This window comes from Stenotrophomonas sp. DDT-1 (genome assembly GCF_001580555.1).
Classification (GTDB): Bacteria; Pseudomonadota; Gammaproteobacteria; order Xanthomonadales; family Xanthomonadaceae; genus Stenotrophomonas; species Stenotrophomonas sepilia.
Genome location: NZ_LEKR01000006.1, coordinates 54,823 through 111,280, shown reverse-complemented (window position 1 = coordinate 111,280; position 56,458 = coordinate 54,823). Strand labels below are relative to the sequence as shown.

51 protein-coding genes and 3 tRNA genes (1 of these 54 cut by a window edge) are annotated in these 56,458 nt (G+C 66.2%); 35 read left to right on the top strand and 19 right to left on the bottom strand.

Features of this window, described 5'->3' with window-relative positions:
• Positions 1 to 54: 54 nt before the first annotated feature.
• Positions 55 to 1,398: a diguanylate cyclase gene (locus AB839_RS05010; protein WP_061478522.1), complete on the bottom strand. Its 1,344-nt coding sequence runs from the start codon at positions 1,396 to 1,398 to the stop codon at positions 55 to 57.
• 95 nt (positions 1,399 to 1,493) lie between these two features.
• Entirely contained in the window at positions 1,494 to 3,056 is a 1,563-nt protein-coding gene (locus AB839_RS05005; RefSeq protein ID WP_061478521.1) for an MASE1 domain-containing protein, read from the bottom strand.
• 562 nt (positions 3,057 to 3,618) lie between these two features.
• Between AB839_RS05005 and AB839_RS05000 the strand changes: the two genes are divergently transcribed.
• The gene (locus tag AB839_RS05000; protein ID WP_229298531.1) at positions 3,619 to 4,005 is read left to right on the top strand and encodes a hypothetical protein; all 387 of its coding nucleotides are present in this window, start codon (positions 3,619 to 3,621) and stop codon (positions 4,003 to 4,005) included.
• 159 nt (positions 4,006 to 4,164) lie between these two features.
• Here AB839_RS05000 and AB839_RS04995 read toward each other — a convergent pair whose 3' ends face one another.
• Positions 4,165 to 5,757 (bottom strand): MASE1 domain-containing protein, encoded by a 1,593-nt coding sequence (locus AB839_RS04995; protein WP_061478520.1) that lies wholly within the window; start codon positions 5,755 to 5,757, stop codon positions 4,165 to 4,167.
• Positions 5,758 to 5,982: 225 nt separating this feature from the next.
• Positions 5,983 to 7,221 carry an FAD-binding oxidoreductase gene (locus tag AB839_RS04990; RefSeq protein ID WP_241776746.1) on the bottom strand — a complete coding sequence of 413 codons (1,239 nt, stop codon included), beginning with the start codon at positions 7,219 to 7,221 and terminating at the stop codon, positions 5,983 to 5,985.
• A gap of 200 nt (positions 7,222 to 7,421) precedes the next feature.
• On the opposite strand from AB839_RS04990, the gene AB839_RS04985 reads away from it, so the two are divergent.
• From AB839_RS04985 to AB839_RS04975, 3 genes are all read left to right on the top strand, one after another.
• The gene (locus tag AB839_RS04985; protein WP_061478518.1) at positions 7,422 to 8,183 is read left to right on the top strand and encodes a gamma-glutamyl-gamma-aminobutyrate hydrolase family protein; all 762 of its coding nucleotides are present in this window, start codon (positions 7,422 to 7,424) and stop codon (positions 8,181 to 8,183) included.
• Positions 8,180 to 9,577 carry a glutamine synthetase family protein gene (locus AB839_RS04980; protein WP_049416306.1) on the top strand — a complete coding sequence of 466 codons (1,398 nt, stop codon included), beginning with the start codon at positions 8,180 to 8,182 and terminating at the stop codon, positions 9,575 to 9,577. Before AB839_RS04985 ends, AB839_RS04980 begins: the two co-directional genes overlap by 4 nt.
• A gap of 91 nt (positions 9,578 to 9,668) precedes the next feature.
• On the top strand, positions 9,669 to 10,778 hold the full coding sequence (locus AB839_RS04975; protein ID WP_061478517.1) for a polyamine ABC transporter substrate-binding protein: 1,110 nt from the start codon (positions 9,669 to 9,671) through the stop codon (positions 10,776 to 10,778).
• A 43-nt stretch (positions 10,779 to 10,821) separates the two neighbouring features.
• On the opposite strand, the gene AB839_RS04970 is transcribed toward AB839_RS04975, so the two are convergent.
• Positions 10,822 to 12,210: an NAD(P)-binding domain-containing protein gene (locus tag AB839_RS04970; protein ID WP_241776745.1), complete on the bottom strand. Its 1,389-nt coding sequence runs from the start codon at positions 12,208 to 12,210 to the stop codon at positions 10,822 to 10,824.
• A 291-nt stretch (positions 12,211 to 12,501) separates the two neighbouring features.
• Between AB839_RS04970 and potA the strand changes: the two genes are divergently transcribed.
• From potA to AB839_RS04950, 4 genes are all read left to right on the top strand, one after another.
• Positions 12,502 to 13,638: a polyamine ABC transporter ATP-binding protein gene (gene potA / locus AB839_RS04965; RefSeq protein ID WP_005415926.1), complete on the top strand. Its 1,137-nt coding sequence runs from the start codon at positions 12,502 to 12,504 to the stop codon at positions 13,636 to 13,638.
• Complete coding sequence (locus tag AB839_RS04960; protein ID WP_061478516.1) at positions 13,635 to 14,567, top strand: ABC transporter permease subunit; 933 nt, start codon at positions 13,635 to 13,637, stop codon at positions 14,565 to 14,567. The genes potA and AB839_RS04960 overlap by 4 nt, the downstream gene beginning before the upstream one ends.
• The gene (locus AB839_RS04955; RefSeq protein WP_061478515.1) at positions 14,564 to 15,406 is read left to right on the top strand and encodes an ABC transporter permease subunit; all 843 of its coding nucleotides are present in this window, start codon (positions 14,564 to 14,566) and stop codon (positions 15,404 to 15,406) included. Before AB839_RS04960 ends, AB839_RS04955 begins: the two co-directional genes overlap by 4 nt.
• Positions 15,407 to 15,489: 83 nt before the next feature.
• A complete protein-coding gene (locus AB839_RS04950) occupies positions 15,490 to 16,854 on the top strand; it encodes an NAD-dependent succinate-semialdehyde dehydrogenase (protein WP_061478514.1) in 1,365 nt (454 codons plus the stop codon).
• A 173-nt stretch (positions 16,855 to 17,027) separates the two neighbouring features.
• On the opposite strand, the gene AB839_RS04945 is transcribed toward AB839_RS04950, so the two are convergent.
• The 6 genes from AB839_RS04945 to AB839_RS04920 form a co-directional block, all read right to left on the bottom strand.
• Entirely contained in the window at positions 17,028 to 18,050 is a 1,023-nt protein-coding gene (locus tag AB839_RS04945) for a magnesium and cobalt transport protein CorA (protein WP_061478513.1), read from the bottom strand.
• Between the two features lie 6 nt (positions 18,051 to 18,056).
• On the bottom strand, positions 18,057 to 19,313 hold the full coding sequence (locus tag AB839_RS04940) for a DUF4105 domain-containing protein (protein WP_061478512.1): 1,257 nt from the start codon (positions 19,311 to 19,313) through the stop codon (positions 18,057 to 18,059).
• Positions 19,310 to 20,191, bottom strand: coding sequence for a transporter associated domain-containing protein (locus AB839_RS04935; RefSeq protein ID WP_005408827.1), 882 nt, complete (start codon positions 20,189 to 20,191; stop codon positions 19,310 to 19,312). Before AB839_RS04935 ends, AB839_RS04940 begins: the two co-directional genes overlap by 4 nt.
• 64 nt (positions 20,192 to 20,255) lie before the next feature.
• On the bottom strand, positions 20,256 to 20,804 hold the full coding sequence (locus tag AB839_RS04930) for a hypothetical protein (protein ID WP_061478511.1): 549 nt from the start codon (positions 20,802 to 20,804) through the stop codon (positions 20,256 to 20,258).
• Positions 20,805 to 20,906: 102 nt separating this feature from the next.
• Positions 20,907 to 21,392: an rRNA maturation RNase YbeY gene (gene ybeY, locus AB839_RS04925; protein ID WP_061478510.1), complete on the bottom strand. Its 486-nt coding sequence runs from the start codon at positions 21,390 to 21,392 to the stop codon at positions 20,907 to 20,909.
• Positions 21,389 to 22,375 carry a PhoH family protein gene (locus AB839_RS04920; RefSeq protein WP_005415936.1) on the bottom strand — a complete coding sequence of 329 codons (987 nt, stop codon included), beginning with the start codon at positions 22,373 to 22,375 and terminating at the stop codon, positions 21,389 to 21,391. Before AB839_RS04920 ends, ybeY begins: the two co-directional genes overlap by 4 nt.
• Before the next feature lie 441 nt (positions 22,376 to 22,816).
• Between AB839_RS04920 and AB839_RS04915 the strand changes: the two genes are divergently transcribed.
• From AB839_RS04915 to AB839_RS04905, 3 genes are read left to right on the top strand one after another with little or no spacing between them, the layout of a single operon-like run.
• On the top strand, positions 22,817 to 23,773 hold the full coding sequence (locus tag AB839_RS04915; RefSeq protein ID WP_061478509.1) for an HlyD family efflux transporter periplasmic adaptor subunit: 957 nt from the start codon (positions 22,817 to 22,819) through the stop codon (positions 23,771 to 23,773).
• 20 nt (positions 23,774 to 23,793) lie between these two features.
• Complete coding sequence (locus tag AB839_RS04910) at positions 23,794 to 24,717, top strand: ABC transporter ATP-binding protein (protein ID WP_061478508.1); 924 nt, start codon at positions 23,794 to 23,796, stop codon at positions 24,715 to 24,717.
• Positions 24,714 to 25,826, top strand: a complete 1,113-nt coding sequence (locus AB839_RS04905; protein WP_061478507.1) for an ABC transporter permease — start codon at positions 24,714 to 24,716, stop codon at positions 25,824 to 25,826. Before AB839_RS04910 ends, AB839_RS04905 begins: the two co-directional genes overlap by 4 nt.
• A gap of 136 nt (positions 25,827 to 25,962) precedes the next feature.
• Here the strand turns inward: AB839_RS04905 and miaB are convergent, their stop codons facing one another.
• Both miaB and AB839_RS04895 read right to left on the bottom strand, forming a co-directional pair.
• Positions 25,963 to 27,381 carry a tRNA (N6-isopentenyl adenosine(37)-C2)-methylthiotransferase MiaB gene (gene miaB / locus AB839_RS04900; protein ID WP_061478506.1) on the bottom strand — a complete coding sequence of 473 codons (1,419 nt, stop codon included), beginning with the start codon at positions 27,379 to 27,381 and terminating at the stop codon, positions 25,963 to 25,965.
• Positions 27,382 to 27,587: 206 nt separating this feature from the next.
• Positions 27,588 to 28,208, bottom strand: a complete 621-nt coding sequence (locus tag AB839_RS04895; protein ID WP_061478505.1) for a glutathione S-transferase — start codon at positions 28,206 to 28,208, stop codon at positions 27,588 to 27,590.
• A gap of 80 nt (positions 28,209 to 28,288) precedes the next feature.
• Between AB839_RS04895 and AB839_RS04890 the strand changes: the two genes are divergently transcribed.
• From AB839_RS04890 to AB839_RS04860, 7 genes are all read left to right on the top strand, one after another.
• Positions 28,289 to 29,257 (top strand): WYL domain-containing protein, encoded by a 969-nt coding sequence (locus AB839_RS04890; protein ID WP_061478504.1) that lies wholly within the window; start codon positions 28,289 to 28,291, stop codon positions 29,255 to 29,257.
• Positions 29,258 to 29,302: 45 nt separating this feature from the next.
• The gene (locus AB839_RS04885; protein ID WP_061478503.1) at positions 29,303 to 30,223 is read left to right on the top strand and encodes a lytic transglycosylase domain-containing protein; all 921 of its coding nucleotides are present in this window, start codon (positions 29,303 to 29,305) and stop codon (positions 30,221 to 30,223) included.
• A gap of 184 nt (positions 30,224 to 30,407) precedes the next feature.
• Positions 30,408 to 31,028 (top strand): ubiquinol-cytochrome c reductase iron-sulfur subunit, encoded by a 621-nt coding sequence (petA, locus tag AB839_RS04880; RefSeq protein WP_004151998.1) that lies wholly within the window; start codon positions 30,408 to 30,410, stop codon positions 31,026 to 31,028.
• Positions 31,028 to 32,287, top strand: a complete 1,260-nt coding sequence (locus tag AB839_RS04875) for a cytochrome bc complex cytochrome b subunit (protein WP_005408840.1) — start codon at positions 31,028 to 31,030, stop codon at positions 32,285 to 32,287. The genes petA and AB839_RS04875 overlap by 1 nt, the downstream gene beginning before the upstream one ends.
• On the top strand, positions 32,280 to 33,029 hold the full coding sequence (locus AB839_RS04870; RefSeq protein ID WP_005415947.1) for a cytochrome c1: 750 nt from the start codon (positions 32,280 to 32,282) through the stop codon (positions 33,027 to 33,029). The genes AB839_RS04875 and AB839_RS04870 overlap by 8 nt, the downstream gene beginning before the upstream one ends.
• Positions 33,030 to 33,163: 134 nt before the next feature.
• Complete coding sequence (locus tag AB839_RS04865) at positions 33,164 to 33,799, top strand: glutathione S-transferase N-terminal domain-containing protein (protein WP_061478502.1); 636 nt, start codon at positions 33,164 to 33,166, stop codon at positions 33,797 to 33,799.
• 84 nt (positions 33,800 to 33,883) lie between these two features.
• The gene (locus AB839_RS04860) at positions 33,884 to 34,336 is read left to right on the top strand and encodes a ClpXP protease specificity-enhancing factor (protein WP_019659028.1); all 453 of its coding nucleotides are present in this window, start codon (positions 33,884 to 33,886) and stop codon (positions 34,334 to 34,336) included.
• An 86-nt stretch (positions 34,337 to 34,422) separates the two neighbouring features.
• On the opposite strand, the gene AB839_RS04855 is transcribed toward AB839_RS04860, so the two are convergent.
• The 4 genes from AB839_RS04855 to AB839_RS04840 form a co-directional block, all read right to left on the bottom strand.
• Positions 34,423 to 34,773 (bottom strand): DUF3301 domain-containing protein, encoded by a 351-nt coding sequence (locus AB839_RS04855; RefSeq protein WP_049414899.1) that lies wholly within the window; start codon positions 34,771 to 34,773, stop codon positions 34,423 to 34,425.
• A gap of 67 nt (positions 34,774 to 34,840) precedes the next feature.
• Positions 34,841 to 35,830 (bottom strand): DUF2272 domain-containing protein, encoded by a 990-nt coding sequence (locus tag AB839_RS04850; RefSeq protein WP_061478501.1) that lies wholly within the window; start codon positions 35,828 to 35,830, stop codon positions 34,841 to 34,843.
• A gap of 118 nt (positions 35,831 to 35,948) precedes the next feature.
• Positions 35,949 to 36,800, bottom strand: coding sequence for a carboxylating nicotinate-nucleotide diphosphorylase (nadC, locus tag AB839_RS04845; protein ID WP_061478500.1), 852 nt, complete (start codon positions 36,798 to 36,800; stop codon positions 35,949 to 35,951).
• A complete protein-coding gene (locus tag AB839_RS04840) occupies positions 36,797 to 37,066 on the bottom strand; it encodes a Trm112 family protein (RefSeq protein WP_061478499.1) in 270 nt (89 codons plus the stop codon). The genes nadC and AB839_RS04840 overlap by 4 nt, the downstream gene beginning before the upstream one ends.
• 58 nt (positions 37,067 to 37,124) lie before the next feature.
• On the opposite strand from AB839_RS04840, the gene purE reads away from it, so the two are divergent.
• The 3 genes from purE (at position 37,125) to AB839_RS04825 (ending at position 39,240) form a co-directional block, all read left to right on the top strand.
• Positions 37,125 to 37,628: a 5-(carboxyamino)imidazole ribonucleotide mutase gene (gene purE, locus AB839_RS04835; RefSeq protein WP_005412808.1), complete on the top strand. Its 504-nt coding sequence runs from the start codon at positions 37,125 to 37,127 to the stop codon at positions 37,626 to 37,628.
• Entirely contained in the window at positions 37,625 to 38,773 is a 1,149-nt protein-coding gene (locus AB839_RS04830) for a 5-(carboxyamino)imidazole ribonucleotide synthase (RefSeq protein ID WP_061478498.1), read from the top strand. The genes purE and AB839_RS04830 overlap by 4 nt, the downstream gene beginning before the upstream one ends.
• Positions 38,774 to 38,898: 125 nt before the next feature.
• The gene (locus AB839_RS04825) at positions 38,899 to 39,240 is read left to right on the top strand and encodes a carboxymuconolactone decarboxylase family protein (protein WP_061478497.1); all 342 of its coding nucleotides are present in this window, start codon (positions 38,899 to 38,901) and stop codon (positions 39,238 to 39,240) included.
• Between the two features lie 75 nt (positions 39,241 to 39,315).
• Here the strand turns inward: AB839_RS04825 and AB839_RS04820 are convergent, their stop codons facing one another.
• Positions 39,316 to 39,894: a superoxide dismutase gene (locus tag AB839_RS04820; RefSeq protein ID WP_061478549.1), complete on the bottom strand. Its 579-nt coding sequence runs from the start codon at positions 39,892 to 39,894 to the stop codon at positions 39,316 to 39,318.
• A 121-nt stretch (positions 39,895 to 40,015) separates the two neighbouring features.
• On the opposite strand from AB839_RS04820, the gene grxD reads away from it, so the two are divergent.
• From grxD to AB839_RS04765, 11 genes are all read left to right on the top strand, one after another.
• Positions 40,016 to 40,336 (top strand): Grx4 family monothiol glutaredoxin, encoded by a 321-nt coding sequence (grxD, locus tag AB839_RS04815; protein ID WP_005415957.1) that lies wholly within the window; start codon positions 40,016 to 40,018, stop codon positions 40,334 to 40,336.
• On the top strand, positions 40,333 to 41,109 hold the full coding sequence (locus AB839_RS04810; protein ID WP_061478496.1) for an SDR family NAD(P)-dependent oxidoreductase: 777 nt from the start codon (positions 40,333 to 40,335) through the stop codon (positions 41,107 to 41,109). Before grxD ends, AB839_RS04810 begins: the two co-directional genes overlap by 4 nt.
• Before the next feature lie 232 nt (positions 41,110 to 41,341).
• Entirely contained in the window at positions 41,342 to 44,563 is a 3,222-nt protein-coding gene (locus AB839_RS04805; protein ID WP_082783292.1) for a carboxypeptidase regulatory-like domain-containing protein, read from the top strand.
• A 252-nt stretch (positions 44,564 to 44,815) separates the two neighbouring features.
• Complete coding sequence (gene ppnN / locus AB839_RS04800) at positions 44,816 to 46,204, top strand: nucleotide 5'-monophosphate nucleosidase PpnN (protein ID WP_019659018.1); 1,389 nt, start codon at positions 44,816 to 44,818, stop codon at positions 46,202 to 46,204.
• Positions 46,205 to 46,365: 161 nt separating this feature from the next.
• Entirely contained in the window at positions 46,366 to 46,881 is a 516-nt protein-coding gene (locus AB839_RS04795; RefSeq protein WP_061478494.1) for a GspH/FimT family pseudopilin, read from the top strand.
• The gene (pilV, locus tag AB839_RS04790) at positions 46,878 to 47,351 is read left to right on the top strand and encodes a type IV pilus modification protein PilV (RefSeq protein ID WP_061478493.1); all 474 of its coding nucleotides are present in this window, start codon (positions 46,878 to 46,880) and stop codon (positions 47,349 to 47,351) included. Before AB839_RS04795 ends, pilV begins: the two co-directional genes overlap by 4 nt.
• A gap of 2 nt (positions 47,352 to 47,353) precedes the next feature.
• Positions 47,354 to 48,514: a PilW family protein gene (locus AB839_RS04785; RefSeq protein ID WP_061478492.1), complete on the top strand. Its 1,161-nt coding sequence runs from the start codon at positions 47,354 to 47,356 to the stop codon at positions 48,512 to 48,514.
• Between the two features lie 2 nt (positions 48,515 to 48,516).
• Positions 48,517 to 49,032 (top strand): PilX N-terminal domain-containing pilus assembly protein, encoded by a 516-nt coding sequence (locus AB839_RS04780; protein ID WP_061478491.1) that lies wholly within the window; start codon positions 48,517 to 48,519, stop codon positions 49,030 to 49,032.
• Between the two features lie 11 nt (positions 49,033 to 49,043).
• Positions 49,044 to 52,790: a PilC/PilY family type IV pilus protein gene (locus tag AB839_RS04775; protein WP_061478490.1), complete on the top strand. Its 3,747-nt coding sequence runs from the start codon at positions 49,044 to 49,046 to the stop codon at positions 52,788 to 52,790.
• A gap of 38 nt (positions 52,791 to 52,828) precedes the next feature.
• Positions 52,829 to 53,251: a type IV pilin protein gene (locus AB839_RS04770; protein WP_061478489.1), complete on the top strand. Its 423-nt coding sequence runs from the start codon at positions 52,829 to 52,831 to the stop codon at positions 53,249 to 53,251.
• Between the two features lie 80 nt (positions 53,252 to 53,331).
• Positions 53,332 to 53,408 (top strand) — tRNA-Asn (locus AB839_RS04765).
• A 75-nt stretch (positions 53,409 to 53,483) separates the two neighbouring features.
• On the opposite strand, the gene AB839_RS04760 is transcribed toward AB839_RS04765, so the two are convergent.
• On the bottom strand, positions 53,484 to 54,020 hold the full coding sequence (locus AB839_RS04760) for a GspH/FimT family pseudopilin (RefSeq protein WP_229298534.1): 537 nt from the start codon (positions 54,018 to 54,020) through the stop codon (positions 53,484 to 53,486).
• 128 nt (positions 54,021 to 54,148) lie between these two features.
• On the opposite strand from AB839_RS04760, the gene uvrB reads away from it, so the two are divergent.
• The 3 genes from uvrB to AB839_RS04745 all read left to right on the top strand — a co-directional run.
• Positions 54,149 to 56,173: an excinuclease ABC subunit UvrB gene (uvrB, locus tag AB839_RS04755; protein ID WP_061478487.1), complete on the top strand. Its 2,025-nt coding sequence runs from the start codon at positions 54,149 to 54,151 to the stop codon at positions 56,171 to 56,173.
• Positions 56,174 to 56,279: 106 nt separating this feature from the next.
• Positions 56,280 to 56,354: transfer RNA gene (locus AB839_RS04750), tRNA-Val, on the top strand.
• 98 nt (positions 56,355 to 56,452) lie between these two features.
• Positions 56,453 to 56,458, top strand: a tRNA-Val gene (locus tag AB839_RS04745) (it continues 69 nt past the right edge of the window).

The following is a 56,458-nucleotide window of genomic DNA, read 5'->3' as shown; positions in this document are numbered from 1 at the left end:
CGACTGTAGAGCTGCCGTGCGGGAACGGCGTTGATCTGGATCAAAGCGAGCCGGTCAGGTCAGCGCAGGCTCGCGTGGACGCAGCGGGCTGGCCACCGTGGTGCAGCTGACCCGGTTGCGGCCACCGGCCTTGGCCAGGTACAGCTGGCGGTCGGCCTCGGAGATCAGCCGGTGCAGCGCATCGCGCTGCGGGCGCAGGCAGCACAGGCCGATGCTGACCGTCATGCGCAGGGTAGCGGTGCCGATGTCCACCTCCAGTGCGGCGATGCGCTGGCGCAGCTCCTCGAAGTACAGCAGCGCCTCGTCCTGTTCCATGTCTGGCACCAGCAGGCAGAACTCCTCGCCGCCGAAGCGCGCGATCAGGTCGTGGCTGCGTGCATGCGCGGTCACCGCGCCGGCCACCGCGCGCAGCGCGTCGTCGCCTGCTTCGTGGCCATGGGTGTCGTTGATGTGCTTGAAGTGGTCGATGTCGATCATCGCCACCGCCACGCATTGGCCGTGCAGCTGCAGCTGCGGCAGCTGGCGCTGGCTCTGCTCCAGGAAGAAGCGCCGGTTGGGCAGGCCGGTGAGGAAGTCGCGGGTGGCCAGGTCCTGCAGGGTGCCGATCAGTTCCAGCTGGTCCACGTTCTGCGAGACGCGGCAGAAGAACTCCTCGCGCGAGAACGGCTTGCGCAGGAAATCGTTGGCGCCGTTCTTCAGGAAGCGCGGGATCAATGAGGCGTCGGTATTGCCGGAGATGCCGATCACCGCCACCTTGTCGCGCGAGCGCAGGGTGCGGAGGCGACGGGTGAATTCCACGCCTTGCATGCCGGGCATTTCCTGGTCGACCACCGCCAGGCGGATCGCCGGATGTGCCTCGATAGCAGCCAGGCCCTCGTTGCCGTCGGCGGCTTCGTGCACCTCATGCCCATACATCCGCAGCAGGGCGGCGGCATAGCCACGCGCGGACGGCGAATCGTCCACCACCAGCGCGGCGATGCGCCGGTTGCGTTCCAGCCGCTGCACCAGCCATACCAGGTAGTCGATGCTGCCGGGGGTGTTCTTCAGCACGTAGTCGATGATCTGCTGCTGCAGCACGCGCTTGCGCAGGTCCTCGTCGTAAACGCCGCTGACCACCACCGTCGGCAGGTCGCGCTTGAGGAAGAATTCGACCACTGCATCGCGGTCGCCGTCGGCCAGCACCAGTCCGGTCAGCACCAGGAACCAGCCTCCGTCTTCGCTGAGCAGCCGGTCGGCCTCGGCCAGGGTGGAGGCGATCACCACCGGCAGTTCCAGGCGCTGCTCGATGGCTTCGCGCAGCATGCCGGTGAACGCACGGGAGTTTTCGACCAGCAGGATCCGCTGCGGCAGCGGATCGGCCAGGTCGCCATCGACGGCGGCCTGCGGCAGCACGGGCATGATGCGGTGGCTCACGAGGGAGGGACTCGGCACGGATAGCGGCGGTTTCGGGTGTAACTTTAGCGGGGCAGTATGCCCTGCGTGTCGTTCGGCGATCAGGCGGGCGATGCGAATGACGCCGCTGTGCCCGCAATGGATTCGTGCAGGACGAGCCGGAGCCGGTTGCCACGGCAATGCACCGTACCGCCGTAGGCCATTATCCGGCCGGCCAGACGCTCCGTGGCCTGCTGAACGGTCCCACTCGACAGCGTGCAACTGCGGTCAAGCAGGCCCACGACCACCACAATGCCGCGGCGGTCGCCAGCCTGGCCGCTCCGGGCGCGCACGCTGACCTGTCCCGACTCCAGCTCCAGCAGCAGCGACACCGCCTCGATCAGCGAGCGATAGATGGCGAGCTGCAGGTCAACAGTCAGCAGGCAGGGGTTGCCCTCCAGCCGGGGCGGTATCACGCGATGGGAGTTGTCCCAGTTCTCGCATGCGCCGCCAACGCGCAGCGCGATATACAGCCCAACCTGCTCCAGCCCCGTGGGGTAGACCAGACTGGCCTGTTCACGGAACAGCCGCGAATGCACGGATGAAGCGTGCTGCAGGCTGTTGGCCACCGCGTGATGCCCCTGCGCCTTCAGCCAGCTGACCATCTCGCCGAGCGAGCTGTCCATGCCTTCGCCGAGTTGCTTGAGATGGGAGGCGCGCTCGCGAAGTTCACGCTCATGGATCTGATGCGAACTACGTGCCAAGCGCAATGTGGTTTCCTCAGCCAGTCCACGGGACCGTGCACGCTCGTGGTGATAGCTGATGCTGGATCCCAGGGCGAGCAGTGCGACACTCATCACGGCCATGTTCTGCTGGGTGGCGAAGGTGCCCAGGTCGAACGAGGACGGTAGGCCGGTGCTGGGAGTGGCGAAATGGAGTGGAAGGTTCAACAGCGGAATCGCGATGGCAGCGCCACGCCACCCATGCATGAAGGTCAGGGCGATCGCCGGTAGGGAGGACAGCAGCACCAGGTGGGTGCGTGTGGTGTGGGCGCTGATGGCCGTAAGCTGCATGCACAGGGCCAGGACCAGCATCACCAGGATGGCCGTGACCGTAGGTGCAGCAAAGCGGCGCGTCCAATTGGGAGCCGCGCCTCGTCGCGACCAGAGGAATGCCAGTGGCACGAGGGTAATGATGGCGGCGAAGTGGCCAAAGATCGTGCGATCAACTGCGCCAAGCAGGTTGCTCGGCGGCGGGTTCGACCACAGGGCGAATGAAATGCCCATATTGAGAGCCGGGACGAACAACGCCGTGCAGAAGGTCAGCGACAGCAGCCAGAGGCCGGCGGCGGACTCCGATGGCATTCTCATGCGGTGCAGGTGGACCACCAGCATCGCCATCGGCATCAGCAGCGTCGAGGCCAGGATGACCCAGGCCAGGCCGTAGCTGTCGATCATGGGGATGCGCAGGGTTGCGAAGTAGGCGTACTCGCCAAGCAGCAGGTAGGGCCACAGGCGGGTCGGGACGACCAGTAGTGCCGCTGCCCGGATGCCCGCAGGCAGGAAGAACTGATCCAGCGAGTACTGACGCAAGGAAAGGCAGCTCAGGGCGTAGGCGGCCGCGAGTGCGATTCCGACGGGTCGTATCCGGAAGCTCAGTTCAATCGATTCATTGAATCGCTCCAAGCCCGCGCCTCTCGTCTCCCGGCCAATGATGACTGGCCACTTCCGTAGACATTATCGACAGTCGGAGAAGGGCGCAATCGAGGTGCGTGGCTTCCCCTTGTGCTGCAATTGCCGGCTTCCTGCGCTTCGTGGCCCTACACGGTCAGCAGTGCGTCGGCATAGCCACCAGCGGACGGTGAATCATCCACAATCAGCGCGTCCTCGGTTCGATCACGTTGCAGCCGTTGCACCTGCTACGTTCGGCAGTTGATGCTGTCCACTGTGTTCACTATCGCGCAATCGACAATGTCCTGCTGTTACACGCGCCTGTCCAGGTCATTTGTCGCAGATGCAGCTGACCCGCACCGTGGGCGGGTTTCGCTACGGGTATTGGCGATTTCGGCCGCAGCTTCGGCGTGGCATGGGTTTGTATCGATCCAGTGGATTATGTCCGACAGGCACTGCGGAGTCTGCCCGGTATATGCTGACGTGATTGGCGGTAGCATCCTTCTTGATCCGTATTGCATCCAACCTGGAGGTTAGTGTGAGAAGTTTCCGAATTCATGCATGTGCTGGTGCATTGATGTTGGTGCCGGTATCCGTTTTTGCTTTTGCCCCGAGTGACGACCATGGAATCAAGATGGCCGGCCAAGGACTCGGCCAGTCGATTCCGCAGGCACAGGACCTGAGCGTGGATCCCGGCTGGTTGGTCTATGGGTTCGAGCGCGATGGCATGGATTATTTCCAGGTAAACGATCTCGCGGGCCACGTGCACATCGTGATCGGCAATGCTGCGGGCACGTTCTGGGTACTGCCGGCAGGTGACCCATCTGCGAAGGTGTCGTTGCCTGAGCAGCGCCTGCCTGTTCCCGCCAAAGCCACCAGGACGGTTGTCTATCGGTCCCCCGCATTCACGCTGGTCAGATATGCAAGCGGAGCTGATGTCTTGTGGGCGGTAGAGGCACCCTGATACCGCCTGTTGCCGGGATATCGGAGAGCTTCAGTGTCAGACCGCATGGGCACCCGGATGTTCGCCGGGTGCCCATGACGCCTTTGGCCAGCGGGATGAGCGGGACGTTCATGCGATACCGCTGCGTTGGTTCGATCCGATCGCTTGACTGTGAATGCACTACTGCAGCGCAGAGGGTGCAGGGCAGCTGTACCGTGATGGAGCACTGGGCTGTGTCTCAAGTTTTGTTTCACGGTCGAGGAACAGGATCCTGACCCGGTTGCGATAGCAGTCAACGGTCCCGTCATAGGGCAGGGTTCGCCCGGTCAGCCGCTCGAACGCTGCCATGGTTGTCTGCTGGGAAAGACGCCGACGCGACTCCAGCAGCGACACGACCATGAGAATTCCGCGCCTGGAGCCCATTCCGCCGCATCTTGCACGAATGCGAATCTGTCCACCTTCATGCTTGAGAAGAATGGAGACCGCATCAATGAGTGTCCGGTAAGCGGCCAACTGCAGTTCCACGCTCAGGTTGCAGGGGTCGCCTTTCAGATCAGGGCGGAGAACGCGCTCCGTCAGCTTCCACGACTCACGGATGCCACCAGCCTGCAAAGCCACGTAAAGCCCAAGATGCTCCAGGCCCGAGGGATAGACCATGCTTGTCTGTTCGCGAAAGAGTCTCGAATGTACATTCGAGGTATGCAGAAGGCTGCTGGCCACTGCGTGATGTCCCTGGGCCTTGAGCCAGTCGGCCAGCTCCACCAGTGACGTATCAATGCCGTCGCCGAGCTTGCGAAGGTGCAGGGCACGCTCACGCAGCTCCATCTCGCTGGCCAATTGCGAGCTCCTCGCAAGATGGATGGCGTCCCTTTCCCCCATCTCGCGCAGCCGGTAACGATGGTAGAAGTGGGTGATGCGTGATCCGAGCAACAGCAATACGATGCCGCTGATCGCCATGATCTGCTGGGTGATGAAGGCCGCGGGATCGAATGCGCTGGGATGGGTGTTGGGCGTGGTCAGACCGATGACCATGTTGAGCACCGGTACTGCAAGGGCGGCACCCTTCCAGCCATACAGGCAGGTAAGTGCGGCCGCGGGGAGTGCCAACAGCAGCAGGAGCGTTGCCTTCAGCGCAACCCAGTCTGCGGGCAGTTGAGTTGCTGCTATCCCGATCAGGAGCATCGATGAAAGTGCCGCCAGCATCGGGGTCTTTCGTCCAGCGTTCCATTCCTGCCCCACGTCCTGTCGCGCCCACAGCATGGCGATGGGGGCCACCGTCAGAATGCCGATGAAGTCGCCCACGCTGTAACGCGCCGCACTGGTCAGGAAGGGCGTGGAAGGGGGTGTTGGCCAGAGCAGATGGGAAAAGCTGAGGTTCAGCAGCGTAACTACGACGCTGGAAGCGGCGGCAATCAACAAAAGGCCGATCGTCTGCGACTCCGCCATCAGTCGCCGTTGCAGCTTCACAATCAACATCACTGCGGGCATGAGGAACGCGGAGGCAACAATGACCCAAGTCAGGCCGTACTTCTCGATCATTGGCACGCGGGACTGTGCAAAGTACGCATATTCGCCCAGCAGCAGATACGGCCACAGGCGCGGCGGGCACAACAGTACGGCCGCCACCCGGATGCCGGCTGGCAAATAGAACTGATCCAGCGACAGCTGTCGGGTTGCCCAATAGGCAACTGCATAAAGCAAGGCAAGCATCAGGCCAGCCGGACGAATGCGCACCTTCAGCAACAATCCTTCTTTCCACCAGTCCAATCGCACGTCCCCCTCTCCTGCGTGTCCCCTGTCAGCTTCCATTCGCCGCGAGGCCCGGTTTCTCAGGACGTTATCGGTCTGCGAACGATTATGCAATTGCACAGCGGCGCATTTAGGTAATTGACCAACCATCCATCACACATGTTGCGTGAAAATCTGTGACGTGTGCAGCACGATCAGCGCTGCGGTGCGCTTGTCAGAACGTTCAATACAGGTGGAGATGCAGAATCTTCACCACAACGCATCCCGCAGCTTGTACCACGACATCGCCGCCACCAGCAGCGGCGTGCGCAGCAGCCGGCCGCCGGGGAAAGGCGCATGCCGCAGGCGCTGGAACACGTCCAGGCGCTCACTCTGGCCTGCAATGGCGGCGGCGATGACCTCGCCGGCCAGCCCGGCGGCGGCCACCCCATGGCCGGAGAACCCCTGCGCGAAGTACAGGTTGCCGTCCAGCCGGCCCCAATGTGGAGCGCGGTTGCGGGTGATGTCCACGTAACCGCCCCAGACCTGCTCCAGCGGCACATCGGCCAGCTGCGGGAACACCTGGTGCATGCGCCGCTGCATCACCCCGCGCAGGCCGGGTGGGGGCAGCGCCGAGTAACTGGCACGGCCACCAAACAGCAGCCGGTGGTCGTGGCTGAGGCGGAAATAGTCCAGTGCCCAGGCGGTGTCGGCCACGGCCATGTTGTTGCCGATCAGGGCGCGGGCGCGCTCGGCCCCCAGCGGCGCGCTGGCGCCGATATAGGTACCGACCGGCATGATCCGCCGTTCCAGGTCGGGCAGCAGGCCCTGCAGCCAGGCGTTGCCGGCAACCACCAGATGCGCAGCGCGCACGCTGCCCCGCGCGGTATGCAGGGTGGGCTGCGGTCCGCGCTGCACGCGGGTCACTGCGGAGTTCTCGTGGATCACCACGCCGGCCGCGCGCGCGGCATCGGCCAGGCCACGCGCATAGGCCAGCGGGTGCAGGTGCGCGCTGTGCGGATCGAACATCGCGGCGCGGTAGCGCGGGCTGTCCAGCTGTGCGCGCAGGGCATCACGGTCCCACCACTGCATCGGGTAGTCGTAATGGCGCTGAAGATGCTCGCAGTTGGCGCGCAGGTCGCGCTCATGGCGCTCGCGGATGGCGACGCTGGCGTGGCCCTCCACCCAATGGCAGTCGATACCATGGCGATCGATGCGCCTGCGCATCGCCTGTACCGCGTCGCGCGACCAGTCGAACAGGTGGCGCGCATCGTTACGGCCGAGTTGACGCTCCAGTTCGTCCACCTCGCAGCCATAGCCGACCAGCGCCTGGCCACCATTGCGGCCGGACGCGCCCCAGCCGATCCGCTGTGCGTCCAGCACCACCACGCGTTGGCCACGCACGGCCAGTTCCAGTGCGGCGGTCAGGCCGGTATAGCCGGCGCCCAGCACCGCAACGTCGGCCTGCACCTGCCCCTGCAACGCGGGCAGTGCGGGCGGTTCGGGCAGGCTGGAGGCATACCAGCTGGGCGGAAAGGCGGCGCTCACTGCAGGCCTCGCGGGTGCAGTGCGGGAGGGCGGAGCAGGGCAGGTCGATCAGCGTTCACCCCGGTAGTTTCGCCGATGCGTGGCAGCTGCGGTGTGACGGCAGCGACTTGCCGCCGTTGCCAGGCGACGGGTAACGTGTCGGCACGCCAAGGAGTCTTCCCATGCGCCGCCTGCCCTGGGTGGGCCTGCCCACCGACAGCACCGTGCTCGGCCACCACCGTTTCGCGGTGGCCGGCGAGAAGTACGTGCGCGCGCTGGCCGAGGCGGCCGAGGTGACCCCGGTGGTGTTGCCGAGCCTGCAGCCACCGTTGCCGGCCAGCGACTGGCTGCTTGGGCTCGATGGCCTGCTGTTGACCGGCGCGGTCAGCAATATCGAACCGCAGCACTACGAAGGCGGCCGCAGCTGGCCAGGCAATCCGCATGACCCTGCCCGCGATGCCAATGCCTTCGCGCTGCTGCACGAGGCGCTGGCGCTGGACCTGCCAGTGCTGGCGATCTGCCGGGGCTTCCAGGAGTTGAACGTCGCACTGGGCGGCAGCCTGCATCCGCAGGTGCATGCGGTGCCCGGCCTGGCCGACCATCGCGAAGACCCGCAGGCGCCGGTGGACGTGCAGTATGGGCCGGCCCATGCGGTGACCCTGGCCGCCGACGGCTGGCTGGCGCAGTGGCACGGCAGTGGCCGCGCGCAGGTCAATTCGGTGCACGGACAGGGCATCGCCCGCCTCGCGCAGGGCCTGGAGGTCGAGGCCATGGCCGATGACGGACTGGTCGAGGCAGCGCGCAGCCTGCACCATGGATTTGTGCTCGGCGTACAGTGGCATCCGGAGTGGCGTGTCACGCAGACGCCGTTCTATCACGCTATTTTCCGTGCGTTCGGCCAAGCTTGCCGGCAGCACCAACAGAACCGACTGGATTCCCGATGAGTTCCCGAACGCGCCCGCGCAAGACGGCCACGCCCCCCGCACCGCAGGAAAGCAGCCTGCTGCGCTGGCTGAAGGAGCGGCGCATCACCGAGGTGGAATGCCTGGTGCCGGACATCACCGGCAACGCCCGCGGCAAGATCATTCCTGCCGACAAGTTCTCGCACGACTACGGCACGCGCCTGCCGGAAGGCATCTTCGCCACCACCGTCACCGGCGAGTTCCCTGACGACTACTACGAGCTGACCTCGCCGTCGGACTCGGACATGATGCTGCGCCCTGACCCGGATACGGTGCGCATGGTGCCGTGGGCGGCCGATGCCACCGCGCAGGTCATCCACGATTGCTACACCAAGAGCGGCGAACCGCACGAGCTTGCGCCGCGCAACGTGCTGCGCCGCGTACTGGCGGCTTATGCGGAACTGGGCCTGCGCCCGGTGGTGGCGCCGGAGCTGGAGTTCTTCCTGGTGCAGAAGAACACCGACCCGGACTTCCCGCTGCTGCCACCGGCCGGTCGCTCGGGGCGCCCGGAGACCGCGCGGCAGTCGTACTCGATCGACGCGGTCAACGAGTTCGACCCGATCCTCGACCTGATGTACGACTACGCCGATGCGATGAAGCTGGACGTGGACACGCTGATCCACGAATCCGGCGCAGCACAGCTGGAGGTGAACTTCACCCATGCCGATGCGATGGACCTGGCCGACCAGGTGTTCCTGTTCAAGCGCACCATGCGCGAGGCGGCGATGCGCCACGGGGTGTACGCCACGTTCCTGGCCAAGCCCATGGAGAACGAGCCCGGTAGTGCCATGCACATCCACCAGAGCCTGGTGCGGGTGAGCGATGGCAGCAATGTGTTCGCTGGCGAGACCGATGCTGAGGGCGAGTTCAGCCCGGTGTTCGGCCACTACCTGGGCGGCCTGCAGAAGTACGCGCCGCAGGCGATGGCGTTCTTCGCGCCGAACGTGAATTCCTACCGGCGCCTGGTGTTCGGCGAAGTCTCGCCGAGCAACGTGCACTGGGGCTTCGACAACCGCACCTGCGGCCTGCGCGTGCCGCTGGATACGCCGGAAAACATGCGCGTGGAGAGCCGGTTCGCCGGTTCCGACGCCAATCCGTACCTGGCAATGGCGGCCACCCTGGCCTGCGGCCTGCTCGGCATCCGCGAGCGGCTGGCGCCTGACGCGCCGGTGACCGGCAGCGCGAAGGAACTGGGCTACAACCTGCCGCGCTCGCTGGGCGAGGCGCTGGACGGGCTGGAGCAGTGCAGCGAGCTCCAGGCCCTGCTGGGCGAGCGTTTCTGCCGCGCCTACATCTCGGTCAAGCGCAAGGAATACGAGACCTTTTTCCGCGTCATCAGCTCGTGGGAGCGCGAGTTCCTGCTGCTGAACGTCTGAGCATCTGGAATAGAAAAATCCGCCGCCGGGGGGTAGGCTGGCACCCGTCGCCGGCTCCGCCGGCCCCCCTTCCCGCATTCTGGAGCACCCGATGAAGCTGCGTATCCTCACGCTCGGCCTGGCCTCCGCCATGCTTGCCGCCTGTGGCGGTGGCAACGGCGGCGCGCAGGACAGCCAGGTCCTGAACGTCTACAACTACAGCGATTACATCGCCGAGGACACCATTCCGACCTTCGAGAAGGAGAGCGGCATCAAGGTGACCTACGATGTGTTCGACAGCGATGAGATGGTCGAGACCAAGCTGCTGGCCGGCAACAGCGGCTACGACGTGGTGGTGCCGACGCTGAACTTCTTCGGCCGCCAGATCCAGGCCGGCGTGTTCCTGCCGCTGGACAAGAGCAAGATCCCGAACCTGGCCAACCTCGATCCGGCGGTGATGAAGCGCATCGCCACCCAGGATCCGGGCAACCAGTACGGCGTGCCGTACATGATCGGCACCACCGGCATCGGCTACAACGTGGACATGCTGAAGCAGCGCTTCGGCGGCAGCACCGACATCGCCAACAGCTGGGACCTGGTATTCAAGCCGGAGAACATCAGCAAGATGAAGGACTGCGGCGTGACCATCCTGGACACGCCGGCCGACATGATCCCGATCGCGCTGCATTACCTGGGCCTGGACCCGCACAGCGGCGACCCGGCCGAACTGCAGAAGGCGGCCAACCTGCTGAAGTCGATCCGCCCGTACGTTCAGAATTTCCACTCCTCGCAGTACGTGGGTTCGCTGGCCAATGGCGGCACCTGCCTGGTGGTCGGCTGGTCGGGTGACATCATCCAGGCCCGCGACCGCGCCGAGGAAGCCAGCAATGGCGTGCACGTGGCTTATTCGATCCCGAAGGAAGGTGCGCCGCAGTGGTTCGACATGCTGGCGATCCCGAAGGACGCCAAGCACCCGGAAGCGGCGTACAGGTTCATCAACTACCTGCTGGAACCGAAGGTCGCCGCGGCCAACACCAACTTCATCCACTACGCCAACCCGATCCCGACCGCGACGCCGCTGGTGGACGAGGCGATCCGCACCGACCCGACGATCTATCCGCCGGCTGACGTGGCCGAGAAGATGTTCACCTACTCGATCAACACGCCGGAGACCGACAAGCTCTACACCCGGCTGTGGACCGAGGTGAAGACCGGCCGTTAAGCCGGTCTGGCGCCGCCGGGCCTTGCCCGGCGGCCGCCTTGCTTCACCGCTTCACCGTGCTGGAATCGGTACCGTCGGCCTGGTCAAGGTGCCTCAGGATGGCCGGCAGCAGGTCGCGTGCATCGCGGCCGCCGTTGCACAGGAACGACGAACTCATCCGCTGCAGGTTGTGCATGCCGATGAAGAACAAGCCCGGTTGCGGGGAAACGCCAAACTCGCCCAGCGGATAGCCGTGGGCATCCAGCGCGCCCTGCACATCGAGCCAGGGCCATTCGGCGACGAAACCGGTGGCCAGCACCACCGAGCGGATGCCTGCCGCCTGCAGATCCAGTTCATCCGGGGCTATGTCCGGCTCCCAGTGCAGATAGACCTCTTCGGGAATGTAGCGGGCATCGTCGGTGCGCGGCTCGGGCCGCGTGGCGTAGTACGCGCTGGCCAGCGAATCGAGATAGGCGTACTCGGCCCGCGTCGCTTCGATCGCGGTGCGAAGTTGCGGGCGGACATCGGCGAAGCGGGCGGTGTTTCCATTGAATTCCTGCAACCGGCCCAGCAACCTGATCCCTGCGCGGTGCATCGCCAGCAGGCTGATCGAACTGCCCAGGCCGGCGCGTCCCTTGCCGGAAATCAGGGGGAACTCCGCGGTGCGGGCCTTGCGCAGCGCGTCCGGCTCGCCTGCCAGTACGGCCGCCGATTGGCTTACGTGTTGATGGATGCGCCCGGCCATGTCCCACCAGGTCATCGAGTCCTTGCCGCGCAGCCGACGGGTGTGCGAATGACGATCGGCCAATGACCAGTACACGCTGCGACCACCGTCGCGCAGGTCCTGGGCGATCTGCGCGCCGGACTGGCCGCCGCCGATGACCAGCACCGCGCCCTCGGGTAGCTGGCCGGGACTGCGGTAGTCGCTGGAGTGCAGCACGGTGAGGCCTGTTGCGGGCGCGAAAGGGGCCCGGGGCAACCGCGCCCGGCGGTATTCACCGGTGGCGACCACCACCGCCTGGGCATGGATCAGCCCCCGGCTGCTGTCGATGGCATAGCCACCGGACTCCGGCCCGACCCGATGGACCACGCACCCCTCGCTGATCGGCAACGCGCGCTCGTCGGCATAGTCGCGCAGCCGTCGGATCACTTCCGGGGCCCCCATGAACCCTTCCGGGTCATCCCCGGCATAGGCATGGCCATGCAGGGCCATCGTCGCGTTGGCGGTGTTGGTCTGGAACGAATCCCAGCGCCGCCGCCAGCTGGCGCCCACGGTTTCGGCCTCCAGCACGCGATGCTCGACGCGGGCCTCCTGCAGGAGCGCGCTGAGCGACAACCCGGCCTGGCCGGCGCCGATGATGACCAGCGGCAGCCGTGCAGGCAGGCAGCCCGGCAGGCGGGGCGGGAAAGGGGAGGGGCTGTCCGGGGAAATCACCAGGGGCGGTCCATGCAAGGCCTAGATGCGGGACATTGCGCGGGGAATGTCCGGGGCTTTCAATGGATCCCGTTCTGAAAAATGTTGCAGATCGGGCTGCCGCCCGCAGTGTCTGGCCGGGACGGCTGCAGGGTCGTCCAGGGGAGCCCGGGCCTTGGGGCGGACAGGCCACCATCGCGGGGAAAACCGACACGCCCTCGGGGGCCTTGGGCGGGCCAGCGGCCGCTTCCACCCACTCCCGTCATATCCCCTTCGGCCCCCGGCCGTTAGAATGGCCGCCGCTGTCCACCGCCCGCTCCCGGAGCCCCCATGCCCGTTGAAGCCCAGCCGGTAGCCGCCGTCGTCGACACGACCGGTGCGCCCGGCTATCTCTCCATTCGTGATCTGCGCAAGGAATTCGACGGATTCGTCGCCGTCGACGACGTCAACCTGGACGTGCGCAAGGGCGAGATCTTTGCCCTGCTCGGTGGCTCCGGCAGTGGTAAATCGACCCTGCTGCGCTGCCTGGGCGGCTTCGAGACGCCCACCAAGGGCAGCATCACCGTCGATGGCCAACGCCTGGATGCGCTGCCGCCGTACCAGCGGCCGGTCAACATGATGTTCCAGTCCTATGCCCTGTTCCCGCACATGACGGTCGAGCAGAACATCGCCTTCGGCCTGAAGCAGGATGGCCTGGGCAAGGATGCGATCAGCAAGCGCGTCGGCGAGATGCTCGACCTGGTGCAGATGGGCCACCTGGGCAAGCGCAAGCCGCACCAGCTGTCCGGTGGCCAGCAGCAGCGCGTGGCGCTGGCGCGGTCGCTGGCCAAGGGGCCGAAGCTGCTGCTGCTGGACGAACCGATGGGCGCGCTGGACAAGAAGCTGCGCTCGCAGATGCAGCTGGAACTGGTCAGCATCATCGAATCGTCGGGCGTGACCTGCGTGATGGTCACCCACGACCAGGAAGAAGCGATGACCATGGCCACCCGCATCGCGGTGATGGATGCCGGCTGGATCCAGCAGGTCGGCAAGCCGGACGAGGTCTACGAGCAGCCGGCCAACCGCTTCGTCGCCGAGTTCATCGGTTCGGTCAACCTGTTCGACGGGGTGATCGACGAGGACCTGCCCGAGTACGTGACCGTGCGCTCGCCGCTGTTCCCGGCGCCGATCTACATTGCCCATGGCATCACCTGCTATGAAGGGCAGCCGGTCGCGTTCGCGCTGCGCCCGGAGAAGGTGATGATCGGCAAGGACGAGCCGGAAGGGCACACCAACAAGGCGCAGGGCGTGATCGAGGACATCGCCTACTTCGGCAGCCACTCGGTCTATCACGTGCGCCTGCCCAGCGGCGCCAAGGTGCTGGCCAACTTCGCCAACTCGCAGCGCTGGGCCAGTGATGGCTTCACCTGGGGCGACGAGGTGTGGGTGCACTGGCGCGACAACGACGGCGTGGTGCTCACCTCATGAGCGTCGCCGGCCTGAAGCGCTGGCTGCCGGGGCTGCGTGCCACGGTGATCGGCATTCCGTACCTGTGGCTGCTGCTGTTCTTCGCAGTGCCGTTCCTGATCGTGCTGATGATCAGTTTCTCGCTCAGCCGGGTCGGCTCGCCGCCGTATACCTGGCTGCTGCAGTACGGGGACGGCGGGTTCTCGCTGAAGCTGAACCTGGAGAATTACCTGGCGCTGTTCCGCGATTCGATCTATGCGCAGGCCTTCCTGAGCTCGATCAGGATCGCGGCCATCTCCACCTTCCTGACCCTGCTGATCGGCTACCCGATGGCCTATGCCATCGCCCGCCTGTCGCCGGCCGCACGCAACGTGGCGATGATGCTGGTGGTGCTGCCGTCGTGGACCTCGTTCCTGATCCGCGTGTATGCGTGGAAGGCGATCCTGGACCGCAACGGCCTGCTTGACCAGTTCCTGCAGTTCACCGGCCTGCAGGCGCTGATGACGTCGACGGGCCTGCCGAAACTGCAGTTGATCGATACGCCGACCGCCGCCTACATCGGCATCGTCTACTGCTACCTGCCGTTCATGGTGCTGCCGCTGTACGCCAACCTGGTCAAGCATGACCACCGCCTGCTGGAAGCGGCCTACGACCTGGGTGCCAGGCCATGGCAGGCCTTCCTGCGCATCACCCTGCCGCTGTCGAAGGCCGGCATCATCGCCGGCTGCATGCTGGTGATGATCCCGGCAGTGGGTGAATTCGTGATTCCGGAAATGCTGGGGGGCTCGGAGACGCTGATGGTCGGCCGCCAGCTGTGGAACGAGTTCTTCAACAACCGCAACTGGCCGGGTGCCTCGGCGATGGCGGTGGCGATGATCCTGTTGCTGCTGGTGCCGATCCTGCTGTTCAACCGATCCCAGCAGCGCCTGCTGGAAGGGAAGCAGGCATGAGCCCGCGTACCGCCAAGGGCCTGGGGCTGGGCGTGCTGCTGCTCGGCTTCGCCTTCCTGTACCTGCCGATCCTGCTGTTGATGTTCTATTCGTTCAACAGCTCGCGGCTGGCGATGGTCTGGGCCGGGTTCTCCACCCGCGCCTACAATGACCTGTTCGCCGACCGCGCGCTGATGGATGCGATGTGGACCAGCCTGGTGGTGGCGTTCTGGACCGCCTGTACCGCCACCGTGCTGGGCACGCTGGCGGCGATGGTGATGACCCGCTTCAAGCGCTTCCGTGGCAAGCCGCTGTTCGGTGCGCTGGTCACCGCGCCGCTGGTGATGCCGGACGTGATCCTGGGCTTCTCGCTGATGGCGCTGCTGGCCTCGATGGGCGCGATTCCGGGCTTCCCGGCGCGCGGCTTGGCCACCATCTGGATCGCCCACGTCACCTTCACCCTGTGCTTCGTCACCGTGGTGGTGTCTTCGCGCCTGCAGGAAATGGACCTGTCGCTGGAAGAAGCCGCGATGGACCTCGGGGCCAGCCGGCTGACCGTGTTCACCCGCATCACCCTGCCGATCATCGCGCCGGCGCTGGTGGCGGGCTGGCTGCTGGCGTTCACCCTGTCGCTGGATGACGTGGTGGTGGCCAGCTTCGTCGCCACGCCGGGCTCGACCACGCTGCCGATGAAGGTGTTCGCGTCGGTGCGCATGGGCATCAGCCCGAAGATCAATGCACTGGCCACGCTGCTGGTGTCGGCGGTATCGATCGCCGCGGTGATCGGCTGGTACATCAATGCCCGTGCCGAGAAGCGGCGCCAGCGCGACCTGCAGCTGGCGCGGCAGGACAACGGCTGAGTACACGATCCGTCCACTGTGCCGGCAACGCCCGGCTCACGGCCGGCGGCGCACAATGGGGGTCTTCCAGATGGAGATCCCCCATGACCGTCGAGATCGTCGACCCGGCCACCGGCCAGGTGACCTACCGCCATGAACTGATGGGCGCTGCCGACATCGAGCAGCGCCTGCAGGCCGCCGCCGATGCGTTCCCCGGCTGGGCCGAGCGTTCGCTGCAGGAACGCGGCGCGATCCTGCGCCAGATCGCGGCGCAGCTGCGCGCGCGCCGCGACGACCTGCAGCAGGCGATGACCCACGAGATGGGCAAGCTCAAGGCCGAAGCGCTGGCCGAGGTCGACAAGTGCGCGGCGGCCTGCGAGTACTACGCCGACCATGCGGCCGACTATCTCAAGCCGCAGCTGATCGACACCGAAGCGCAGCGCAGCTACGTGCGCTACGAGCCGATCGGCTGCGTGTTCGCGGTGATGCCGTGGAATTTTCCGATCTGGCAGGTGTTCCGCTTCCTCGCACCGGCGTTCATGGCCGGCAACGTGGCCCTGCTCAAGCACGCCAGCAACGTGCCGCAGTGTGCCGACCTGATCCTGGCGGTGTGCCGTGATGGCGGCCTGCCGGACGGCGTATTCGACGTGCTGCACATCGACAACGACCAGGCCGCCGACGTGCTGCGCGACGCACGGGTGAAGGCGGTGACGCTGACCGGCAGCGAGCGGGCGGGGCGCTCGATCGCCTCCAACGCCGGCAGCCAGTTGAAGAAGTCGGTGATGGAGCTGGGTGGCAGCGATGCCTTCGTGGTGCTCGACGATGCCGACCTCGACAAGACGGTTGCGGCAGCAGTGAAGTCGCGCTTCGACAACAGCGGGCAGACCTGCATCGCGGCCAAGCGGTTCGTCGTGGTCGAGGCGGTGGCCGATGAATTCACCCGTCGCTTCGTTGAAGCTGCGGCCGAGCGCCAGTACGGCGACCCCGATGAGCGGGGCACCACGCTGGCGCCGATGGCCCGTGCCGATCTGCGCGATGAACTGCACAAGCAGGTACAGGCCAGCGTGGCCAAGGGTGCGCGGGTGCTGATAGGCGGCGAGCCGATTGCCGGCACCCATGCCGGCTATCCGGCCACGGTGCTCGACCAGGTCGGCCCGGGCATGCCGGCCTACGAGGAGGAACTGTTCGGTCCGGTGGCTGCGGTGATTCGGGTCGCTGATGAGAGCGAGGCACTGCGCGTGGCCAACGACACCCGCTTCGGCCTGGGCGGCAGCGTGTGGACGCGCGATCCGGTGCGCGGCGAAGCCTTCGCGCAACGCATGGAATGCGGCGCCGCGTTCGTCAACGCGATCGTCAAGAGCGATGCGCGGCTGCCGTTCGGCGGCAGCAAGCAGTCCGGCTTTGGCCGGGAACTGGCCGAGCACGGCATCCATGAGTTCATGAACATCAAGACCGTCTACGTGGCCTGATTCCCCTCCTTCTGTAGAGTCGAGCCATGCCCGACTGCTCGTCGCTCTTGTAGAGCCGAGCCCATGCTCGGCTGCTCTCGCCGGCATCAGTCGAAAAAGCTCGACTCTACGGAATGCGCCAAACAGCCAGCCGAGCATGGGCTCGGCTCTACAAGAAGAGGGTTGCGTACGCGCTACAGCCAGCCCGAACGCTTGAACAACCGGTACAGGCCCACGCAGACGCCGCCCACGCCAACGATCATCAGTGGGTAGGCCCACGGTTGGCTCAGCTCCGGCATGTGGCTGAAGTTCATCCCGTACCAGCTGGTGATCAGCGTCGGTGCCGCCAGCAGCGCAGCCCACGCACCGAGGCGCTTGACCGTCTCGCCCTGCGCCAGCGTCACCAGCGACAGGTTCACGCTGAGCGCGGTGCCCAGCATCTCGCGCAGGGTGTCGATCACATCGCTGATGCGTACCGCGTGGTCGTGCACGTCACGGATGTACAGCTTCACTTCGTCCGGAACCAGCTCGCCCTGGTAACGGCGCAGCTGGGCCAGCACATCCTGCAGCGGCGCCACCGCCATCCGCATCTTGTTCAGTTCGCGCTTGAGCTCGTACAGGCGTACCACGGTGCTGCGCTTGTAGTTCTCGGCGAAGATGTCCTTTTCCAGCAGGTCCAGGGTGTCGCGGAAGCGGTGCACGATCGGCAGGTAATTGTCGACCACGAAGTCGGTCACCGCGTACAGGCAGTACGACGGGCCCATCTTCAGCAGCTGCGGCTCACGCTCGACCCGAGCACGTACCGGCGCGTAGGACAGCGAGGCGCCGTGGCGCACCGTTACCAGGAAGCGCGGGCCGAGGAAGGCATGGGTTTCGCCATACTGGATGCGCTCGTCGACCATCTGCGCGGTGGTCACCACCACGAACATCGAATTGCCGTAGGTCTCGACCTTGGGCCGCTGGTGCGCGTTGCGCGCATCCTCGATGGCCAGGTCGTGCAGGCAGAATTCCTCCTGCAGTTTCAGCAGCACATCGTCGTTGGGGTCGTACAGGCCGACCCAGACGAAGCCATTGCCACTGGCAATGACATCGCTGATGGCGTCCAGGGTGATGTCGTGGCGTTTGCCCTCGTCATCGTAGTGGACGCAGTTGATGACGCAGGCGGGGTTGGCTGAAGCCGGGGCGGAAGCGGAGGCGGGCAATGACATGCCCGCCATCGTGCGTCAGCGCCGTGTTTCGGACAAGTGAGGATGGCGCCCCAGTACCCACGCCAGCGCGACGTGGACGGGCAGCAGCAGCACGATCCACTGCACGTTGTACTGCGCCTGCAGGCTCAGCCAGTGCAGCACCAGCGCCGCCACGGCCTGCACTGCCAGCAGCCACAGCACGACCCTGAACATGCGGCCCGGCACGCGCCGGCGCAGCAGGCTGATTGCTCCGGGCAGCAGCAGCACGGCCAGCGGCGAAAGCAGCAGCAGGTTGCGGTTGGCCCAGGCGGCGTAGTGGGTGCTGAAGCCCCAGAGGAACACCAGCAGGCTGCCGGCGATGGCGCACAACAGCCAGAACGGCAGGGCCAGCCCGGCCAGCAGGCGCGGGCGGTTGCGCAGCACCAGCACGCCGCCGGCCACGGCCAGACCAAGCAGCAGCCACGGCCACCAGCGACGCGCGAACTCCTTCGGCTCCGGATCGATGCGGTGTGGCAGCAGTTCCTGTTCGGACTGCACCAGCGGCCGGCCATCACTGTTGCGTGCCTGGCGCAGCGCATCGGCCAGGCGCATCGGCACGAACGCTTCCTGCCAGCGCGACAGCGGCTGGTCGGCAAACGGCCCCAGGCCGACATCGAAGCCCAGCCACATCCACGGGGCGGGCGAGGCCAGGCGCACCGACTCGCTGCGGTAGGTGTTGCCGCGCGAACGCCCCGACAGCTGCGACTGCAGGCCGCCGCCCAGCGCCTTGTCCACCGTGTCGCGTACCATCGTGGCGCAGTTGGCGGTGTAGTAGTCGTAGTGGTAGCGCGCGTTTTCCGGCTTGGCCCGCTCGGCCAGGTCAGCGGCCAGGGCACGCGCCTGGTCGGGGCGCAGGTCCAGCCACTGCACGCTGGCACCGCGGCCGGTCTCGTCGTAGTACGACAGGTCCTGCTGCAGCGGTAGCGCCACCAGGTAATACATCATGTCGCCGCGCACGAAGCGGCTGATGAAGTCGTCCTCGGACGGATCGAAGTAGCCGAAGTTGTACGATGTCGCTTCGCCACTGGCCGGATCGACCACGACGATGGCGTCATGCCCGAAGCGTTCGAAGAACACGGTGCCCGGCTGCATGGTCACCACGCCGATACGCGGGACCGGGGCCTCGGCGTTGGCGTTGGCAGGTGCGGGCACGGCTGCCGCCGGCTGCGCGAAGGCGGCCAGTGGCAGGGCCATGGTCACGGCCAGCACACACAGTGCCAGCCACGCCGTCAGGATCAGACCGCGGCGCTTCAAGCGTCGTCCTGCGCGTCCGGCGGCAGCACGGTCACGTGGAAGGCCTGCACCCGGCGCGCATCGGCGCGGGCCACGCGGAACATGAAGCGGTCCAGCGCCAGCTCATCGCCGACTTCCGGCAGATGGCCCACGGCCTCGGTGACCAGGCCACCGATGGTGTCGTAGTCCTCATCGGAGAACGTCGCGCCGAAGCGCTCGTTGAAGTCGCCGATCGGGGTCAGCGCGTCGACCACGTACTGGCCGTCGGACTGGATGGCGATCTGCGCGGACGGATCCTCGGCCTCGTCGTGCTCGTCGTCGATCTCGCCGACGATCTGCTCCAGCACGTCCTCGATGGTGACCAGGCCGGCGACACCGCCGTACTCGTCGACCACGATGGCCATGTGGTTGCGCGACAGGCGGAACTCCTTCAGGAGCACGTTCAGCTTCTTCGCCTCCGGGATCAGCACCGCCGGGCGCAGCAGCTCGCGCACGTTGGCCGGGCCGTTGTCGGCGACCACGCCGCGCAGCAGGTCCTTGGCCAGCAGGATGCCAAGGATGTCGTCCTTGTTCTCGCCGTGCACCGGGAAGCGCGAATGGCCCGATTCGACCACCTGCTTCATCAGTTCCAGGAAGGGCGCTTCGACCGGCAGCGAGACCATCTGCGAGCGCGAGATCATCACGTCGCCCACGGTCAGCTCGGCCACCGAAATGGCGCCTTCCATCATCTTCAGGGTATCGGCGGCGATCAGACCCTCTTCCTGCGCGGTGTGCAGGACAGCGACCAGCTCGTCGCGGGTGTGGGGTTCGCCGGAGAAGGCCGAGGTCAGGCGTTCAAGCCAACCGCGCTTCTTTTCACTGTGCTCCGCAGGGGAGCTACTACTGTCGTCTTCTGACATCTCTGGAAAAAAGGCACCCGGCAGGCCGGGCGTTGGCCCAAGTCTAGCAGGATGTGGCGGCCTGTCAGTGACTGCCGGTGGCCGGGGCAGGGGCGGTCGGGGCCGGCTCCTCTTCGGGCAGGTCCAGGCTGTAGGTGCAGCCGGCCAGGGTCTTGCCAGGATGGGAGGTCACGGTGGAGACGCTGAGGATGATCGACTCGATCTGGGCCTCGCCGGTCTTCGGGTCGGTCACGTCGCGGCTGACCAGCTCGCGGCCGGCCATGAACTTGCCGTCCTGGTCGTAGCCGGTCTCCAGCGCCAGGCGCTTGGCCAGCGGGCGTGGGTCGGCCTGGTCGAGGACGGCCATGATGCTGGCGCCGGCCACCGCCACCCGCTCGGTCTGTTGCCCGAAGACGGTGATCGGGCTGGCCAGCCGGTACTCGCTCATGAACTGGTTGCCCTGCGGCAGCGGCTGCAGGCCCTGGGCCACGGCCTTCAGCGGATCGGCCAGCAGCGGCGCCAGCGCGGCCTGCTCGGCCACCCCCTGGCGGCATTCGATCAGGGCCGGCAGATCCAAGGCAGCGGCCGGGGCGGACGCGATGAGCAGCAGGGGCAGGGCAATACGCAGCAGCACAAGGAAATTCCCGTTGTAGAGCCGAGCCCATGCTCGGCTGCATTCGGTCAGGTTTGCGGGGGCGATGCATTGGAGCCGAGCGTAGGCGCGGCTGTATAGGCCTCAGCGCTCGCCGGCGTAGGGATCGGCGATGCCGAGCTCGGCCAGGATGTCGCGCTCCAGCTGTTCCATCGCCTCGGCTTCCTTGTCGTCCTCGTGGTCCCAGCCAAGCAGGTGCAGCACGCCGTGCACGGTCAGGTGCGCGTAATGGGCGTTGAGCGCCTTGCCCTGTTCGTCGGCTTCGCGGGCCACCACCGGTGCGCAGATCACCAGGTCACCCAGCAGCGGGAACTTGACGCCCTTGGGCAGGCCTTCGGGCACTTCGGCCGGGAAGCTGAGCACGTTGGTGGCGTAATCCTTGCCGCGGTAATGGCGGTTCAGCGACTGGCCTTCCTTGGCATCGACCACGCGGATGGCCAGATCGGCCTCGCGGATGCGGCCCTTCAACGCAGCGGCCACCCACTTGCGGAAGCTCACTGCCGCCGGCAGCCCGGTACGCGGCAGGGCATAACTGACGGCGACGTCCAGTCGCACGGGACCACGGGTCATGGCGTTGCTCCAGGCTGGATCTGATGCAGGTCGCGGCGGTCGTAGGCGCTGACGATGCGCGCCACCAGCGGATGCCGGACCACGTCGCGGGATTCGAAGAAGGTGAAGCTGACGCCCTCGACCTCGCGCAGCACATCGATGGCATCGCGCAGGCCGGATTTCACGTGCTTGGGCAGGTCGGTCTGGGTCAGGTCACCGGTGACCACCGCGGTGGAGCCGTAGCCCAGGCGGGTCAGGAACATCTTCATCTGCTCGATGGTGGTGTTCTGCGCCTCGTCCAGGATCACGAACGCATCGTTGAGCGTGCGGCCGCGCATGTAGGCCAGCGGCGCGATCTCGATGACGTTCTTCTCCAGCAGCTTGACCACCTTCTCCACGCCCATCATCTCGTACAGGGCGTCGTACAGCGGTCGCAGGTAAGGGTCGACCTTCTGGCTCAGGTCGCCGGGCAGGAAGCCCAGCTTCTCGCCGGCTTCCACCGCCGGGCGCACCAGGATCAGGCGCTGCACCCGCGACTCGTTCAGTGCTTCGACCGCGCTGGCCACGGCCAGGAAGGTCTTGCCGGTTCCCGCCGGGCCGATGCCGAAGTTGATGTCATGCGTGGCGATCTGGTGCAGGTAGCGGCCCTGGTTGGCGCCGCGGCCACGTACCGTGCCGCGCTTGACCTTGATCGCCACGTCCTGCGCTTCGTAGGAGCGTTCGGCGATCTGCTCGACGTTGGCCTGCGCCAGGCGCAGGTGGATGGCGTGGTTGTCGAAGGTGGTTTCGCCGGCTTCGGCGTACAGCGCTTCAACCAGCTTCTGCGCCTCCACGATGGCTTCGTTGGGCCCGCTGATGCGGAACACGAAGCCACGATTGGCGATCTCCACGCCGAGCTTCAGCTCGATCTGGCGCAGGTGCCCATCGAAGGGGCCGCACAGGTTGGCCAGTCGCTCGTTGTCTTCCGGCGACAGGGTGAAGTCTCGATGATCGATGCTTTTCATTGCTTGGGGTGGGGCGGGGTCGCCGTCCACCGCGATGGACTCGGGGTGACAAGGTTACGCGCGTACCGGGCATGCGGCCAGCGGCGGGCCGATACGCGGTTTTCCACACCCGGTGTGGACGGGGGGCGCGAAAAGCTGTGGATAGGCCTTCGCAGTGCTTGTGCCACAAGGCGTATGAGGTGGTGGTGAAAAAACCGTCACGGTCGGCCGGCGCCTGTGACGGCAGCGCATCTTCCGTTGCCAGGCAGCCAGTACGGCCGCCCCCGTCCGGTTCTCCACACCGGCTGTGGAATGATGCTGAATCAAGCTGTGGATAGGTGGCGAGGAACCTTGCAGCAAAAGGCTTGCCCGCGCGTGGCGAAAAAACCGTCAGGGCTGATCGGAATCATTGAAGGTGCACGGGGCAGGTGGCACCGTGTCGCCGTCGCAGGAGGGGATGGCATGGGCATCGGCAACGGGATGCGTGGACTCGGACTGGCGGGCATCGGCCTACTGGCGGGCTGTGGGCAGTCAACGCCAACGGCGCTGGGCACGCTGGAGTGGGACCGGATCACGGTGCCGGCGCCGGCGGCCGAGGTGATCGCCACGGTGGAGGTGCGCGAGGGCCAGCGGGTCAAGGCCGGGGCCGTGCTGATGCAGCTCGACCCCGCCCGCGGCGACGCGCAGTTCGCGGCGGCGCAGGCCGACACGGCGCGCGCGCAGGCCCAGCTGGAAGAGCTGAAGCTCGGCCCGCGCCAGGAACAGATAGCACAGGCCCGGGCACAACTGGCCGCGTTGCGCGCGCAGTCTGCTGAAGCCACTGCCTACTACCGTCGGGTGCAACCATTGGCACGCCAGCGCCTGATCGCCGCCGCCGAGCTGGACCGTGCACGGGCGGCCGCCGGCAATGCCGCGGCCAGCGTGCGTGCCGCCGAGCAGGCCTGGCTGGAACGGGTGCACGGCAGTCGCGCGCAGGACATCGCCCAGGGCCAGGCGGCCGCCGACGCCGCACAGGCGCAGCAGGTGGTGCAGCGCGTCAACCTGCAGAAGCTGCAGCTGCGCGCACCGCGCGATGGCGTGATCGATGCCTTGCCCTACCGGCAGGGTGACCAGGCACCGATCGGGGCGCCGCTGGCGGTGATGCTGGTCGGCGAGCGCCCCTATGCGCGCGTCTACCTGCCGCAGCCGCTGCGCCTGCAGGTCAAGGTCGGTCAGCCGGCGCAGATACAGCTGGAGGGAGGGGGCACCGTACTGAAGGGCCATGTGCGCGCGATCCGCAGCGAGCCTTCATTCACCCCGTACTACGCACTGACCGGCGATGACGTCGAGCGCCTGAGCTACCTCGCCGAGATCGACGTGGATGCAGCCAGCGACATGCAGACGCTTCCGGCCGGACTGCCGGTGCAGGTGCGCTTCTGAACACCGGTGCGGACATCGCGGTGCATGCGCAGGGCCTGACCCGCCGCTTCGGTGAACTGCTGGCCGTGGACAAGGTCGACCTGACCGTCCCGCGCGGGCAGGTGTACGGCTTCCTGGGCCCGAACGGGTCAGGCAAGTCGACCACCATCCGCATGCTGTGCGGCCTGCTGGAACCCAGTGCGGGGCAGATCGAGGTGCTGGGCCTGGCGGTTCCCGAGCAGGCCGAAGCACTGCGCCGGCGCATCGGCTACATGACCCAGCGCTTCTCGCTGTACGAAGACCTGTCGGTACGCGAGAACCTGGAATTCCTCGCCGCCATCCAGGACCTGCCGCGCAACCACGCCCGGCAACGGGTCGATGCGCTGCTGCAGCAGTACCGGTTGCAGGACCGGCAGCCGCAGCTGGCCGGTACGCTCAGTGGTGGACAGAAGCAGCGCCTGGCCCTGGCCGGCGCCGTGGTGCATTCGCCCGAACTGCTGTTCCTGGACGAGCCGACCAGCGCGGTCGATCCCGAGTCGCGCCGCGATTTCTGGGAGGCCCTGTTCGAACTGGCCGACGCGGGAACCACGGTGCTGGTGTCGACCCATTACATGGACGAAGCCGAGCGCTGCCATCGCCTGGCGATCCTTGATCGCGGCGCACTGGTGGCCGACGGCACGCCGGCCGAGCTCTGTTCACGGCTGCAAGGACGAACGCTGCAGGTCACGTCATCGCAGCCACGCCAGGCCAGCCGCGTGCTGGCCCAGCTGCCCGGCGTGCTGAGCGTGGCGCAGATCGGCACCCATCTGCGCGTGCTGTGCAATGAGGGCGTAGCGGATGTCGCAGTGCTGCGGCGCGCGCTGGCCAGCGCCGACCCGCAAGCGCATATCGAAAGCGTGGCGCCGAACCTGGAGGACGTGTTCGTGGCCGCCACCCGTGGCCGTGGCAGGGAGCCAGCGGCATGAACCTGCGCAGGCTGTGGGCGATCATGCTCAAGGAGCTGCGGCAGCTGCGCCGCGACCGCGTCACGCTGGCGATGATCGTCGGCATTCCGGTGATGCAGCTGCTGCTGTTCGGCTATGCGATCAATCTCAACCTGCGCCACCTCGATGCGGGTATCGCCGACCAGGCCAACAGCGCCGCCTCACGCGTGCTGGTGCAGGACATGGTCGCCACCGGGGTGATCACGCCGCGTACTGAAGCGTACAGCCCGGACCAGCTGATGCAGGCGCTGCGCCGCGGCGAGATCAGCGTCGGCATCGTGGTGCCGGCCGACTTCGAGCGTCGCCGCTTCGATGGACGCGAAGCGGTACAGGTGCTGGTCGATGGCAGCGACACCGTGGTGCAGAGTGCGGCGATCCAGCTGGCGCAGGTGCCACTGGATACGCGCCCGACCAGCAATACGCGGCCGTTGCGCGAAGGCAGCATTGCCAGTGGCCAGGTCAGCGTGACCAGTTTCTACAACCCGCAACGGCTCTCGGCGGTGAACATCGTGCCCGGCCTGATCGGGGTGATCCTGACCATGACCCTGGTGATGTTCACGGCGGTGGCGGTGGTGCGCGAGCGCGAGCGCGGCAACATGGAACTGCTGATCGCCACGCCGGTATCGCGCAGCGAACTGATGGTCGGCAAGGTGCTGCCCTATGCAGCCATCGGTCTGCTGCAGACCACGCTGGTGCTGGTGCTGGGCACCTGGCTGTTCCAGGTGCCGATCCGCGGCAGCCTGCTGGACATCTACCTGGCCGCGGTCCTGCTGGTGCTGGCCAACCTGGCGCTGGGCCTGCTGATCTCCACGCGCGCGCGTTCGCAGTTCCAGGCGATGCAGATGACCCTGTTCCTGTTCCTGCCGTCGATCCTGCTGTCGGGCTTCATGTTCCCGTTCGCCGGCATGCCGCGGCCGGTGCAGTGGCTGGCCGAAGTGCTGCCGTTGACCCACTTCCTGCGCCTGGTGCGCGGCATCATGCTGCGCGGCGCCTCGCTGTGGGAGCTGTGGCACGACGCGCTGGCGCTGCTGGCCTTCATCGTGGTGATGATGACGCTGGCGATCCTGCGTTTCCGCAAGCGCCTGGATTGAGGCCGGTCATTCGGTAGTGCCGGCCGCTGGCCGGCATCATTTCCGGTGGGCGCCGACCGTTGGTCGGCACACCCTAGTGGTGCCGGCCGCTGGCCGGCATCATTTCCGGTAGGTGCCGACCGTTGGTCGGCACACCTTATTCCGCCACCACGCGCCCACGCAGCGAGTTGGTAAGCGCTTCGGTGATCACCACATCCACGAACTGCCCGATCAGGCGCGCAGGCGCCGGGAAATTCACCGACCGCATGTTCTCGGTCTTGCCGGTCAGTTCGTTCGGATTCTTGCGCGACGGCCCTTCCACCAGCACGGTCTGCACGGTACCAACCATCTTTTGCGAGATGCTGGCGGCGTGCGCATTGATGCGCTCCTGCAGGCGCGACAGGCGGGCGTGCTTCTCGGCATCGCTGATCGTGTCCTCCAGATCAGCCGCCGGTGTACCCGGTCGACGCGAATAGATGAAGGAGAAACTGTGGTCGAAGCCGATGTCTTCGATCAGCTTCATGGTCTTCTCGAAGTCGGCATCGGTCTCGCCGGGGAAGCCGACGATGAAGTCCGAGCTGATTGAAATGTCCGGGCGCACCGCGCGCAGCTTGCGGATCTTCGACTTGAATTCCAGCGCGGTGTAGCCGCGCTTCATCGCCGACAGCACCCGGTCGCTGCCGGCCTGCACCGGCAGGTGCAGGAAGTTGGCCAGCTGCGGAACGTCGCGGAACGCATCGATCAGCGAATCGCTGAACTCGAGCGGGTGCGAGGTGGTGAAGCGGATGCGGCCGACCCCATCGATCTCGGCGATGGTGCGGATCAGCAGGCCGAGGTCGGCAAACTCACCGTCTCCATACGGGCCGCGATAGGCGTTGACGTTCTGGCCGAGCAGGTTGATCTCGCGCACGCCCTGCGCGGCGAGCTGCGCCACTTCCACCACCACGTCCTCGAACGGGCGGCTGACTTCGGTGCCGCGGGTGTAGGGCACCACGCAGAACGAGCAGTACTTGGAACAGCCTTCCATGATCGACACGAACGCCGAGGCACCTTCGGCGCGTGGCTCGGGCAGGCGGTCGAACTTCTCGATCTCGGGGAAGCTGATGTCCACCTGCGGGCGCTTCTGCTCACGCCGCGCGCGGATCAGTTCCGGCAGGCGATGCAGGGTCTGCGGACCGAACACAAGGTCCACAAACGGGGCGCGCTTGATGATCGCTTCGCCTTCCTGCGAGGCAACGCAGCCGCCCACGCCGATGATGACCTCGCGGCCCTTGTTCTTCAGGCCCTTCCACACGCCGAGTTGGCTGAACACCTTCTCCTGCGCCTTCTCGCGGATGGAGCAGGTGTTGACCAGGATGACGTCGGCATCGTCCGGGCTGTCGGTCAGTTCCAGGCCATCGCTGGCGGCAAGCACGTCGGCCATCTTGGACGAGTCGTACTCGTTCATCTGGCAACCGTGGGTCTTGATGTACAGCTTGCCCTTGACCTGGTCGGGCTTGCGCGGACCAGCGGGCAGGGCAACGAGCGGGGTACCGCCCGGGGTGGCGGGCGGAAAGACGTCTGGCGTCCCGGTCATGGCGCTTAATCCATTCGGGTGGCGGGAAAGCGGGCAATTCTACCCGCATCCCGCGCCAGCCGCCGCGCCCTTGTAGAGCCGAGCCCACGCTCGGCTGCTCTTCCCGCTTCCCATGGGGCAGCCTGGCATGGCCTGGCTCTACTGAAGCCAGCCGAGCGTGGGCTCGGCTCTACAAGGAAAGCCGGCCGGCGCTGCTCCGGCGCTGCTTATGCCGCCGCCAGCTCCGCATCGATCTGCCGCGAACGGTCGAAGGCGGTCATCGCGCTCATCCGTGCGATGTAATCAGCCGTGGCCGGCGCAGGCTGCACCAGGCCGAAGGCCGTGGTCCAGGCCAGCGCATTGCCCCACAGCACGTCGGCGGCACTCATCGTCTCGCCGAGCAGGTAGCGACCCTGTGCCAGCTGGGCCTCGACCACCTGCAGCACGGTCTCGGCGTCGTTGTACGGCGACATCAGGCGCGGCGGCGGCTCGCGGTGCATCGCCTTGTCGATCATCGCCGGCTCGAAACAGGCACCGTAGAAGGCCATCCAGCGCAGGTAGGGTCCGCGCAGGGCGTCGCCGATCGGCGGCGCCAGCCCGGCCTCCGGATACAGGTCGGCCAGGTACAGATAAATGGCCACCTGTTCGGTCACCAGCGCGCCGTTGTGGACGATGGCCGGCACCTTGCCCATCGGGTTGATGGCCAGGTAGGCCGGGGCCAGGTTGGCGCCGGCCTTCAGGTCCAGCACCTGCATGCGGTAGTCGGCACCCAGCGCTTCGAGCAGGGCCACGGCGCCGCTCGAGCGGGATCGGGCGGCGTGGTACAGGGTGATCTGGCGTGAGGTCATGGCATTGCTCCTTGCGGTGGGTGGTGAACTGGAAGCCATCCTGGGGCACTATTGCGGACGACTTCTGTCCTCGATTCTTCATGCGCCATACCGCCCATCGACTGCTGCGCCTGATCGCCCTGCTGCAGGCCCGCCGCCAGTGGTCCGGGGCTGAGCTGGCCGAGCGCATGGGCGTGGACCGGCGCAGCATCCGCCGTGATATCGAACGCCTGCGCGAACTGGGCTATCCGGTGCGGGCCTCCTCGGGGGTCGGCGGCGGCTATCAGCTGGGGGCCGGGGCACCGGTATTGCCGATGCTGCTGGACGAGGAGGAGGCGACCACCCTGGCCATCGCCCTGCGTGCCGCGTCCGCGTCCGTCGCCGGCATCGACGACACCGCGCGGGGCCTGTTGTCCAAGCTCGACCCGCTGGTACCGACCCGCCGCCGCCAGCAGGCCGGCGAGGTGCATGCGGCGACGGCCACCCTGTCCGACCTTCCCTCCACCGACGCACGCCTTCTGGGACGGCTGGCCCAGCATTGCCGGCAGGCGTCACGGCTGGCCTTCGAGTACCGCAGTGCGCAGGAGGCGGTGACCCAGCGCGAGGTCGAGGCGCAGCACCTGGTCAACTATGGGCGGCGCTGGTACCTGCTGGCCTGGGATCTGGGCCGGCAGGACTGGCGCACCCTGCGCGTGGACCGGATGGGCGCGGTGCGCGAATGCGCCGGGCCGGGCATGCATCGACGCCCGCCCGCGCCCCCGGACGTGATGGTGCGGCAGGCGGTCAGCCAGGCGCCCTTCGCGCTGCAGGCCATCGTCCGCCTGGCCGGCAGCCGCACCGAGCTGGAAGGGCGCATCCCGCCGTGGTGTGGTGTGCTGGAGGCTGATGGCGCCGACCATTGCCTGTTGCGCATGGGCGCCGAGAGCGGCGGCATGATGCTGGCGCAGATCCTCAGCCTGGACCGGGTGCCGGTGGCGTTGTGGACCACACCGCCGGGCCTGCGCGATGAGCTGGCACAGCGTTTGGCCGGATTGGGCCAGGTGCTGGCTGTGCCACCGGTCACAGGCTGAGCCGCGTCGCTTGGCAAGCCCCGGCGAAGCTGGGACACTCGCGGCATGAAGGGGATACTGGGGACAACGGCGATCATCATCGCTGCGCTGACCGCTGCGCCGGCCAGCGCCGGCACCCTGTACAAGTGCCAGGGCGCCGACGGGGTCACCAGCTACGTGAGCAAGCGAGTGGCCGGCGCGCGCTGCAGCAGCATCAGCTACAGCCGCGATACCCGCCCGGCACCGCGCCCCGTGGTGGCCGCACCGAAGCCTGCGCCGACCTCGGTGGCCAGCATCGAACGCAATCCGGTCGCTGTGGCGGCCAGCGCTGCTGCGCCCGCTGCGGTCGCGCCGACGCCTGCTGCACCCGCGCCTGCCGCGGCACCGACGGCCTCGCGGGCCGGGCGGATGGTCAGCGGCCAGGTCTATTCCTTCATGAAGGATGGGGTGCGCCACTACACCAGTGCGCGGCCGACCCAGGTGGCCAACCTCGGTCCGGTGCGCACCATCCGCTACAGTTTCATGGAGCGCTGCTACGCGTGCGGCGTCAACCCGCGCGTGGACTTCGGTTCGGTGCGCCTGAACACCACCGCGTTCCAGACCGAGATCACCTCGGCGGCACGCGAGTTCGGCGTCGAGGAGGCCGTGGTGCGTGCCATCATCCACGCCGAATCGGCCTACAACCCGACCGCGCTCAGCCGCGCCGGCGCGCAGGGCCTGATGCAGCTGATGCCGCCGACCGCGGCCCGCTTCGGGGTCAGCGATTCCTACGATGCCGCGCAGAACATCCGTGGTGGTGTGCAGTATCTTGCGTGGTTGCTGAAGCGCTTCAATGGCGACCTGACCCTGGCCGCGGCCGGCTACAACGCCGGCGAAGGCGCGGTCGACCGCCACGGTGGCGTGCCGCCCTACAGCGAGACCCAGTACTACGTGCGCCGGGTTGGGCAGCTGGCCGAGCGTTACCGCACCGCCCTGAGTCACCAGTAGGTGCCGACCGTTGGTCGGCACTCCCTTGAACAGGTGGGTGCCGACTGTCAGTCGGCACTCCTTGCAAAGAGCGTTGTGTGGCGCGCGACGGTTCCGCTACACTCGCCCATGATTCAATGCGGCTCTGGCCCCCACCGGATCCGCTGGCAGCCTTAAAGCTACCTAATCAATATCGGAGTGCCGGATGGCCAACGATGGGGTACACGATCCAGTCAACACCGGACGTCGGCGTTTTCTTTCTGCCACCACTGCTGTGGTTGGCGCCGTCGGCGTCGGATTCACCGCCGTTCCTTTCATCAAATCCTGGAATCCCAGTGCCCGCGCCAAGCTTGCCGGTGCACCGGTCGTGGCCGACATCAGCGCCCTGCAGGAAGGCCAACGCCTGATCGTGGAGTGGCGTGGCCAGCCGATCTGGATCGTCAAGCGGTCCAAGGCGATCCTGGATGCACTGCACGGGCTGGATGGCCGCCTCAAGGACCCCGAGTCCGGCGAGAAGGACCAGCAGCCGGACTACGTGCTGAAGCAGAACCCCGAGCTGCGCTCGATCAAGCCGGACATCTCCGTGCTGGTCGGCCTGTGCACGCACCTGGGCTGCTCGCCGGAAATGGTCGCCGAGATCCGGCCCGAGCCTTATGACCCGCAGTGGAAGGGCGGTTACTTCTGCCCCTGCCACAAGTCGCGCTTCGACATGTCCGGCCGCGTCTTCAAGGATGTGCCGGCGCCGATCAACCTGAAGGTGCCCGCGCACCACTACCAGGACGACAACACCATCATCATCGGTGTCGATCCGCAGGGGGCTGCCTGATGGCCAATATCCTCAGCCGTACCGCCAGCGGCGTCGCCGACTGGGTCAATGCCCGCGCGCCGGGCCTGATGCCGGTCTATCGCAAGCACGTCAGCGAGTACTACGCGCCGAAGAACTTCAACATCTGGTACTACTTCGGCTCGCTGGCACTGCTGGTGCTGGTCAACCAGATCGTCACCGGCATCTTCCTGACGATGCACTACAAGACCAGCGCCGCGGAGGCGTTCGGCTCCATCGAATACATCATGCGTGATGTGGAGTGGGGCTGGCTGATCCGCTACATGCACTCCACCGGCGCCTCGCTGTTCTTCATCGTGGTCTACCTGCACATGTTCCGCGGCCTGCTGTACGGCAGCTACCAGAAGCCGCGCGAGCTGGTGTGGATCCTGGGCATGCTGATCTACCTGGTGCTGATGGCCGAAGCCTTCATGGGCTATGTGCTGCCGTGGGGCCAGATGTCGTTCTGGGGCGCCAAGGTGATCATCTCGCTGTTCGGCGCGATACCGGTGATCGGCAACGGCCTGACCGAATGGATCATGGGCGACTACCTGCCCAGTGACGCCACGCTCAACCGCTTCTTTGCATTGCACGTCATCGCACTGCCGCTGGTGCTGCTGTTGCTGGTGGTGCTGCATCTGGGCGCGCTGCACGAAGTGGGGTCGAACAACCCCGATGGCGTGGAGATCAAGAAGGGGCCGAAGGGCAACCGCTGGTCGCCGAATGCGCCGGCCGACGGTATTCCGTTCCACCCGTACTACACGCTCAAGGATGGTGTCGGCGCCGGCTTCCTGCTGATCATCGCCGCCTTCATCATCTTCTTCGCACCTGGCTTCGGTGGCCTGTTCCTGGAACACGACAACTTCACCGAGGCCAACCGCCTGGTGACCCCCGAACACATCAAGCCGGTCTGGTACTACACGCCTTACTACGCGATGTTGCGCGTGGTACCGAACAAGCTCGGTGGCGTGCTGGTGATGTTCTCGGCCATTGCAATCCTGTTCCTGGTGCCGTGGCTGGACAAGGCCAGGGTGAAGTCGGTGCGCTACCGCGGCTGGATCTCGAAGGTGATGCTGGGCGTGCTGGCGGTGTGCTTCGTGTGGCTGGGCGTGATCGGCTCCGGCCCGGGCACCGACGTGCATGAAACCTACATCGGGCGGGTGCTGACCTTCCTGTACTTCGCGTTCTTCATCACCATGCCGCTATGGACAAGGTTGGACAAGACCAAGCCGGTACCGGAGAGGGTGACCACGCATGACTGAGCGCTGGATGGTCCGGCTGGCCCTGACGGCCACCCTGATGCTGGGCAGTTTCCTGGCCTCCGCCGCCGAGGGCGGCACCAAGCTGCTGCAGGCCGGCAACGACCTCGGTGACCGCGCCTCGCTGCAGCGGGGGGCGCAGCTGTACATGAACTACTGCTCCGGCTGCCATGCGCTGAAGTACCTGCGCTACTCGCGGATGGCGCAGGACCTGGGCCTGACCGAAGAAGAGGTGATGAACAACCTCAACTTCACCGGCTCGGCGATCGGCGACCCGATCCCGGTGGCGATGCCCAAGGAAAACGCGGAGAAGTGGTTCGGCAAGATGCCGCCCGATCTCAGCCTGATCTCGCGCGTGCGGGGCAGTGACTGGGTTTACACCTATCTCAAATCGTTCTATCTGGACAGCAGCCGCCCGCTGGGCTGGAACAACGCGCTGTTCGCCAACGCCTCCATGCCCAACCCGCTGTGGGAGATGCAGGGGCTGCAGCATGCAGTGCACGGCAAGGCGGAAGCGCCCGGCATGGACCCGCCGGTGACCGGCCTGAAGATTGAAACGCCGGGATCGGTCGATGCCGGGCAGTACGACCAGGCCGTGCGGGACATCACCAACTTCCTCGAATACGCCGGCGAACCGGCCGCACTCAAGCGCCAGCAGCTGGGCGTGTGGGTGATCCTGTTCCTGGCCCTGCTGACCTTCCTGCTGTATCTGCTGAAGAAGGAATACTGGAAGGACGTTCACTGATTCTGCCGCCGGCCATCGCATGGGCCTATTGGCTTTTGTGATGGTCGGTTGCACACTCGGGGAGGAGTCGACCGCTGGCACGGTGCCGGCGGCGCCGATGCGGCAGGCGGTCTCCTGTCGTGGGAGAGCCTTTGATGGCGGCGAGCGTACGCATGCGCAATACACTGACGCTGTTTTCCTCGAACGACGACGTACTGTGCCACCGTGTACGCCTGGTCCTGGCGGCCAAGGGCGTCACCTACGACTTCGTTCCGGTCGATCCGCAGAACCCGCCTGAAGACCTGATCGACCTCAATCCGTACCACTCGGTGCCGACCCTGGTCGAACGCGAGCTGGTGCTGTACGCCGCATCGGTGGTCAGCGAGTACCTGGATGAGCGCTACCCGCATCCGCCACTGATGCCGGTCGACCCGCTGTCGCGTGCGCGCATCCGCCTGGCCATGCTGCGCATCGAGCACGACTGGGTGCCGCAGGTGCAGGCCATCCAGCTGGGCAACAAGACCCAGGCCGAGGCCGGGCGCAAGCGCCTGAAGGAACTGCTGACCGCCTCGCTGCCGCTGTTCAGGGCCAGCAAGTTCTTCCTCAATCCGGAAATGAGCCTGGCCGACTGCGCGATGGCGCCGATCATCTGGCGCCTGCAGTCGCTGGATGTGCCGCTGCCGAAGGATGGCAAGGCGATCGAGGACTACGGCAACCGCATCTTCCGCCATCCGGGATTTGTCCGCAGCCTGACCGAGCAGGAAAAGAAACTGCGCGATCTGCCGGTCTGATCCGGCCCCGCGTTACCCGTCTGCAGGCCGACCGGCGTGCAGACGATCCGCCCCGGCGGGGCGCCGGGCGCGTACACTTCACGCATGACCGAAGACTTCTTCCACATGACCAGCCACCGCCCGTACCTGCTGCGGGCGCTGGTGGAATGGATCAACGACAACCAGCTGACCCCGCACATCCTGGTCGACGCCGGCGTCCCCGGCGTGCAGGTCCCGCCTTCGGCGGTCAAGGATGGCCGGGTCGTGCTCAACATCGCCGAACGTGCTGTCGTGCGGTTGATGATCGACAACGAGATGGTCAGCTTCTCGGCGCGCTTCTCCGGTACCAGCTACCCGGTGCAGGTGCCGATCAGCGCCGTGCTGGCCGTCTACGCCCGCGAGACCGGGCAGGGCATGGCATTGCCGGATGACATTCCGGGCAGCGAAACCGCACCGACCAGCGATGAGCTGCTGCACGAGGAAGGCACGCCGCCGGACGATACGCCGCCGGCCAGCCCGCCGCCGAAGGGCCGCCCGAACCTGCGCGTGGTCAAGTAACCATTCCGACGCCGCCCCGATGGGCGGCGTTCTTCTTGGCCCGTCTGGCGGTGGGTGCCGACCGTTGGCCGGCACATCTTCAAACCCTAGGCATCCTCGGCATCCTCCACATCCGGCCGGATCTGGCTGATCCGCGCGGCACCCGGGCCGGTGAACGAAATCAGCTGGTCGCCACGCAGCACCATGCGGCCCACGTGGCGATCGATGCCATCGTAGGAATACTCGAACTTGAAGGTGCGCTCGAAACCGAGTCGGCCATCCTCGCCACGCGACAGTCGCAGGCCGGTGGCGTGCACCGCCTGGTCCAGCCACTGCACGTCGGCGGCGCGGCAGGCATTGCGTCCCAGCTCGACCGCGCGCTCGGCGGCCGAGCGCGCGGCGTTCCAGAAGAAGTAGATGATTCCGCCGGCAATCAGCAACAGCAGCAGGGTGGGCATGGCGTCAGCCGTCAGAGGTCGATCCGGCAAAGATGGCGGCGAACGCGCGCTGGATCAAGCACGGGTATCACCGCCTCGGCGGTGGCTGGCCCGTCATCGGTGCTGCCGGCGCCGTTGCCGGCACGGCCTGCATCGGCGCTGCGGAGGGTGACGGCATCCCCAATGGCGTGGTCGCGGTCAGCTGCAGCAGGGCCGCCCAGTCCTGGCGGTTGAAACTGCATTCGTCCTCACGCCCCGGGGTGCAGCTGGGGTCGATGCCGGTGCTGTTGCGTTCGCGTGCCGGGGGCAGCTTGATCAGCCCGGTGCGGTCCAGCGGCAGCAACCGCATCGCCACGGTGTTCATCACGTTGCCACCGACCAGGTACAGGGTCTGGTCGCCGCCGAGGTTGGCGGCCACCACCACTTCGCAATGTGATTTCCAGTGGCCCACCGAACCGTTGCCCAGCGCCTGCACCAGCCCGCTGTAGCTGAGCGTCGTGCTGCGGTCGCGCAGGAAGCACAACAGGTCGCCCGGTGCGGGCTTTGCGGTCGCGGGATCGACCAGCCGGTACGGCACGCCCGAGGGGCCGCCCTGGTACGCGGCACGAATGTAGTCGATGTGGCGCGGCGACGTGTTGAAGCCGGGAACGCCGGCCTGCACCATCACCCAGGAAATGAAAGCGGCCGACCACGGATTGTCGATCAGGAAGGCGCGGCAGTCGCTGTCGGTGTAGCGCGTACCCAGCGGTGCCACGCAGCTGCTGGCACCGGCGATGCTGCCCATCGCGTTGAGCGTGCCGCTGTTGCGCCAGTAGCCGGCCACGCGCTGCCAGGCAATCAGCCCGTTGTCGGCCAAGTGTTCGTTCTCGGCCTCGGTGACACTCAGACTCGCCGCGCGGCCATCGCGATCGATGAAGGGCCGGAACCACAGCCGGTGCTCGTTGCAGGCGGTATTGCGGATGGCCACCGCCAATGGGCTCAGGCCGAAGCGGGGAGGGACATCGCAGGCTTCAGCGGCTGCGGCGGACAAGGGGGCTGCCGCGAGCAGCAGACAGGCAGGCAAAAGCATCCGGCGCATGCGCGGCTCCTGTGGGGGGATGCCCGCAGCGTCGCAGAGGCTGGCGTAGCCGAGCCGTGAAGGCGCCCGGGTCGTGTAGCGCCGAGCCTGCGCTCGGCTCCACAAGGTCGCATAGGCCTCAAGCCGGCGGCGGGCCCAGCTTCAACGACAGATCGATGGCCTGCACATGCTTGGTCAGCCCGCCGATGGAGATGCAATCGACGCCATCCTCGGCGATCGAACGCAGGCCGCCCAGGCCGACGCTGCCGGAGACTTCCAGCGGAATGCGCCCGGCCGTGATGCGCACCGCCTCGCGGCGCAGGTCGGGACTGAAGTCATCCAGCAGGATGCGTTCGCAACCGGCTTCGAGCGCCTGGCGCAGCTGTGCCAGGTCTTCAACCTCGACCACCAGTGGCAGCGCAGGCCACTGCCGGCGTGCGGCGGCCACCGCCGCGGCCAGCGAACCGGCAGCACGGATGTGGTTCTCCTTCAGCATCACCGTGTCGTACAGGCCGAAGCGGTGGTTCTCGCCGCCGCCGCAGCGCACCGCGTACTTCTGTGCCAGGCGCAGGCCGGGCAGGGTCTTGCGGGTGTCGAGGATGCGGGTACCGGTACCGGCCACCGCGGCCATGTAGCGGGCAGTGGTGGTCGCGGTGCCGGATAGCGTCTGCAGGAAGTTCAGCGACGTGCGCTCGGCACTGACCAGGCTGCGGCTGCGCCCGTGCAGCAGGGCCAGCACGGTGCCGGCGGTGACGGCATCGCCTTCGGCGATGTGCCATTCAATGCGCACGTCAGGGTCGAGCGCGCGGTGGGTGGCGTCGAACCAGGGGCGCCCGGCGATCACCGCATCCTGCTTGCACAGCAGGTAGGCGCTGTCGGCCTGGTCGGGGAGCAGGGCGGCGGTGACGTCACCGCTGCCCAGGTCCTCGGCCAGCGCGCGCGCGACATCGGCGGCGACAACGGCCGCATCCGGCGTCGGCAGCGTGCTCATGCGGCCGGGAAGTCGGCGATCTGGGCGGTCGGAACGGCTTCCTCGGCCAGCAGCACCGGGATGCCGTCGTCGACGCGGAACACCTGCTTGCGGTCACGGGTGACCAGCGCCTCGCGCAGCGGCTGCGCCAGCGGGTTGCCATCGGCCTTGGTCACCGTGCCGGCGGAAATGGCCTTGTTGAGGGCTTCCAGGCCCTTGCCATCCAGCAGGGACAGGGGCTGGCGGGTGTCCGGGGACACCAGCAGGTCGAGCAGCTTGCGATCCATGGTTCTTCGTCTTGCGTGGAAGACGGCTAGAATACGTCTTTAAGGCAGGTGACGGCCAATGACCCCCAATCCGATCGCGCCGCTTGTCGGCATCGTCATGGGTTCCCGTTCCGACTGGGAAACCATGCAGCACGCCGCCCAGAAGCTTGAAGCCCTGGGTGTTCCGTTCGAAGTGAAGGTGGTGTCCGCGCATCGGACGCCGGATGTGTTGTTCAGCTACGCCGAGCAGGCGGGCCCGCGTGGCCTGCGCGCGATCATCGCCGGTGCCGGCGGGGCCGCGCACCTGCCGGGCATGATCGCGGCCAAGACCGCCGTGCCGGTGCTGGGTGTGCCGGTGCAGTCCAAGGCCCTCAACGGAATGGATTCCCTGCTGTCGATCGTGCAGATGCCGGCCGGCATCCCGGTCGCCACCTTCGCCATCGGCAACGCCGGCGCCTCCAACGCCGCGCTGTTCGCGGCGGCGATGCTGGCCAGCGACCAGCCGGCGATCGGCCAGGCGCTCGATGCCTTCCGTGCACGCCAGACCGAAGACGTGATGGCCCACGACGATCCGCGCCAATGAGCCTGACTGTCGGCATCCTGGGCGGCGGCCAGCTCGCCCGCATGATGGTCCTGGCCGGTGCGCCGCTGGGGCTTCGCTTCGAACTGTACGACCCGGCCGCCGACGCCTGCAGCGGCCCGCTGGCGCCGCTCACCGTGGGCGCCTTCGATGACCGCCAGGCCCTGGCGGACTTCGCCGCCAAGGTCGATGTGGTCACCTTCGATTTCGAGAACGTACCTGCCGACAGTGCACAGTTCCTGGCCGACCGCGTGCCGGTCTATCCGCCGCCGGCCGCGCTGGCGGTGGCCCAGGACCGGTTGAGCGAGAAGACCCTGTTCCAGCAGCTGGGTATTCCGCTGCCGGCCTTCGCCGACATCCGTAACCGCGACGAGCTGGCGGCGAAGGCGGCTGAGTTCGGCCTGCCGTGCATCCTCAAGACCCGCCGCCTCGGCTACGACGGCAAGGGTCAGTTCCGCCTGCGCAGCGAAGCCGACATCGACGCCGCATGGGATGCGCTCGGTGCCCAGGTGGAGCGCACCGGACTGATCCTGGAGGGCTTCGTGGCCTTCCAGCGCGAGGTCAGCGTGGTGGCCGTGCGTGGCCGCGATGGCAGCTTCGAAGCCTGGCCGGTCACCGGCAACTGGCATGTCGACGGCGTGCTGTCCGCCAGCGTGGCACCGGCGGTGCTGTCCGACGCCGAGCGGCAGGCAGCGATCGGCTATGCCCGCCGCGTCGCCGAGCACCTGCAGTATGTGGGAGTGTTCGCACTGGAGCTGTTCTGTCGCGACGGCGAACTGCTGGCCAACGAGATGGCACCGCGCGTGCACAACTCCGGCCACTGGACCATCGAAGGCAGCGAGACCTCGCAGTTCGAGAATCACCTGCGTGCCGTGCTGGGCCTGCCACTGGGCAGCACCCGCATGCTCGGCCATGCCTGCATGCTGAACTGGCTGGGCGCGATGCCCGATCCGGCGCCGGTGCTGGGTCAGGCCAGTGGCCATTGGCACGATTACGGCAAGGAGCCGCGCGAAGGTCGCAAGGTCGGCCACGCCACGTTGCGCGACGATGATGCCGCTGCATTGGCCGATGCGCTGGACCAGGTCGGCCTGGAGCTGGACCGCCAGGCCCAGGTGGCGCCGGCAGTGCACGCGCTGCGCAACCGCTGAGCCCGGGCGTGCCGGCCAATGGCCGGCACAACCTTGTATGCCTGCAACGGTGTGGCGCGCCGGTGCAGGCATCGGCGCACCATTGCCGGTGGTAGCGTGGGGCTCCTTTCACAGGAGTCACGACCATGCTCGACTGGAATGCCTATCGCAAGGAACTGAAGGGCCGCATCGGAGAGATCGGCAAGCTCTCGCCGGACACGGTCAAGGGCTACGCCACCCTGGCCAATGCCGGTGCCCAGACCAACCACCTGGATGCCAAGACCCGTGAGCTGATCGCATTGGCGGTGGCGGTGACCACCCGCTGCGACGGCTGCATCACCGTGCACGTGGACGCTGCGCTGAAGCATGGCGCCAGCCGCGAGGAAATCGCCGAAGCACTGGGCGTGGCGGTGTCGCTCAACGCCGGCCCGGCGCTGGTGTACTCGGCGCGGGTGATGGACGCGGTGGCTGCGCACGAGAACGCGTGACGCTTCATCTGTAGAGCCGAGCCCATGCTCGGCTGCTGTCCGGCCAGCCGAGCATGGGCTCGGCCCTACAGGCAGTCAGCGCAGCTGGCTCTCGGCGAATTCCCAGTTGACCATCTGCCAGAAGGCATCCAGGTAACGCGCGCGATCATTCTGGTAATCGGTGTAGTAGGCGTGCTCCCAGACATCGCAGCACAGCAGCGGGGTGCTTTCGCCGGTCAGTGGCGTGCCGGCGTTGCGGGTGGCCTGGATGCCGAGCTGGCCACCGGGGTGCTGCACCAGCCACACCCAGCCCGAGCCGAACAGGCCCAGCGCGGTGCGGTTGAATTCCTCGCGCAGGCGCTGCGCATCACCGAACTGGCGCTTGACCAGCTCGCCCAGCCGGCCCTGCGGCTCGCCGCCGCCGCGCGGGCGCAGGCACTGCCAATAGAAGCCGTGGTTCCAGGCCTGGGCGGCCACATCGAACAGCGTGCCCTGGGCATGGCGCACGATCTCTTCCAGTGACGCCTCCTCCCACTCGGTGCCGAGAGTGCCGGCGTTGACCGCGTCAACGTAGGCGCGGTGGTGGCGGCCGTGATGCAACTCAACGGTCTGCGCGGACAGGTGGGGCTGCAGGGAGCCGGGGAGGTAGGGCAGGGCAGGCAATTCGACGGGCATGGACAGGTTCGTGGCCAGGGGGACGGCGGCAGCCTGTTCCATCCGCTTACAATGGCGGCTACCGTGGGCAGTCTAGCCGACCATCACGGTCGGTTTGTCCGGCGAAGCAAGGAGTGTGGTTGTGGCGGTAATGCAGCAAATCCAGGCCGAGGTCGATCGTTACCCGCTCGTGCTGTTCATGAAGGGCACCCCGCAATACCCGATGTGCGGCTTTTCCAGTCGCGCCGTGCAGGCGTTGATGGCAGCCGGCGCCGTCACCCTGCGCACTGTCAACGTGCTCGAAGAGCCGGAGATCCGCGCCAACCTGCCGCGCTTTTCCAATCTGCCGACCTTCCCGCAGCTGTTCATCAACGGTGAGTTGATCGGCGGCTGCGACATCGTCATGGAACTGTTTGAATCCGGCGAGCTCAAGCGCATCGTCGAAGAGGCGACCCAGGGATGAGTGCCTGGCCGTCGACGTCACCGACTGACGGGGCGATCGATGGCCGCCCGTTGCAGGATCGCGTCGTACTGGTCGCCGGCGCCGGGGGAGGGCTGGGCAGTGCCGCGGCGGTCGCCGCAGCTGCAGCCGGGGCCACCGTGGTCCTGCTGGGACGCAAGCCGCGCCGGCTGGACCGGGTCTATGCCCAGGTCCAGGCGGTCGGTCCGGAACCGCTTCTGTACCCGTTGGACCTGGAAGGCGCCAGCCCCGATGACTATGCCGAACTGGCCCAGGCCCTGCAGCGCGAGCTGGGGCGGCTGGATGGACTGCTGGTCTGCGCCGCGCATTTCCCCGGGCTGACTCCGTTTGAACTGGCTGACCCGGCCAGTTTCGCCCGTGCGGTCCATGTCACCCTGACCGCGCCGGCCTGGCTGGCCCAGGCCTGCCTGCCGCTGCTGCGGCAACGCGAGGATGCCGCTCTGGTGTTCGCGGTCGATGCCCCCGAACGGGTCGGACAGGCCTATTGGGGGGGGTATGGCGCGGCCCAGCACGGCCTGCGTGGCCTGATCGCCAGCCTGCACGATGAACTGGGCCGTAGTCCCATCCGGGTCAGCGGCCTGTACCCCGGCCCCCTGCGCACGGCGCTTCGGGCCCGCGCCTATTCCGTGGACCAGGACCCGGCTGCGCAAGGCCCGGAAGCCGCGGCGGCCGCTGCGGTGACCCTGCTGTCCGCCGCTGGGAGCGCCTGGCGGGGGCAGATTCTCGATGCCAGTGAGACGCCTCGGGAAAGGTGAGCCCCGTGGGAAGACGGAGTGAAGAACCCGTCACGATTGCGTTGCGAACCGGTGCCGTTTGTCGCACAACCGTCACATTGATGGCGTAGCGTGTTAATCTAGTGTTAACCGTTAGGGCTGCCTTCAGCCGAGCGGTAGGGAACCCCAGATAACTCTCCGATCAGCCACCCGCAGGGCTGCTTGGATGCGCTTTTTTTCCGCCATCGCCAACTCGCATCGAGGCTACCGAAAAATGACCCACCCACTCCGGATGTCCAAGCTTACCCTTGGTCTCGTGGCTGCACTTGCTGCCGCTCCCGCCTTCGCCCAGAGCAGCACCTCCGCCGGTGTCGGCGGCCAGGTGATGTCCGCTGCAGGCCAGCCTGTCGCCGGCGCTGAAGTCACCATCACGCACACCGAGTCGGGCACTGTTTCGCGTGCCACCACCGATGCGTCGGGCCGATACAACGCGCGCGGCCTGCGCGTGGGTGGTCCGTACACCATCACCATCACCAAGTCCGGTGAAGGCACCAAGACCGAGGAAGGTGTCTACCTGAACCTGAACCAGGTCAACACCGTCAACGCCAACCTGGGCGGTGATCTGGCTGCGACCAACCTGGACGCGGTGAACGTTGTTGCCACCGCCGGCGGCCTGGACCTGTTCAGCGCCAACAAGATGGGCACCGGCACCAACGTGACCCGCGAAACGATGGATGCGCTGCCGTCGGCCAGCCGCAACATCCAGGACTACGTCCGTCTCGACCCGCGCATCTCGCAGGTCAGCAAGGCGGACGGCGCGATCTCGGCTGGCGGCCAGAACACCCGTTACAACGCCATCCGCATCGACGGCATCAGCGCCTCCGATCCGTTCGGCCTGGGTTCCAACAACCTGCCGACCGAGCGTCAGCCGGTGTCGATGGACGCCATCCAGGAAATCAACATCGACCTGGCCAACTACGACACCACCATCGCCGGTGGCACCGGCGCGGTGATCAACGCCGTGACCAAGTCGGGTACCAATGAATTCCACGGCACCGTGTACGGTTCGTACCGCGACAAGGACATGGTCCGCTCGCGCCTGGAAGGTGACAAGCAGGACTTCAACGGCTTCGAGGACGAGAAGACCTACGGCATGACCTTCGGCGGCCCGATCGTCAAGGACAAGCTGTTCTTCTTCACCAACTATGAAAAGTACGAGCGCTCGGCTGCCGGCGTCGCCCTGAGCGACACGCCGATCGGCCGTGGCACCATCACCCAGCAGCAGATCACCGACGTCCAGAACTTCCTGGGCAAGCTGGGCTACGACCCGGGCAGCCTGACGGCGCCGAACAGCAAGACCGAGATCGAAGAGTATGCGGTCAAGCTGGACTGGAACATCAACGAGAATCACCGTGCGGCCCTGCGCTACAACAAGATGGAGCAGAACGTCGTTCGCTTCCCGCAGGTCAGCAGCAGCGCCATCTCGCTGAGCAACTTCTGGTACCAGCAGCCGACCCAGTACGAAACCTGGATGGGCGAACTGTTCAGTGACTGGTCCGAGAACTTCTCGACCGAGTTCAAGGTCTCGCACAAGGATTACTCGGCCAACCGCGTCCCGCTGGTCGACATGCCGCAGATCCGCATCAAGTCGGGCAACGATTCGCTGTACGTCGGTACCGAACAGAACACCCACGTCAACATCGTCGAGTCGAAGGAACTGAGCGCCTTTGGTGCCGGTACCTGGTACATCGGTGACCACACCGTCAAGTTCGGCTTCGATTACTCGAAGAATGACCTGATGAACTTCTACGGCCGCAACCTCAACGGCGTGTACGAATTCAACAGCGTCAACGATTTCCTGGCGGGCAAGGCTTCGCGCTACCAGCTGCGTGCTCCGCGCGCCGATGGCAGCCGCAGCGACATCCCGGCCGACTTCACCCTGAAGAACACCGGCGTGTTCGTGCAGGACACCTGGGCGATCAACTACAACCTGAACCTGATGTTCGGCGTGCGCATCGACATGCCTGACTTCAGCACCCAGCGCCTGTACAACCCGCGCATCGAGCAGCTGTACGGCTTCAACAATACCAAGCTGGTCGACAAGAACCTGGTGCAGCCGCGCGTCGGCTTCAACTACACCTTCGACAGCGATCGCCCGACCCAGCTGCGCGGTGGCGTGGGCCTGTTCGGCGGCGCCGCCCCGAACGTATGGCTGGCAGGTGCCTACCAGAACACCGGCCTGAACTACATCGAGTACGACGAGCGCAGCATCCCGGCCGGTGCCTTCACCCCGGACGGCAACAACCCGTACATCCCGGCCGGTGGCCCGGCTTCGGCCCGTCAGAACGTTGACATCATCGCGCCGGGCACCCGCCTGCCGTCGGTGTGGAAGGCCAACCTGGCGTTCGACCATGAGCTGCCGTGGTACGGCATCGTGGCGTCGGCCGAAGTGCTGTTCACCAAGGTCAAGGACGGCATCTACTTCGACCGTCTGGACGTGTCGGCGCCGACCGCCTTCGGTCAGGATGGCCGCGCGATCTACTGGAACGCCGCTGGCCGCAATCAGGCCAATACCCGTATCGACAAGGGTGTCGACTACGGCATGTCGACCGGTACCAAGGGTGCTGTTGACCGCGCCAACCGTCCGTCCGACATCGGCGATGTGCTGGTCCTGCGCAACACCGACAAGGGCCGCGGCACCCAGGCCACCTTCTCGCTGGCCAAGCCGCTGACCGAGAACTGGGGCTGGTCGCTGGGTTACACCTACACCAAGTCGACCGAGGTCAGCCCGCTGTCCAGCTCGCAGAACACCTCGAACTGGAACAACACGCTGATCTTCAATGCCAACGAGAACGTGGCCTACAACTCGCGTTATGCGATGAAGGACCGCGTCACCGGCACCCTGGAGTGGAAGCACAACTTCTTCGGTGACAACGCCACCCGCGTCGGCCTGTTCTACGAAGGCCGTTCGGGCCGTCCGTACAGCTACATCTTCTACAACGATGCCAACGGCGACGGTGCTGCCACCAACGACCTGTTCTACGTGCCGAAGGGTCCGGGCGACGTGCTGTTCACCGGCGGTGCCGCGATGGAGAAGCAGTTCTTCGACTGGCTGGCGCAGAACCCGGAACTCGATGCCTACCGTGGCAGCGTGGTCCCGGCCAACCGCCACCGCGCCTCGTGGGTCAACAGCTTCGACGTCCGCGTCAGCCAGGAATTCCCGGGCTTCATGAAGGGTCACAAGGGTGAAGTCGCCCTGGACATCATGAATGTCGGCAACCTGCTGAACAAGAAGTGGGGCCTGATCGACGACTACGGCTTCTACTCGACCCGTCGCGTTGCCAACTACGCAGGTATCGATCCGGCCACCGGCAAGTACGTGTACTCCTTCACTGGTTCGACCGACAACCCGTCGGTGCAGGAAAACAACAACGACAAGGGCAACACCGCCGTGTCGCGTTGGTCGATGCAGCTGACCCTGAAGTACAAGTTCTGATCCGTCAGCGCTTGAAGTGGTAAGTGGAAACGGCCGGGGAAACCCGGCCGTTTTCCGTTCAGGCGAAAGTTCTTGCAGGGTGTCGGGCAACGGCGTAGCATCCAGAAATGTGCGCGGTGCCAACGCCGCCGATGCGGTCCCGGAATGGCGAACGCGGGCAGCACACATCCAACGGTCGGGCTTCCCGGCCGTTTTGCTTTTTAAGGGGGCGGCAGTACAGTCGGAAACCTTGAAGGAAGCGAAAAATTGGATATGACCACGAACGAAAAATCAGCCCGTGCGCTGCCGGTACAGGATGCGCGGATCTACCCGCGCGGTGGGCTGGACGTGTTGTCGCGGGCCGAAGTGGCACGCCTGCGCGATGCCTCCGCCGGCGGCATGCATGAGCTGCTGCGCCGCTGCGCGCTGGCCGTGCTGACCAGCGGCAGCGCCTCGGACGATCCGCGCGCGGCGCGCGACCTCTACCCTGATTTCGACATCCAGGTGGCGCAGCAGGATCGCGGCGTGCGCATCGATCTGGTCAACGCACCGGCGATGGCCTTCGTCGACGGCGAGATCATCCGCGGTGTCGCCGAACTGCTGTTCGCCGTCGTGCGCGACCTGGCCTACATGGCCATCGAAATGGGCCCGGCCTACGCGGCCGAGCTGGAGTCATCCGAGGGCATCACCAACGCGGTGTTCGGCCTGCTGCGCAACGCGCGCATCCTCAATCCGGGTGATCCGAACCTGGTGGTGTGCTGGGGCGGACACTCGATCTCGCGCGACGAATACCTGTACACCAAGCAGGTGGGCTATGAACTGGGCCTGCGCGGCCTGGACATCTGCACCGGCTGTGGCCCGGGTGCGATGAAGGGCCCGATGAAGGGTGCCACCATCGCCCACGCCAAGCAGCGCCGTACCGTGACGCGTTACATCGGCCTGACCGAGCCGGGCATCATCGCCGCCGAGTCGCCGAACCCGATCGTCAACCACCTGGTGATCATGCCGGACATCGAGAAGCGCCTTGAGGCCTTCGTCCGCATCGGCCACGGCATCATCGTGTTCGCCGGTGGCGTCGGTACCGCCGAAGAGATCCTGTACCTGCTCGGCATCCTGCTGCGCGAGGAGAACAAGGACCTGCCGTTCCCGCTGATCCTGACCGGCCCGACGGTAGCGGCACCGTACTTCGAGCAGATTGATCGCTTCATCCGCCTGACCCTGGGCGATGCGGCTGCCGAGCGCTACGAGATCATCATCGGCGACCCGGTGGCGGTTGCGAAGAAGATGGCCACCGGCATCAAGCGCGTGCGCGAGCACCGCCTGGCGCAGAAGGACTCGTTCTTCTTCAACTGGTCGATCGAGATTCCGTGGGAGTACCAGCAGCCGTTCGTACCCACCCACGAAGCGATGGCGGCGCTGGACCTGCACCACGGGCGTGCCCCGCACGCGCTGGCGGCCGACCTGCGCCGCGCGTTCTCGGGCATCGTCGCCGGCAACGTGAAGGAAGACGGCATGCGCCGCATCGAGCAGTTCGGGCCGTTCCAGATCCACGGCGACCCGGACATGATGCAGGCGCTGGATGCGCTGCTGCGCGCCTTCGTCGAGCAGCGCCGGATGAAGATCTCCGGCGAGTACCAGCCCTGCTACCAGGTGCTGGCCTGAACCCGGGCCGGCGTGATGGGGATCGCGCCGGCACTGGCAGGGGAGGGCGGGTCGTCAAGCCTTTGACGCCCGTCGCCCCGGATTGACCGTTCATCCTGCCGCCGCTTGCCGGTGGCGGGGCGATGGCCCATCGTGGCCACCAACACGCTGGGGAGCGTCCAATGTCTTTGCGCCGGCAAAACGGCTTCACGCTGGTTGAACTGATGATCACCATCGCCGTGGTGGCGATCCTGGCTGCGATCGCCTTTCCAAGTTTCCAGAGCACGATCCGTTCGAGCCGGGTGAGCTCGACCAACAACGAGGTCCTGGGCCTGCTCAGTCTTGCCCGCAGCGAGGCGATCCGCAGCAACCGCGGCGGCGGCGTCTGTGGAAGCAGCGACGGTGCCAGCTGTGATGGTGGCTGGTCGGGCGGCATGCTGGCCTTTGCCGATGCCAATGGCGACGGTGCGCTGTCGGCAGGTGAAACCGTCCTGCGCTTCGTCAGTGGCAATCCCAAGCTGAAGATCACTGGGCCGGCCACGGAGATCGCCTTTGACGGGCGCGGCCGTCGCCGCGCCAGCGCCGAGCAGGATGTACGGCTGGAGCCGGACGTCTGCAGCAAGGGCGCACTGCACAAGCGCACACTGACGGTGAACGCCTCCGGGCAGATCCGCAGCACCAAGGAAGCCTGTCCATGACCACCCGTACCTTCCGTGCGCGCCAGGCCGGGGGCTTCACCCTGCTTGAAGTACTGATCGCCATCATCGTGTTGGCGTTCGGCCTGCTGGGTTTTGCTCTCTTGCAGACCATGAACGTCCGATTCGTGCAGAGCGCCAATTATCGAACCCAGGCCACCAACCTTGCGTACGACCTGACCGAGCAGATGCGCAGCAACCGCTTCCAGGCGGCCTGGTACACCGGCGCGTCGTTCGCGGCAGGCAGCAAGACCGCCGCCACCGCGTGCACCAGCGATACCGGCGACGTCTCCATTGAAAAGAAGATCGCGCGCTGGCAATGCCAGGTGGTGAAGGCGCTGGGCGACGATGCAGGCGCCAATGTCACCTTCAATGGCGGCGTGGTCAATGTGGCCATCACCTGGGGCGACCAGCGCTGGGATCCGGATGACCCGGACAAGGCCACCACCTTTGCATTGGCTACGGAGCTGTGAGCATGCGCCTGAACCGACGTGCCACCATGGCCGGCCTGTCGCTGGTGGAACTGATGATCGCCCTGGTAATCAGCCTGGTGCTGATGCTGGGGGTGGTGCAGGTCTTCATGGCCTCGCAGGCTGCCTCGCGCCTGTCCGAGGGGGCCTCGCGCGTGCAGGAGAACGCCCGTTTCGCGCTGGATTTCCTTGAGCGAGACATCCGCATGGCCGGGCACATGGGCTGCGTGAACGACCAGGCCCACGTGGTGAAGAACCAAGGCGATCCGGTATCGCATCTGGGTGCATCCTCGGGCGATGGCAGCCCGCTTGATTTCAGCGTTTCCATCCAGGGCTTCGATGCACCGGGAACCGCGCCGGGCGGGAGGCTCGCACTCGGGGCGACATGGTCCGCACCGTCAGCGCTGCCGGCAGCGATCACCCGGCTCAGCCCTGCGCCGGCAGGCGGAAGCGATGTGCTGGTACTGCGCTACCTGGCCCCTGAGGGGGTGCCGGTGACCGGCATTTCGTCCAGCGGCGGCAATGCGCTGCTGGACATGGACAGCACCCGGGTGGCCAGGCTCACCTCGGGGGGCGTGGCGGCACCGACCTTGTTCGGCATCGCCGACTGTGCCCATGCGGACATCTTCGCCGGTACGTTGAGTGCGGCACGTGTGACCGCGCCCTCGCTGGACCTGTCGCGCTATGCTGCGCAGCCGACCGGGCAGACGATGCTCTATCGCGCCGAGTCGATGGTCTATTACGTCGGCATCAATCCGGAGACCGGTCAGCCGGGCCTGCGTCGTGCGCGCGCCAACAGTGCTGGCGCCTATGCGGTCAATGAAGAACTCGTGGAAGGCATCGAAAGCCTGCAGCTGCTGTATGGCCTGGACAGTACCGCCAACATCAGCCTGGGCACGCCGCCGGCCGGCAACATCACCCGCCTGGCCGCCGCGACTGGGGTCAGCAGCAACGCTAACGCCGCCGGTGCCGCGCAGTGGCTGCGGGTGGGGCAGGTGCAGGTGGGGCTGCTGGCACGCAGCCCGACGCCGTCGTCTTCGAGCACGCCGGCCAACCCGCTGTCGGTACTCGGCGTTGGCTTTGCCAGCAGTGACAAGCCTGACGGCCGCTACCGCTCCAGCTATGAAGTCTCGATTGCACTGCGCAATCGCCTGTTCGGGAACTGATCATGACGACCTTCTCACGTTCGTTCAGGCCCGCCTCCGCTCGCACCCAGCGCGGCGCCGTGCTCTATGTCGCGTTGATCATGCTCATCCTGCTGGCGCTGCTCGGCATTGCGGGCATGCAGGTGGCCGGCATGCAGGAGAAGATGGCAGCGAACTACCGCGCCGCCAACCGGGCCTTCCAGAACTCGGAGGGCGTGGTGCGTGCGGCCGAACGCTCGGTGGAGAAAATCGCCAACCGTCAGGATGTGGGGAACGACAGCCTGGTGCAGTCCAGCACTCTGTCGCGGGTCTGCGATGACGGCTTCGATCCGGCCATCTGGGCCGAAAGCCACCGCAACCAGACGCGTCCTGCGGTCAATGTCCGCCAGATTGACAGCTGTGTGATGGGCGAATCGTCGCTCGACATGGGCCGTCCGCTGGAAGACGTCACGCCGATCTACCAGATCACCGGCTTCGCGACCGACGATGCCGATGCGAGCTCGTCGTCGGTGGTCATCGATACCGTATTCAAACTCTGAGGACGCAGGCCATGGCTTCGCGCAAATTCCGTTTCATGGCCGCAAGCGGCGCCGCACTGGCGCTCGGGGGCGGCTATGTCATCTACAGCCTGATGGCGGCCCAGGCCCAGGGCACGCTGGCGCAGGCGCCGCTGAACATCCAGGTGCAGACGCCGCCGGCCTTCCTGATGGCGCTGGATGATTCCGGCTCGATGCTGTGGGAAACATTGAACAACACGCGCGATGGCGTGTACCGCTGGGATGGCAGTGGCTTCTACAACCAGGGTGCCGTCAACGGCTACGATGGGTCTGGGCAGCGCTACCTGTACGTCTTCCCCAGCTATGGACGCGACGACCAGGCAGCCATCCCGCCGCTCGACAGCTTCGGTTTCGCCCGATCGCCGGACGTCAACCCGTCCTACTACGACCCGCGTGAGATCTATCCTGGCTGGAAGACCGGCTTGTCCGATACAGCCCTTGCCAACTATCTGGACATCAGGGCGTCCAGCGCGCCGCTGGACCCGCGTCCGGGCAATGCACCGAACAAGATCGCTGGCGCGCTGGACCTGACTGTGGACTCGCTGCTGACCAGCATGGACACCGGCGGGCGGACCGGCGCGAACTGGCGCTTCCGCTTCCGTTCCGGCATGACGCTGCCGGTCGGAACCCGTATTGAGCGTGGGCGATGCAACCTGAGCGGAGGGGCTGTCCGGCAGGAAGGCTCGTTCGACAACGTGACGCGCCAGACTACCATCAGCAGCTCAAGCTGCGATGCTGCCGTCGCCTTCTATCCGGCTACGTTCTTCCTGGCAGATCCGTCTACGCTGCCGGCGGAATATGGGTACACCGCGGCTCCTGTTGCCGTTGCAAATCCTCCGGGCGGCCGTCCGGGTACGTTGTACAAGTACGAAATCAAGCTTGCGAACTTCGGCAACAATCAAGCGAAGTACAACGCTGCCATGCAGAGCTTCGCCAACTGGTTCAGCCTGTACCGGACGCGACGCGAAGCGCTGATCGGTGCGGCCACGAATGCGCTGTACGACACGACCAATCTGCGCGTGGGCTGGTTCCGTATCAATGGCCGCCGCGCGGTGACCATGTTCAACATGACCAACGAGCCGGAGAAGCAGCAGCTGCTCAGCCAGATCATCGGCGAAATGCGTGCCAGCAGCAGTACGCCCAATCGTTCCGCCGCACAGTACCTTGGCGAACAATTCCAGCGCACGGATCAGAACGCGCCGGTGCTCCTGTCATGCCAGAAGAACGCGGGCATGCTGTTCACCGATGGCTATATCAATGAGTCCGGCAACACGACGCTGATGAAGGATCTCGTAGCGCCGTACTACAACAGTTCTCTCGTGCCGGGCAAGGAGACCAATTCCGTGCCGGTGCCGGCCGAGTGCAAGGGGCCGAATCCAAATCCGTCGCTGGATTGCAAGACCCACCTGCACATGAATTTCTACGGCGTGACGCTGGGCACGCAGGGCAAGGAGTTCGGCGTCCGGTACCTGCCGGATCCGCTGCGCCCGTGGGTGCTCAGCCCGGACCCGTACGTCGTCAAGCCCAACTTCCCGACGACGACGCAGGACCTCAAGCCCGAGGCCGTTGATGAGCTGTGGAACGCGGTCTATGACACCCGTGGCGAAATGGTCAACGCCACGCGCCCGGCCGAAATCACCGCAGCCATGCGCCGTATCATCAGCAACGTCGCCCAGGGCGCCACGCCGTCCGGCTCGCGTTCGCTGACCGGCGCACGCATCGGCGTCGGCTCGTTGTCGGTGGAGCCGTTCTACGAGGCCACCAACAACGGCACCGACTGGTACAGCAAGTTGCGCGCCTTCAAGCTGAGCGTCGAGCCGTCCACCCGCAAGATCGTTTCGGAAGAGGCCTGGGAAGCATCTGCGAAGATGCCGGCGCCTGCATCACGCCGCATCCGGTTCTGGCGCAACGGCGCGCTGGAAGACTTCACCGGCAGCAATGTCAGCCTGGCCAATCTGTGCACCAAGTCGTCGACGCTGTATCCGGGCATCCTGATCTGCAGCGCGTCCGAGCTGGCTGGCCTGGCCACCGATTCCACCACGGCCGTGGCCTACCTGCGTGGTGAAACCTCCGGCGAGAAGCGCAACGGCGGCAAGCTGCGTGATCGCAGCACGGTGCTGGGCGACATCATCACCTCCACCCCGGTGCTGAGTTCGCCTCTGGATGACTATGGGTTTGGCCGCCTTCCGGGCACGATGGGCAGCAGTTACGCCGCCTACATGACCACCAAGCGCAATGGTCGCCGCTACATGGTCTACGCCGGCGCCAACGACGGCATGTTGCATGCCTTCGATGGCGGCATGGGCGCCGACGGCCAGATGGACGCCGACGGTGGCAAGGAGCGGTTCGCCTACATTCCCTCGACCGCGTTGGGCCACATGGGCAACCTGTTGCTGCCTAACGACCCCACCAACCAGAACGCCCAGCGTTTCCAGCACCGTTACTACGTCGATGGCCCGGTGACGATCAGCGACACCTACGGCAGCAACGGGTGGACCACGTCACTGGTGGGCACGGCCGGTGCCGGCGGCCGCAGTGTGTTCGCGCTGGATGTGTCCGATCCGGGCAACTTCGGCGCGGCCGGCTCCCTGCTGTGGGAGATCAGTGACCTCGATGCGTCGCTTGACGATGCTGTGCGCGCCAACATCGGCCATGTGCTGGGCAAGCCGGTGATCGTGCCGGTGAAGAACACCGACGGTTCGGTGGGCTTCAAGGCGATCTTCGGTAACGGCTACGAAAGCAGGAGTGGCAAGGCGGTACTGTTCGTGGTTGACATGGTGGCAGGCCGCACGCCGACCATCCGCATGATCGAGGCGATCGAGTCGGGTACCAACCTGCCGTCGGGCAGCAACGGGCTGGGCAACATCGTGGTGGTTGATCGCTGGGGCGGAACCGGGCAGAACGCGCGGGTGCGTGATGGCCTGGCCGATACGGTCTATGGCGCCGACAAGCGTGGCGTTATCTGGAAGTTCGACCTGCGCGGGACTACCGCGCCAACCGTACCGTTGTTCACCACCAATACCCATGTCGATCCCGCCGACCGCCGGACCTACCGCCAGCCGATCACCGGTGGCATGACGGTGACCACCGGGCCGTCCGGTGGCGTGATGCTGATCTTCGGCACCGGCAGCTTCTCCTACTACGGTGACGAGAACGATACGGCGGTGCAGGCGTTGTACGGTATCAACGACACCGCAGCGGGCCAGCCGACGACGACGCTGACCTCGGCAAACCTGAGCTCGTATACGGCCGAGATCGGTTCCGGCGTGCGGACATTGCGTGGCGGGACCGTGCCTACGGTCAGCCGCGGCTGGACCGTGGTGCTGGCCAACAAGGAGCGTGCGGTCGGTAATCCGAGGATCGTGTCCGGCGTGGTGTTCTTCCCGACCTATATTCCGTCCGACGCTCAGGGGTGCTCGGTGGACGGTGCGAACTGGTTGCTCGGCCTGCAGGCCAGCACCGGCCAGGCCGCGATGTCGCAGGTGCGCTTCGGAGCCCCCGACGGCCGATCGCCGGGGGCGGGTACGGCCGGCGTTGCTCTCAACACGGGCGGCAACGCGCCGGTGAGGGACGTGACGACGTCGGTGGTGCCGCGCTTGGCGCCGCCGGACAGCACTCCCGGCAACCCGCCGCCGCAGCCGCCCGGTGAGGCGTGCCTGATGCAGATCTCGGTGGCCGGTGCTGATCCGATGTACCTGCCATACCCCTGTGGCCGCCAGTCCTGGAGGCAGATCCAGTGACCGGCGTCCATCCTTCCCCGCCAGCAGGAGCCCGTGCAATGCGCCAATCTTTCGCGGCGGGTCGCCTGGCCCGCGGTTTCACCCTGATCGAGCTGATGATCGTGGTGGCGGTCGTGGCAATCCTCGCCGCGATCGCCTACCCGAACTACAGCGAACATGTGCGCAAGTCGCGACGGGCCCAGGCTAAGGCCGACCTGGTCGAATACGCACAGTTGGCCGAGCGCTTCCACACGGTCAACAACACCTATGTCGGGTTCAAGTTCCCGGGCAACGCCGATTCGATCAACTCCCCGCGCGAGGGCGGCACGGCGGCCTACACTCTGTCCATGCAGACCGCGCAGTCGACATTCACCTTCACCGCCACCGCGGTCAACGCGCAGGCGAAGGACAAGTGTGGAAACTTGACGCTCAACCAGGCCAACGTGAAGACCGCCAAGACCACGCTGTCCGAGTGCTGGTGACACTGCCGCAAACAGAGAACGCAAGCATGTGAACGGGAGTGTTGCACTCCCTGTTCGACGTGATTACAATGCGCGTCCCCGCCCGAATAGCTCAGCCGGTTAGAGCACTTGACTGTTAATCAGGGGGTCGTTGGTTCGAGTCCAACTTCGGGCGCCAGACGTTACACATCAAAGGCTTGCGGACTTCCGCAGGTCTTTTTTGTTGCCTGCTTGAGAGCGCAGGGGCGTCGTTTCAACAGGCTTGTCCAGTCCGCGTGGTGGACGAACGCATCCGCCCACTGTTGCTGACGATGATCCGCGCGTGCTCGCGCCCCCTCACGCAGACGCGCAGCGTCAGGTTGCTGCCGGGGCTGCGGCCATCCGGCTGGAAATAGAGTTGCGGTCGCCCGCTGTTGCTGGCGGCATTGATCGTGACGTCCGGACGGCCGCCCTGATGCAGGACAATGGCATCGGCCGTGGATGGGGGCTGCCATGCGCCTGCGGCCCGGTAGGCAATCCAGCCCTGGCTCCAGTCATCCCCGCAGCGCTGGCCGTCCGCGCTGGCGCAGAGGCCGATCAGTTCGCGACGCATGATGGCCTGGGTGCGTGCCGTTGCCAGGGCGGCCTGCAGGCTGAACCGGGTGGCTTCCGCGCGCTGGTGCAGCAGCAGCGCCTGCAGCGAGGGCCAGCCGGCGGCCAGCAGCACGGCCAGTACCGCCGTGACGACCAGGATTTCGATCAGGTGCATGCCGCGCGACGCGGCGCAACCGGAAGAGCGGTGAGTGCGCATGCATCCAGCCTCCGCGCCCGGCTGTGCGGCCGCCATCGGGAATCCCCGTAGCGGTCTGCCCGACAACCCCTCAGCCGGCCGTCACTCCTCGCCCCGTATACTCACCCTTCCCGGGAACTGGCAACACCATGAGCGACAGTTTTGAACTTGTCTCGCCGTATTCGCCGGCGGGCGACCAGCCCAACGCCATCGCGAAGCTGACCAGCAACTTCGAGGCCGGCATCGCCAAGCAGACCCTGCTGGGCGTGACCGGCTCGGGCAAGACCTACACCATCGCCAACGTCATCCAGAACGTTCAGAAGCCGACGCTGATCATGGCACCGAACAAGACGCTGGCGGCGCAGCTGTATGGCGAGTTCAAGGCGTTCTTCCCGCACAACGCGGTGGAGTACTTCGTCAGTTATTACGACTACTACCAGCCCGAAGCCTACGTGCCGTCGTCGGACACCTTCATCGAGAAGGACAGTTCGATCAACGAACACATCGAGCAGATGCGGCTGGCCGCGACCAAGACCCTGCTGTCGCGCCCGGACGCGATCGTGGTGGCCACGGTGTCCGCGATCTATGGCCTGGGTGCGCCGGAAGACTACCTTTCACTGCGCCTGATCCTGTCCAAGGGCGAGCGCATCGACCAGCGCGACCTGATCAACCACCTGACCCAGCTGCAGTACACGCGCAATGAGTACGAGCTGCAGCGCGGTACCTTCCGCGTGCGCGGCGAAGTGATCGACGTGTTCCCGGCCGAGTCGGACAGCGAAGCACTGCGCCTTGAACTGTTCGATGGCGAGGTCGAGAAGATCACCCTGTTCGATCCGCTCACCGGCGAGACGCTGCGCAACATGCAGCGCTTCACGGTCTACCCGAAGACGCACTATGCGACCACGCGCGAGCGCGTGCTGGCGGCGATCGAGACGATCAAGGTGGAGCTGAAGGAGCGGCTGGAGCAGCTCTACGCACAGAACAAGCTGGTGGAGGCGCAGCGCCTGGCGCAGCGCACGCAGTTCGACCTGGAGATGATGGCCGAGGTCGGTTACTGCAACGGCATCGAGAACTACTCCCGGCACCTGACCGGCAAGAATGCCGGCGAGCCGCCACCGACCCTGTTCGACTACCTGCCGCCGGATGCGCTGCTGGTGATCGACGAATCGCATGTGACCATTCCGCAGATCGGCGCCATGTTCAAGGGGGACCGCTCGCGCAAGGAAACCCTGGTTGAGTTCGGTTTCCGCCTGCCGTCGGCGCTGGACAACCGCCCGCTGCGCTTCGAGGAATGGGAGGAGCGCTGCCCGCGCAGCATCTACGTGTCGGCCACGCCCGGGCCCTATGAACTGCGTGAAGCCGGTGACGAGATCACCGAACTGGTGGTGCGCCCGACTGGCCTGATCGACCCGGTGGTGGAGATCAGGCCGGTCGGTACCCAGGTCGACGACCTGATGAGCGAGGCCAACGCGCGCATCAAGGCGGGCGACCGCGTGCTGGTCACCACGCTGACCAAGCGCATGGCTGAAAACCTCACCGAGTACCTCACCGAACACGGTATCCGCGTGCGCTACCTGCACTCGGACGTGGATACGGTCGAGCGCGTGGAGATCATCCGCGACCTGCGCCTGGGCAAGTTCGACGTGCTGGTCGGCATCAACCTGCTGCGCGAAGGCCTGGACATGCCCGAGGTATCGCTGGTGGCGATCCTCGATGCCGACAAGGAAGGCTTCCTGCGCTCCACCGGCTCGCTGATCCAGACCATCGGCCGCGCCGCACGCAACGTGCGTGGCAAGGCGATCCTGTACGCCGACAAGATCACCCGCTCGATGCAGGCGGCGATCGATGAGACCGACCGGCGCCGTGCCAAGCAGGTCGAGTACAACGAAGAACATGGCATCGTGCCGCGCTCGGTGGCGCGCCCGATCGTCGATGTCCTTGAAGGCGCGCGTTCGGATGCCGCCGAGAAGGAAGCCAAGAAGGGTAAGGGCAAGGGCCGGGCGGGTGTGGCCGAAGAAGCGGCCGACTATCGTTCGCTGTCTCCGGCGCAGCTGGCGACCCGTCTCAAGGCGCTGGAACAGCAGATGTACCAGCACGCCAAGGACCTGGAATTCGAGGATGCCGCACGGGTGCGTGACCAGATCCGGCAGCTGAAGGAAGCCAGCCTGGGCTGAACGTGGCAGTGCAGCATCATCTTCACAAAAGTATTGCGCTTCACGGCCCGCATCCGTAATATACGCGGCCTGCACCGACGCAATCGCGGAAATGCAGAAGCAAAACGGGCGGTTAGCTCAGCGGTAGAGCACTACCTTGACATGGTAGGGGTCACAGGTTCGAACCCTGTACCGCCCACCACGAAACCCTCGGAAGAGGGTTGTCGTGAACTGCAAAGCCCGGCCCTGGCGCCGGGTTTTTACGTAGCAAGGCCAGCCTTCGGGCGGCAAGAACACGATGGGCGG

What these genes read in the sequence shown, in the direction of transcription:
- AB839_RS05010 (WP_061478522.1), bottom strand. Translation starts at nt 1,398, where the DNA reads ATGCCCGTGCTGCCGCAGGCCGCCGTCGATGGCGACCTGGCCGATCCG.
- AB839_RS05000 (WP_229298531.1), top strand. Translation starts at nt 3,619, where the DNA reads ATGTTGGTGCCGGTATCCGTTTTTGCTTTTGCCCCGAGTGACGACCAT.
- AB839_RS04985 (WP_061478518.1), top strand. Translation starts at nt 7,422, where the DNA reads ATGCGCCGCCTGCCCTGGGTGGGCCTGCCCACCGACAGCACCGTGCTC.
- AB839_RS04980 (WP_049416306.1), top strand. Translation starts at nt 8,180, where the DNA reads ATGAGTTCCCGAACGCGCCCGCGCAAGACGGCCACGCCCCCCGCACCG.
- AB839_RS04975 (WP_061478517.1), top strand. Translation starts at nt 9,669, where the DNA reads ATGAAGCTGCGTATCCTCACGCTCGGCCTGGCCTCCGCCATGCTTGCC.
- potA (WP_005415926.1), top strand. Translation starts at nt 12,502, where the DNA reads ATGCCCGTTGAAGCCCAGCCGGTAGCCGCCGTCGTCGACACGACCGGT.
- AB839_RS04960 (WP_061478516.1), top strand. Translation starts at nt 13,635, where the DNA reads ATGAGCGTCGCCGGCCTGAAGCGCTGGCTGCCGGGGCTGCGTGCCACG.
- AB839_RS04955 (WP_061478515.1), top strand. Translation starts at nt 14,564, where the DNA reads ATGAGCCCGCGTACCGCCAAGGGCCTGGGGCTGGGCGTGCTGCTGCTC.
- AB839_RS04950 (WP_061478514.1), top strand. Translation starts at nt 15,490, where the DNA reads ATGACCGTCGAGATCGTCGACCCGGCCACCGGCCAGGTGACCTACCGC.
- AB839_RS04945 (WP_061478513.1), bottom strand. Translation starts at nt 18,050, where the DNA reads ATGGCGGGCATGTCATTGCCCGCCTCCGCTTCCGCCCCGGCTTCAGCC.
- AB839_RS04935 (WP_005408827.1), bottom strand. Translation starts at nt 20,191, where the DNA reads ATGTCAGAAGACGACAGTAGTAGCTCCCCTGCGGAGCACAGTGAAAAG.
- ybeY (WP_061478510.1), bottom strand. Translation starts at nt 21,392, where the DNA reads ATGACCCGTGGTCCCGTGCGACTGGACGTCGCCGTCAGTTATGCCCTG.
- AB839_RS04920 (WP_005415936.1), bottom strand. Translation starts at nt 22,375, where the DNA reads ATGAAAAGCATCGATCATCGAGACTTCACCCTGTCGCCGGAAGACAAC.
- AB839_RS04915 (WP_061478509.1), top strand. Translation starts at nt 22,817, where the DNA reads ATGGGCATCGGCAACGGGATGCGTGGACTCGGACTGGCGGGCATCGGC.
- AB839_RS04905 (WP_061478507.1), top strand. Translation starts at nt 24,714, where the DNA reads ATGAACCTGCGCAGGCTGTGGGCGATCATGCTCAAGGAGCTGCGGCAG.
- miaB (WP_061478506.1), bottom strand. Translation starts at nt 27,381, where the DNA reads ATGACCGGGACGCCAGACGTCTTTCCGCCCGCCACCCCGGGCGGTACC.
- AB839_RS04895 (WP_061478505.1), bottom strand. Translation starts at nt 28,208, where the DNA reads ATGACCTCACGCCAGATCACCCTGTACCACGCCGCCCGATCCCGCTCG.
- AB839_RS04890 (WP_061478504.1), top strand. Translation starts at nt 28,289, where the DNA reads ATGCGCCATACCGCCCATCGACTGCTGCGCCTGATCGCCCTGCTGCAG.
- AB839_RS04885 (WP_061478503.1), top strand. Translation starts at nt 29,303, where the DNA reads ATGAAGGGGATACTGGGGACAACGGCGATCATCATCGCTGCGCTGACC.
- petA (WP_004151998.1), top strand. Translation starts at nt 30,408, where the DNA reads ATGGCCAACGATGGGGTACACGATCCAGTCAACACCGGACGTCGGCGT.
- AB839_RS04875 (WP_005408840.1), top strand. Translation starts at nt 31,028, where the DNA reads ATGGCCAATATCCTCAGCCGTACCGCCAGCGGCGTCGCCGACTGGGTC.
- AB839_RS04870 (WP_005415947.1), top strand. Translation starts at nt 32,280, where the DNA reads ATGACTGAGCGCTGGATGGTCCGGCTGGCCCTGACGGCCACCCTGATG.
- AB839_RS04865 (WP_061478502.1), top strand. Translation starts at nt 33,164, where the DNA reads ATGGCGGCGAGCGTACGCATGCGCAATACACTGACGCTGTTTTCCTCG.
- AB839_RS04860 (WP_019659028.1), top strand. Translation starts at nt 33,884, where the DNA reads ATGACCGAAGACTTCTTCCACATGACCAGCCACCGCCCGTACCTGCTG.
- AB839_RS04855 (WP_049414899.1), bottom strand. Translation starts at nt 34,773, where the DNA reads ATGCCCACCCTGCTGCTGTTGCTGATTGCCGGCGGAATCATCTACTTC.
- AB839_RS04850 (WP_061478501.1), bottom strand. Translation starts at nt 35,830, where the DNA reads ATGCGCCGGATGCTTTTGCCTGCCTGTCTGCTGCTCGCGGCAGCCCCC.
- nadC (WP_061478500.1), bottom strand. Translation starts at nt 36,800, where the DNA reads ATGAGCACGCTGCCGACGCCGGATGCGGCCGTTGTCGCCGCCGATGTC.
- AB839_RS04840 (WP_061478499.1), bottom strand. Translation starts at nt 37,066, where the DNA reads ATGGATCGCAAGCTGCTCGACCTGCTGGTGTCCCCGGACACCCGCCAG.
- purE (WP_005412808.1), top strand. Translation starts at nt 37,125, where the DNA reads ATGACCCCCAATCCGATCGCGCCGCTTGTCGGCATCGTCATGGGTTCC.
- AB839_RS04830 (WP_061478498.1), top strand. Translation starts at nt 37,625, where the DNA reads ATGAGCCTGACTGTCGGCATCCTGGGCGGCGGCCAGCTCGCCCGCATG.
- AB839_RS04825 (WP_061478497.1), top strand. Translation starts at nt 38,899, where the DNA reads ATGCTCGACTGGAATGCCTATCGCAAGGAACTGAAGGGCCGCATCGGA.
- AB839_RS04820 (WP_061478549.1), bottom strand. Translation starts at nt 39,894, where the DNA reads ATGCCCGTCGAATTGCCTGCCCTGCCCTACCTCCCCGGCTCCCTGCAG.
- AB839_RS04810 (WP_061478496.1), top strand. Translation starts at nt 40,333, where the DNA reads ATGAGTGCCTGGCCGTCGACGTCACCGACTGACGGGGCGATCGATGGC.
- AB839_RS04805 (WP_082783292.1), top strand. Translation starts at nt 41,342, where the DNA reads ATGACCCACCCACTCCGGATGTCCAAGCTTACCCTTGGTCTCGTGGCT.
- ppnN (WP_019659018.1), top strand. Translation starts at nt 44,816, where the DNA reads ATGACCACGAACGAAAAATCAGCCCGTGCGCTGCCGGTACAGGATGCG.
- AB839_RS04795 (WP_061478494.1), top strand. Translation starts at nt 46,366, where the DNA reads ATGTCTTTGCGCCGGCAAAACGGCTTCACGCTGGTTGAACTGATGATC.
- pilV (WP_061478493.1), top strand. Translation starts at nt 46,878, where the DNA reads ATGACCACCCGTACCTTCCGTGCGCGCCAGGCCGGGGGCTTCACCCTG.
- AB839_RS04785 (WP_061478492.1), top strand. Translation starts at nt 47,354, where the DNA reads ATGCGCCTGAACCGACGTGCCACCATGGCCGGCCTGTCGCTGGTGGAA.
- AB839_RS04780 (WP_061478491.1), top strand. Translation starts at nt 48,517, where the DNA reads ATGACGACCTTCTCACGTTCGTTCAGGCCCGCCTCCGCTCGCACCCAG.
- AB839_RS04775 (WP_061478490.1), top strand. Translation starts at nt 49,044, where the DNA reads ATGGCTTCGCGCAAATTCCGTTTCATGGCCGCAAGCGGCGCCGCACTG.
- AB839_RS04770 (WP_061478489.1), top strand. Translation starts at nt 52,829, where the DNA reads ATGCGCCAATCTTTCGCGGCGGGTCGCCTGGCCCGCGGTTTCACCCTG.
- AB839_RS04760 (WP_229298534.1), bottom strand. Translation starts at nt 54,020, where the DNA reads ATGCGCACTCACCGCTCTTCCGGTTGCGCCGCGTCGCGCGGCATGCAC.
- uvrB (WP_061478487.1), top strand. Translation starts at nt 54,149, where the DNA reads ATGAGCGACAGTTTTGAACTTGTCTCGCCGTATTCGCCGGCGGGCGAC.